This window comes from Staphylococcus sp. HMSC062H10, from assembly GCF_001836945.1.
Classification (GTDB): Bacteria; Bacillota; Bacilli; order Staphylococcales; family Staphylococcaceae; genus Staphylococcus; species Staphylococcus aureus.
The window spans coordinates 1-56401 of sequence record NZ_KV830966.1 but is presented as its reverse complement, the minus strand read 5'-3'; the positions used below and the strand labels follow the sequence as shown (position 1 = coordinate 56401).

Genomic DNA, 56401 nt, shown 5'->3' with positions numbered 1-56401 from the left:
TTTTTCTAGTAATTGCTCAAAATGTTTAATAAATCCTGCAGCCTCTTGATTATCAATCTCCGGTCCCTGCTCTAAAATTTCTGTTTGTTGTCCTTCATGTAAAATTGCAATGCAGTTTCGTGTTTCACCCTTAATGTTATAAAATGCATGCTTGATGTCGGCATGATCTAATTTTTTAGCAATAAATTGACCTAATTCACCGCCAATAAAACCACTCGCAAGGACTGGCTCACCTACTTGCGCAAGTACTCTTGTTACATTTAAACCTTTACCACCAGCTGTTTTACTCACTTCTTGAACACGATTAACATCATCTAATTTCAATGCTGTTAATGGGTATGAAATATCAACGGATGGATTTAATGTTAAAGTTAAAATCATATGTGTCGTCCCTTAATCGTGGTATTCGCCTCTGTCCCATTTTTCTAAGAATTCATCAAAGAAATGTGGATCAGCTTGATCTGCATTGCTTGTTTCTAAATGTTTAATTTTAGCGATTAATTTTTTGTTCTCTTCAGTTGGTTTATATTCAGCATTAATAAATGCATCGATAATATCGCACATTAATAACTCACCAATAATACGTCCACCAAAGCCAATGACGTTCGCATTTAATTCTTCTTTAGCATATAACGCTGATGTCATATCACGTACTAGTGCTGAACGAACGCCAGGTACTTTATTTACAGCATTGTTAATACCAACACCTGTTCCACAAATACAAACACCTAAGTCTGCATTACCGCTAACAACTTGTTCTCCAACTTTTTTACCAAAAATTGGATAATGTGTTCTTGTGAAATCGTATGTTCCTACGTCAATGACTTCATGTCCTTTTGATTTTAAAAATTCAGATACACGCATTTTTGTATCTGTAACAATATGGTCGCATCCTAATGCAATCTTCATAGTAATTTTTCCTCCTTAGCACATTTTATTAAGCATATCTACGCGGATTTGGTGTCTACCACCATCGTATTTACCTTCAACAAAACCTTTAACGACATTTTTCGCTAATGTGTCTCCAACAATTTCAGAACCCATAGTGATCATTCTTGAATTGTTATGGCCTCTAGTCATATATCCAGAGCGTTCATCTGATACTTCAGCAGCAATCATGCCTTTGATTTTTGTAGCAACCATAAAGCTACCTGCACCAAATGCATCGATAACAATACCTAAGTTACCTTCTTGACTTTGAACATCTTTTGCTACAGCCAAAGTTGCATCAACAAAGTCAACTTCCTGTCCTTCTGTTACGTCAACAACATCATATTTATTGTCTAATAAGTATGATTTGATGACTTCTTTTAATCGTTTGCCAGCTTCATCTGAACCAATAATAATCGCCATAATAAGACTCCTTTTTACTTTAATTTTGAAATACCTTTCTTAAAATATGACATGTTTATTTGTAGGTTATGAAAATCTTGAGAAAAGGCTTTCAATTTGATTACGTTTAAATTATAAACATAAACAAACAATAAATCAACATAATATGTTTATGATTTGTTTGTTTATGACATATTTTCAAACAATAAGTGAACATTCATATTGTGGTATTGTTTTAATTAGGTATTCGTCTGAAATTGTAGTAAAACTTTGTCGAGGTTCCCGTTTACATAAATTTGCATAAAAAATAGCCCATAAAATGAATGCAAATTCACATTCACTTATGAGCATATAGATACATATTTTAACAATGCAGTTATATTTTTAATTTAGTCGACTACTTCAATATATGTTTTAATCGTTTCTACTTTTTCTTCATCTTCATAATCCATAACCACTGCAGTCAATTCGTTTAACTGACAAAATGATGTAAAATCTTCTTTGCCAACTTTCGTATGATCGATTAACAAGTATTTTTCAATTGAATTACTGAGTGCCAGTTGTTGCGTATAGGCTTCATCTAATGTAGATGTCATCACAGCACCTTTATTTACTGCGTTACTACTAAAGAACATCTTGCTAAATCTTAGTTTTTCCAACATAGCATTCGCCATTTCACCTACAAATGCTTCTGTAATATGGCGCATTTCACCACCAATTAAATACACACGAAAATGTGCTGTTTGTTTTTCCAACAAAATTTTATACACCGGCAAACAATTCGTAATAATTGTGAGCGTATGATGATTGACTTCTTCTGCTAATAGTTCTACTGTTGTTCCCGGTCCGAAAAACAAAGTATCCCCATCTTCAATTAATGATGCAGCTTTTCTAGCTATAAATCGTTTTTCTGCAATTTGACGGGTATGTTTTTCTTTATGCGAGATTTCTTTATATTGAAAGGTTGAATTACTGCGTGCACCACCATGAATCTTCGTTAAAATCCCTTTGTTTTCCAACTCAATTAAATCTCTTCGAACTGTCATATCAGACACATTTAAACCTTCGACGATTTCATTCGTTCTTATCGTGCCCTTTTTATTCACTAGTTTAGCAATTTCGTCCAAACGTTCATGTTTATTCAATGTAAAATTGCCTCCTTTATTTAGGCGATGGGTCATTATCCTTTATGTTTAGACATCCATTTTAATATACATGCTTATTCTATAATAAAAATTGCGTAAAAACTAATATATTTTAACTGTTCGATTATATGTATAATTCATTTTTAAAAAGAACTGTTTAAACTGCGCCTTTGATAATCGTAAAATGTATATACTATAATAAAATCAAAAGACAATATAAATCATTCATTATTTTGATGGGGTGTTTAATTTGGAAAATGATTTAGAGACACTAAAACATTTTATAGATAGTTCGAATCGTATCACATTTTTTACAGGTGCTGGTGTATCTGTTGCAAGCGGTGTTCCAGATTTCCGTTCAATGGGCGGCTTATTTGATGAAATTTCAAAAGATGGGCTTTCGCCAGAATACTTGTTAAGCCGTAATTATTTAGAAGATGATCCTGAAGGTTTTATCAATTTCTGCCATAAGCGTTTACTATTTGTCGATACGAAGCCTAATATCGTTCATGATTGGATTGCAAAATTAGAACATAATCAAAAATCATTAGGTGTCATCACGCAAAATATCGATGGTTTGCACTCAGATGCTGGAAGTCAACATGTTGATGAATTACATGGCACATTAAATCGATTTTATTGTAACGAATGTCATAAATCTTATACGAAGTCAGATGTCATTGATAGAACTTTGAAACATTGTGATAATTGTGGTGGTGCCATTCGACCGGACATCGTATTATATGGTGAAATGTTAGATCAACCTACCATTATACGGGCATTAAATAAAATTGAACATGCTGACACCCTTGTTGTACTTGGTTCGTCACTCATTGTACAACCTGCCGCAGGATTAATATCAAATTTTAAAGGCGACAATTTAATTATTATCAATAAAGACCGAACACCTTATGATAACGACGCTACTTTGGTCATACATGACGACATGGTTTCCGTTGTAAAAACATTAATGACAGAGTAATCAGTAGATTTTTTATTACTAAAATAGACTGTAAAAATAATCGTCATAAATAATGGCATTTTCCGACATTCAAATGGTACAAAGTACATTGTCATATGCATAATGATACCTGTAATTAATGTAATAATAGAAAAGTGTATATATCTCATATCGCCACCTGCTATACAACTTATTAGATAATTAATTCCAAGACATATTAATTATCTAATTATAACCTTAGTTACGTTATTACATAATATAAAAATATATAAAACTTATTTGCTTGCTCCTTTAACTTTTTAAGAGTAAAAAATAACCTGAAACATAGACTTTAACATCCAAGTTTCAGGTTAGTGTAATGTAAATTATTTACTTTGTTATATTATGATTAAACATCTAATTCTCTACTTGTAAGTACTTTAATCATCTCTGGATCAGCATGTGAGAAAAATTGGCTATTACTTTCTTCTAATGTCGCAATTTGTTGTTTATCTTCTTCTGTCAGTTCAAAATCAAATATATCTAAGTTTTGAGCCATGCGTTCTGGATTCACTGATTTTGCGAGTACAACAATGTCACGTTCTACTAACCACCGTAAAATAACTTGTGCAATTGATTTGTTATATTTATCTGCAATGGCCTGCAACAATTGATTTTGGAATAATTGATTTTTACCTTCTGCAAATGGTGCCCAAGCTTCTACCACAACATTTTCTTGTTGAAGTGCTGCAACTTGTTCTTCTTGTTGATGGAATGGATTAATTTCTATTTGGTTCACTTGTGGTTGAATTTGATTGTGAATACCTAAATCTACAATTCGATCAACGCCGAAGTTAGATACACCGATTGCTTTAATTTTACCAGTTTCTTTTAACTCTTCTAATGCACGCCATGAGCCATATACATCATTGTAAGGCTGGTGAATAAGCACTAGATCAATATAGTCCAAATTTAATCGTTGTAATGATCGTTCGATTGATTTGATAGTATCTTCATAGTTAACATTTTCAATCCATACTTTAGTCGTAATGAATAGTTCACTTCTATCAATACCTGAAGCTTCAATACCTTGACCTACTTCAGTTTCATTTAAATAACTTTGTGCTGTATCAATATGTCTATAACCCGCTTTAATTGCTTCTTTAACCGCTTCTGCTGTTTGTTCTTGAGGAATTTGAAATACTCCGAAACCTAATACTGGTATCTTTACATCTTTACTTATTTCAATATGATTCATAAAATGAACCTCCTTTTTCTTGTAAGCTCACTATAAACCATGGAGTTAACTCGATAGCAAGCCATAGGTTTACTTTCTCTCCCAAATACGTTCAACATTGGCATCATGATTATCGCTAGCATTGATTTTAGCAATATGATTATCATAATTATCAATTTTATATTGTAGTAAATCTCTCGCATCATGAATTGTCTTTAAGTTTTCATTTAATTCTTCGAGTTGCTTATTTAAAATTTGCTTTTGCTGTGCTTGAATATTTTCATTTTTAGGAAGCTGCGCTAACCTACAAAATTCGATAAGCGATTCAATACTGACGCCTGCATTTCGCAAATTTTTCACTAAATAAATCCAATTTAAATCACTATCATTATATATTCTATATCCATTTTCATCTCGATTAACAGGTGGAATCACACCAACCTTTTCATAATATCTTAAAGTGTCTTGAGATATATTCATGAGCGCTACGACTTCTTTAGTTTTCATTGTGACTATCCTTTCAGTTATGTTTGGTCGTCTAAAGTAATGTTGCTTTATATATTGCCATCTTCGTTTGAATACTTCTTATTTTATTACTCAAATTTAAATTTGTCTCTTTTTTAACATTTTACATTTCATCGTTTTTAATTACTTTAAAAATTGTATAACTTAAATATTTAAAATGATATAATCACTAAGATTGATAATATTTAATTTTTAAAAAATTATTTTCGTTGCAATTTTTGGGTGATTCGGAAAATTTGGGTGATCGATTGTTTATATACATCAACATGCTTTGCGGATTGTTTGAGAGTAAACAGTTATTTGTATGCATTAACGAATTTTGAAAAATTGAATCATTATTTAATCAGATTATTAATTGCGCACGCGCAACACAAAAAGGAGACATGTCAATGACATATAGAATGAAGAAATGGCAAAAATTATCCACCATTACGTTATTAATGGCCGGTGTGATTACTTTGAGTGATGGTGAATTCAGAAGTGTTGATAAACATCAGATTGCTGTGGCTGATACGAATACTCAAACACCAAATTATGAGAAATTGAAGAATACATGGCTGGACGTTAACTATGGTTATGATAAGTATGATGAGAGCAATCCAGATATGAAGAAGAAGTTTGAGGCTACGGAGAATGAGGCAAAGAAATTACTTAGTGAGATGAAAACTGAAAGTGGAAGGACTTATTTGTGGGAAAGCTCAAAAGATATAGATACGAAATCTGCAGATATGACTCGTACCTATCGTAATATTGAGAAAATCGCAGAAGCGATGAATCATCCTAAAACCACTTTAAAAAATGACGAAAATAAGAAGAAACTGAAAGATGCCCTTGAGTGGTTGCATAAAAATGCCTATGGAAAAGACCCAGATAAAAAAGTTGCTGATCTGAAAACTAATTTCTCAAAATCAGCACCTCAAAAGAATACAAACTTAAATTGGTGGGATTATGAAATTGGAACACCTAAATCATTAACAAATACCCTAATATTACTGAATGGTGATATTTCAAGTGATGAAAAGAAAAAATACACTGCCCCTATCAAAACTTTCGCCCCAAAAAGTGATGAAATATTATCTTCTGTAGGAAAAGCTGAACCTGCTAAAGGCGGAAATTTAGTAGACATTGCTAAAGTAAAACTTTTAGAAAGTATTATCGAAGAAGATAAAGATATGACGAAAAATTCAATAGATTCATTTAATAAAGTGTTCACTTATGTTCAAAGTAATTCAACTGGTAAAGAACGTAATGGATTCTATAAAGATGGCTCATATATCGATCATCAAGACGTCCCCTATACCGGTGCTTATGGCGTTGTACTCTTAGAGGGAATTTCTCAAATGATGCCAATGATAAAAGAAACACCTTTTAAAGAAACTAGCCAAAATGATACTATTTTAAAATCATGGATTGACGACGGATTTATGCCACTCATTTATAAAGGTGAAATGATGGATTTATCACGTGGTAGAGCCATTAGCCGAGAAAATGAAACGAGTCACTCAGCATCTGTAACAGTAATGAAATCATTGTTGAGATTAAGTGATGCCATGGATGAGTCAACAAAAGCTAAATATAAAAAAATTGTCAAAACTTCAGTTAAATCTGATTCAAGTTATAAACAAAACGATTATTTAAGCTCTTATTCGGATATAAGCAAAATGAAGGCTTTAATGGAAGACAGCACTCTTTCTACTAACGATTTAACACAACAACTTAAAATATATAATGACATGGATCGTGTCACCTATCATAACAAAGACTTAGACTTTGCATTTGGCTTAAGTATGACGTCGAAAAACGTTGCACGTTACGAAAGTATCAATAATGAAAACCTAAAAGGTTGGCATACTGGTGCTGGAATGTCTTATTTATACAATAGCGATGTGAAACACTATCGTGATAACTTCTGGGCGACTGCCGATATGAAACGTTTAGCAGGTACTACAACTTTAGATAATGAAGAACCTAAAGAAAATAAGAACTCCGATAAAACTTTTGTAGGCGGAACAAAATTCGATGACCAACATGCTAGTATTGGAATGGAATTTGAAAATCAGGACAAAACTTTAACTGCCAAAAAATCATATTTCATATTAAACGATAAAATTGTCTTCTTAGGAACTGGCATTAAAAATACTGATTCATCAATGAATCCAGTTACAACGATTGAAAATCGCAAAGCGAATGGATATACGTTATATACAGACGATAAACAAACAACCAATTCTGATAATCAGGAAACCAATTCAGTCTTTTTAGAGTCCACAGATACCAAAAAGAACATCGGTTATCATTTTTTAAACAAATCGAAAATAAATGTAAAAAAAGAAAGTCATACTGGTAAGTGGAGTGAAATTAATAAAAGTCAAAAAACAGAAGACAAAAAAGATGAGTATTATGAAGTAACTCAAAAGCATTCTAATTCTGACAATAAATATGGATATGTGTTGTATCCAAGCTTATCTAAAGATGTCTTTAAATCCAAAGCAAGCCAAGTAACTGTCGTTAAACAAGATGATGACTTCCACGTTGTGAAAGATAATGAATCGGTTTGGGCTGGTGTCAATTATAGTGATAGCGCTAAAACTTTTGAAATTAATGGTACTAAAGTCGAAGTTAAAGCCAAAGGAATGTTTATTCTTAAAAAGAAAGATGATAAAACTTATGAATGTAGCTTCTATAATCCCGAATCTACAAATACCGCTTCAGATATTGAATCTAAAATTTCAATGACTGGATACTCTATTACAAATAAAAATGCATCGACTACTAATGAATCCGGCGTACGCTTTGAATTAACTAAATAAGCAAGAAAATCTCGAGCTTGGGACATAAATCAATGTCCTAGGGTCTATAATATTATATTGGCAGTAGTTGACTGAATGAAAATGCGCTTGCAACAAGCTTTTTTCAACTCTAGTCAACCTTGCCGGGGTGGGACAACGAAATAAATTTTGTGAAAATATCATTTCTGTCCCACTCCCAAGATTTTATAAGCATAACTATCATTCACCTTGTAATCCGCAGACCACATCACCTTTGATAAGTTCTCGATTATTTAAAAATCGAATTTTTAAAGATGTACATGCTTCAATATTCTTATCATTCATTACTTGAAAATGTATATGAGGTTCAGTAGAATTGCCAGAATTCCCAACCTTCCCAATGATGTCACCATATTTAACATTTTGTCCCTCATTCACAATGATTGAATATTGTTGTAAATGAGCTATTAAGCTATACTCATTTTCTGCGTGCTTGATTACAATATAATTTCCTAAAAACTGTGATTCATTCGTACTTCCAATACTGTTGTCTTGAACCCCATTCACTACTTTTTCAACTGTACCATTTGCTGGCGCAATGATATCTTTTCCAAAACAAAAATAATCAGTATTTACTTTTCCTTGCTTCTTATATGTTTTATGATTTTCTTTAATAACTAAATCAATAGCATACCTTTGATGTGGGTATAAATAGTGATAATTATATAATTCATTATCTCCCCCCCAAAAAACCTCATAGCAATCTGTTGTCGGCACTGCGTATTTTAAAGTCGTTTCATTCTTAATCGCATCATAATTGATTAACGGACGCATAACAAATCCGATAATACTATTATCTTTCCAAGTCACTGACACTCCAAATTGCTTTGCTTTATCTATCCATATTTGCTCCATAGTATCATCATTTTGAGTACACACTTTTAACTCATGTACATCAGACTGCCTTGTATAAGATTTGAAAAGTTTCCTAAACTGCCAATAACTAAACTCTCGCTTCAAATTTTGATCAAAAATCTTATATATTTTCCTGCTCTTACTTTTATTTAAATAATCCCCAAAGTTTGTTTTATTCATATATTCTTATCCTCTTATATTTATTTTGATATCAATTATTTCTCCAGTTCCTGGGTCATTTTTGCGCTACCTTATATTTTTTGCTTCCCCTGGAAATTTTGTGAATTTGCTTTTTTACATTTCTCGTCGAATATGTTGGAATGAATAATCACGTTTTTTTACATCATCCTATTCGCTTTTAGAGACACAAAATAGCTCTCACATCTTCGTTGCGTGAACCTTGTGGAAGTTTTTGTCTATAAAATCGAAATTGCTTTTTATTCTTTATTAAAGATGTGCATAACCTTTTTTTATTATATTTTCTTCTTCTAAAGCTTTAAGTCTTTTTGTTAGATTCACATCATTTTCCAATTATCTGCAAAAGCATTTCCCCTATTTTTATAACATTTAGTTAATCACTTTGCTATTTTTTGAATAGGAATTTAAAGACACCTTAAGACATCAGTAACATTTATACTTGATACAACGAGTTGTATTACTTCCATCTTAAAGTATATTCATATTTTCTCTTAGTCATAACGGTCAGTCCTACAATTTGAAATTTTTATTGCAACTTATTCATTGACAATTTGCTGTATTCGATAATCAGTTTACCATCAATAAGTATTTCAAACTGAAAATTTTTAAATAGAAAGAATCTAGTTCCCCATAATAACCTTTTAATGCTTTATTACAGTATTTATCTTTAGTAGCTTTTAAAGTATATCAGTTGAAAAGTTCCAACAACATTGACAATCAACCTAATAAATAAGAGAATATAATTGCGCATAATCTAAAATGTTATAAATAATAAAATAGTATTATCTATTTACTCAGATAAATAGATGGGCGTCAAATAAAATTTTAATGATGGAGAAAACAGGGTTTTATCAACATGACATTTAATGAGTATAATTACAACAATGAATTAATATTAAAGTTAAACAAGATTGAAGTACAAAAAAATAACGAAAAAATTTCTGAGGTTTTTAAGGATTATGAAATATTAAAGCCCAAAATTGTTTTTAATGGCTCTAATCCTTATTTAGCATTAAATCATATTATAGTTGCTGAAATAGAAAATTACAGTTCTTTAGAAACGTTCTCCAAAATATATGTAGATGAAGATTACTACTATAATTACGGAGAATTAATTATCAAGTGCAAGAAATAGGAGGAAATTATGACTACTTATATGTTAATGTATTCAATACCAGAAAAAGCAGGTGGTATAACATCAGTTATGTTAAATAGATCTAAACTTTTAGCTGAAAAAGGCTATTCATGTGCCTTATTAACTTTGGATGACAAAAACTATGATCCATTAAGAGCTAAGCTAACAAATTCAGGACGGTTACATAAAGAAGTAAAAATTGTTAACTTATACGAAGAATTGAAGATGCTGTATGATGTTGAAAATACAGAAATCGAAAATAAAAATATGCAAACATTTGAAAAATTAAATCTTTTAAATCAAGAAGGCTTTTATATTCAAAAAGACGAATATGAAGAAAAAAAGTATGCCAGGTACTTTAAAGATAACAATTACATAATGTATAAAAAATGGATAAATGGTCAATTATCACACATTGATTATTTTCAAAATCGAAAACGCATTAAAAGGCATGTTTTCAAAATAAAATACTTCGAAAAGAAATAACTTTCAACGATAAAAATAAAATGAGTGAAGTTAAATATTTATCAAATGACGGCTTTTGTTATTTATCATATTGGTATGGGGATAACGAAAATATAGTCAATATATTTTATTTTGATAAAAATAGTAAAGAAGTATTAAACTTTAAAAACAATAAAATGTTCCACTCATATTGGTTGGATAAAAACTTAACTTCAAACGATGTATTAATACTAGACGGTATAGGCACTTATCCTAAAGTAGAGAACATGCAGAATAATGATGTCAAAAAAATATTTACTATACATACGAATCATTTCTTGTCCCCTTACTCTTATGGCGCTGAGATTAAACCAGAGTTCAGAAACATGTTACTAAACCTTAAAGAGTTAGATACTTTAGTTGTATTAACTAAAGAACAAAAAGATGATATTATAAAACAATTTGGTGATTACAATAATATAAAGGTTATTCCTAATGCTGTATCTTTTGAAGAGAATTTAACACAAAATATTCGAGAAAAAAATTCTATTATTGTATTACAAAGATTTGTAGCTATGAAAAATATCACACATATCATTTCCGCTATAAATATTGTAAGAAAAAAAGTAAAGGATGTTAAGTTGCACATATACGGTACCGGTACGCAAAAAGAAAATTACACAAAACTTATTAAAAAACTTAAATTGCAAGATAATGTGTTCATCCATGATTACGCATTTGACATACGTGGTCTTTATACAAAAGCCTCTCTAAGTGTACTGACATCAGATTATGAAGGTCTCCCTATGAGTTTACTAGAGGCCATGAGTTACGGTGTTCCAGTAATTTCATATCCTATTAATTATGGCCCTAAATCTATAATCCAAAATAATATAAATGGAATAATAACAAAAAAGAAGGATAATATTAATGAATTGGCAAAAAAAATAATTCATGTATTAAAAAAAGAAACATTGATATCTCAGTTTTCTGAAAATGCCAGAACAACAATAAAAACAAACTTTTCTTACGAAGCGGTATCCAAAAAATGGATTGAATTAATCGATGAAAAAAGCAAATAGAGAACAAAGTCCTCTATATCTTCAAAAGTATCAATATTAAATGTTTATTTAATTTACAAAGTGTTCAAATATATTGATTAAACTATGAATCGTCTACACTTAGTTGGACAAATCAACATATAAATAATTTTTTAAAACTAAAGTGTAGTCGATTCACCATATTTTCTAATCATCCCTCAAATTTTAATATTTTTATTTAAAAAATGTACTCGATACTCAACCAATCAATAATCATACTTACCTTCAACAAATTCTTTAACATGCAGTGTTATCCCTTGATAATATGGATATTTTGTTAATCTAAATTTCTGCTTTAATGCTTCATCTCTACTATTCGACATCAAATATGCATGTTCAAGATAGCTTAAATATGCTTCGTCATTGCCACTATCTCCAAAACCTAATATTGATTTTACTGGTATATTATATTTCTTCATCAGAAATTGAGTAGCATATAGTTTTCCAGCATTTGACGGTGTGAAGTCAATATCATACGCATTTTCAGGATCACCAGCTAATGGATTGCTTCGACTAAATCTCGCTGTATAGTTTTGATCATTTGCGTATCTGACAAGTGATTCTAGGATACGCCTATCTTTGTTGTGATTACCTATTGAATGAAAATAAAAATTATAATGTGTTTCATTACCTTCAAATGCTCTTTGTGGAATAAATTCGACATTATATTGCGCAGAAATATGACGTAATATATCCTCAATATCTTCAAATAAAAATGGTTCGCTCAAGACTTTCTTTTTATATGTTTCTGATTCAACATATTCGCCATTATTCCAAGTGAACATTTTAGAACTCAAATCAGAAAAGATATGTAATGGTTTAAACGTCATATTAACTTGATCCATTTTATCCATGACACTTTGAAATGTACTTCCTGTCAACACAGCAGTCATCACTTCATTATTATTAGTTAGTTTTTCCAACAATTTTTCCATTTCTCTTAAATGACTTAAATCTTCTTCATTTGTATTATGTTTAAAATATGTTTCATCAAAATCAAACAATAATAGACGCTTTGACATACTCATTCCCCCATAATATTTTAATGAATTTATCTATAACTTAAATACACTATAAGTCTCAATTAAAAGTATAAGATCGACTATATGCTTTTCATGATTATTATATACAACTAATGAATCCCTATAAACTAAAAACATTGCTTACCACTTTTCAAAATACATGGGTCATATCCCTCGTTAAAAACTATTACTAAAAATCAAAAATATAAAAAAATCAAAAAGTATGTTTTAAACTTTATAAAACGTGTTATATAAATAGTGTAATATACCACAACTTTAAAAGGAGATTGAGATATGAAACTAAAATCATTTGTTACTGCCACTTTAGCATTGGGATTATTATCAACGGTCGGAGCTGCATTACCTAGTCACGAAGCATCTGCAGATAGTAATAACGGCTATAAAGAAATGACAATGGATGGTTATCACACTGTTCCTTACACGATTTCAGTAGATGGTATTACTGCATTACATCGAACTTACTTTGTTTTTCCAGAAAATAAAAAGGTACTTTATCAAGAAATTGACAGTAAAGTAAAAAATGAATTAGCTTCTCAACGTGGTGTTACAACAGAAAAAATTAATAATGCGCAAACAGCAACGTATACACTTACTTTGAATGATGGTAATAAAAAAGTAGTGAATATAAAGAAAAATGACGACGCTAAAAATTTAATTGATCCAAGTACAATCAAACAAATACAAATTGTAGTTAAATAATAATTTGAAAATGAAAATAGTTATACCAGGCAAACGCTGAAAAATTGCGTTTGTCTTTTTAGTTATTGAACTTGTAAATTATTGTTGTTTGCTTCTCCTGATAATAGATTGGCCTATACAATTGTAAATTCGATATGAATGTCTACCATAATTTATTATCTAAACATAACAGCAAATCTCAAATATCTAGAACACAAATAAATCCCCTCACTACCGCTAATAGTGAAGGGATTATTTTATTACTTAGACGTATGCTCTATGACAGACATGTTTAACCGTATTAATCAACCATTTATCATTGCTAAATTTCCAAATCGAACATTATGAAGTCAATGCTTCAATTTTTATAATCCATCATTACATTTCTGCATTCATTATTCAGCTTCTCTAATTTCATCTGAAATATCTTTATAGTCAATATTTGCATTAGTGAAATCTTCATCATGAATTGGAAAATGCTGTTCAAATGTTTCTATATTTTGGATTTCTACCTTAACATCTTCTACTTCAAAATCTAAGACATGTCCGCCAAAGTTACGATCATCATTTGCAAAGTGTACATGGAATCCTGCTGATCCGATACCATGGAATAGTTCTGGTGTAAAGAACCCAACGACTGAACCTTTGACGTATGTTTCAGTTTGTTCAGGTTGTCTTCTAGCTGAATCAATTAAACGTGTATAAGGTGGCTCTTGTGCCGGCATCATACGTATATGCATTTTTTTAAATAAGCCTGAAATTTTTACTGCAGAAAATAAATTTTCACTCAACATCTTTTCCTTAATTTCTGCAAAAACTGCTTCAGAAGATTTATCTTTCGTTTCATAGCTTGTATCTGCTACGAATTTAGTTACAGTTGCATACGGTGTTAACTCGTCACCTTTTAATTCCACAAATTCTTTATGTTCATTTGCATGATAGGCTTTTCCATCTAAAAAGATGACCTCACCATTTGAACCTGTTAGTGTAGCGATACCTAAATCACCATGTTGCAATAATTCATTTATTGATGCAGTTCCTTTTAATAATCCTGCCATTAATGTGCCTAATGTACCATGTTGGTATAAAACATTAGTCATAAAATCTCCCACTCCTCTTTAACATTTATCTTTATTTTAGTTAAATACGTCAGGTAACATATTTGTTGAAAGTTTGATATTATCTTTGTAATTTACAGGTATATCAATTAATACTGGACCATCTGTTTCATAGCCCTCTTTAATTGCCGCTTCTAATTCTTCTTGATTAGTAACTCGTAAACCTTTTGCGCCAAATGATTCTGCATATTTTACAAAATCTACAGGACCGAAGTCTACACCTGATGAACGTTTATATTTCATTTCTTCTTGGAATTCAACCATATTATATTTTCCATCATTCCAAATAAGTTGGATAATGTTTAGATTTTTACGTACGGCCGTTTCTAAATCTTGTGATGAAAATAAAAAGCCTCCATCGCCAGCAACGGATACAACTTGCGTATTAGGGCGTACAAGAGCAGCTGAAATTGCCCATGGTAATGCTACACCAAGTGTTTGCATACCGTTACTAAATAATAAATGTCTTGGATTATAACTTCTGAAATTACGTGCCATCCAAATATAGTGACTACCAACATCAACTGTTACTGTAGTATCATCTGTTAATACCTTTTGCATAGATTCAATAATTTCGACTGGATGTAGAATACCTTCTTCATGTGTCGCTTTAATACCAGTTTCTTCATCAATATGTGTTCTTAGTTGTTCTAATTCATCTAAATGTTGTTGATTTATAAATGGTTCATCCACTTTTTCAGAAATCATTTCAATCGTTTTAGCAATATTACCAATCAATTCTTTTTTCGGTTGCATATAATTAGTAATTTCAGCTTGAACTTCGTCAATATTGATAATTTGTGTTTCTAATTCTTTATTCCAGTTACTAGCTTCGTATTCAATTGGATCATAACCGATTGTAACAACTAAATCACTTTTACGTAATAATTCATCACCAACTTGATTGCGGAATAAGCCCACACGTCCGAAGAAATGATTTTCTAATTCACGACTAATTACACCCGCACCTTGGAATGTTTCTACAACTGGTAAATTCGTGCGCTCAACTAATTTGCGAATGGCATTTGTTTCGTCTGCACTTGAACTTCTCATACCAGCTAATAAAACAGGAAATGATGCATTTTTAATCGCTTCAATGACATCATTAATATCTTGTTCACTCGGTACTCCTAAATTTGGTTTTTGGCAAAGTGATATCGCTTTAGATTCAACTGGTGAAGAAATCACGTCTTGCGGAATACTAATAAAACTTGCGCCATTTTTTCCTGAAGTAGCAATTCGAATTGCATTTGTCATAACTTCTGATAATGATTCAGGATCTTGTACTTCTTCACTGTATTTTGATGAATATTTTAATAGCGCAGCATTATCAATACTTTGATGCGTTAATCGTAATAAATCATTACGTTTCACTTGGCCACCTAACGCTAATACAGGATCCCCTTCAGATGTAGCTGTTAATAGTCCAGTCGTTAAATTACTTACACCAGGGCCACTTGTAACAAGTACTATACCCGGTTTGCCTGTTAATCTTCCAATACCTTGCGCCATCATTGCGGCATTTTGTTCATGACGCGTGACAATAAGTTCAGGACCATCATCAATTAAAGCATTAAATAGATAGTCAATCTTTGCACCCGGAATACCAAAAACATATTCTACCCCATTATTTTTCAAAGTATCAATAACGATATCGGCTGCAGTGTACTTTTTATCAGTCATTTATATTCATTTCCTTTCAAAATGTGTTGTGTAGATGTGTATTACATGTAATTGTATTGTGATTTGTAATCTAATGATTGTTACGCAAAATTAATGATATTTATCAAAAATTTCATTATACGATTAGATTTGTAATACATAAAAATTGCCTTCAGTACATTATATAACCTTTGTTAGATGAATAAAAATCGTTATTTGTAATACTAAGTATTCCAAAAATGCATGAGTAGATTTTGTGCAGTGTGATTATGAGGGATGTTGGATTGATTGGTGTGAAGGATTGTTACAATGTCTTTGAGTTTGGTATTTAGTCGATGGCGGTTTGAAATTGTCGTTTTATGGTGGAATGAATTTGTCGTTTTATGGAGATATAAAAATGCTGTTTTATGGCAGTTTCAAAATGGTGTTTCGATTAAAAAGTCACAGCAAGACTTAGAACTAACTGTGACTTATACATTTCATACTTATATTTATCGATTGGTTTTATAGTTATAAATGATAGAAGCAGTTCCTAAACAAATTAAGAAGATAATCATTAAATATATAGAAAAGTTATCTGTTTTAATATAAAACCTAAAAAGTAGAAACACCAGCATCGCAACAATAAAATAAACAGGAATAAAAGCTTTCTTCCAAAATATAGAATCTTTCAATTAAGTCACTCCTTATTTTGATAATACTCTTAAATCATGGATCTTGAGTTATCTTCCGGTTTTCATCCGATAGCCCTTTCCCTTGAACCACTATGATTAGAACATTATTATCCGCCCCTCCCGCAAGCTAAATGACAATTTAATAATGTACACTTTTGATTATGTAAGCATGTACAAATTATACGTGTAAATCAATAATTCATATTTGAATTTATTCTATTCCTGAGACATTAAATAAAGGAAAGTTCATTTATACTCTACACATTTCATATTCCCTACACAAACGCAAAAAAACACCTCGACATAACATCGAGGTGTTTTGTATATATCGTCCGACAATTAACGTTTTGAGAATTGAGGTGAACGACGAACTGCTTTAAAATTTGGTTTTTTACGTTCAAAAAACTTTAGGGTTTCGTACAATTGTATAGACTGTCGTAAGCCTTGATACTAAAGGATTTCTAATTTTTCCGATTGCATAGTATTGCACCAAATATCACTCAGGGGTAACTAAAGGGTAACTAAAGGGTAACTAAATAAACTGCTGTCCGGTTGTATATACTCTTGTATCGTCCGGTTATCGTCCGGTCGTAAATATATTGATTTATCAATGTTTTTATGTATATCAATAGGTTATCGTCCGGTTATCACATGATGTATTTATTAGCCTCTAAATAAATAATATCTAGTACCTGGACCTCTACCTTCGGATCCGATAATTTCTAATTTCTTTAGTTCAGCAATTAACTAAGATGTATAAATTTTTTCGAAGTCATATTGTTTCTTGAATTTCAAGTCTACTTGCTAACTTACCATCTGATAAAAATTCTACAATCTCTGTCAACTTCTGATTAGTAGGTATTTTATTTAACTTGTAATTCTTATTAAATAATACTACTCGAAAATCCGCCTCTTTACTCGAAAGCTCACAAAACCCTTGATATCACTGGTTTCTCATGATTTTTTAATATTTTTCTTTTGAGTTACTCGAAAATTTTTCTCTTTACTCGAAAGCTCACAAAACCCTTGATATCATTGGTTTCCCATGATTTTTAATATTTTTCTTTTAAGTTACTCGAAAATTTTTCTCTTTACTCGAATCCGAGTAAATAATATGTTCTCTTTGGATCATTCTTACTTGATCCATGTGTCGATATAATATTCATTTCCTCTAATTCTTTCAATCTTTTTCTAGCAGTAGGAACAGACCTTTGAATAATATTAGCAATTTTAGATGCTGTTAGTTCGCCTTGATTATATAAATGTCTCACAATTAATTCTTGTTGCTCATTTAAACTTTCAAATAATTCAGGTGTTATTATATTACTCACTCTCCCTGTTTCTCTTTTTTTCCTTGCTATTATGTTATTCTTCAAAGCTAGTTGTACTGAACTATTATTAGGCTCTGAGTATACAGGATCATCTAAAAAATATTCCTTCATTTCGTCAAATATACGTCCCACGCCCTCATTTGATTCTCTCACCCATTTATATTGAGTTAATGCTGCAGCTAATTTTGGATTCCTTGAATATCTTTCTTCTTTAATATTCTCTAACGTAACAGAAGCAGGCAGTGCACCCGGGCTACTAATTTCTAATCTGTCGTCGAACATTTTTATTCTTATATGATCGCCTTGATTATCATATCTGCGATGTACAATAGAATTTATCATTCCCTCAAACCAAGCAAATTCTGGATATTCTGGCAAAGTTACAAATCTTCCCTCTTTACCTAAAAAAGTATATTCACGTAATTGTGTATTGATAAAGGCTCTCGCTTCTCTTATTGCTACTGGCAAAGCTTTATCAAAAGTAATATCTTTTACAATGTTAAGTCTTGTCCCAGATTCTTCTTTTGTACCTTCATACCTCATAAATCGAATTCTAGCGCCTGGTAAATAAACATTGATGTTATTACTAAACAATAACAAACCTGCAACTGTCAATTTACCTTCACGCATAAATCCTCTAGCTTTTAATAATTTTTCATTATCTACGTTTGTATTAAGTAATTGCTTAAATTCATCAACTAGTTCTTCATTCACATCTTCAATACTAGAATACTCTACTAATTCTTCTTCGAATCTTCGTGAACCACGGTCGTATTCTAGATTTGTAATTTGATTGTGTGTCAGTTTTCTACTTTTATCGTTAATCCTTAAATATACTGAATCATCTTTTAAGGTGATTATGGCATCATAACTGGGTTCAATGTCGAAAACAAGAATTTCATCCATAGTTCCATCGCGTTTCTTCACTTCTATTATTTCATATGTATATTTAGGTATTCTATATAAATGTTCGAAAGGTGCTTCAATATAAACCTCTTTCTTTTTTGCTTTTGAATGATTAAATCCCGAAATTTCTCCATTATCTTCAATACCAATTACCAGTTTGCCACCTTCAGCATTTGCAAACGCACTAATGTGTTGAGCAACATCTTTAGGATTTATAGATGCCCTCTTTCGATCTAGAAGCTGTCCTTCAACCTCAGTTTGCAAATATTCAATATACTTACTACTAGTCATATATAAACCTCGCAATCTCGCATCTTATTGACTTTATTATAACATTCAATACGATATCTATCGAATATCATTACAACCTCTATCTGCTTGTCGTACGAATCCCAAAGAAAAACAAGGTCATTTCATATGGTTTCATAAAGTTTCATATCATTGAATTTTAAGCAGAATTGAAACAAATTAGTTACTCTAGGGGTAACTAAATGGTATCTAAATAACTCTATAAAAATACAAAAAACACTCTTTGGAATAATCCAAAGAGTGTTGTAAACGTTTCTTCAGTTGAACACAAATTGCTGCCGCAATTTGCGAACTCCATCTGTAAACGAACAAGTTCGCAACAGCTGCAGCTTAACGTTTTGAGAATTGAGGTGAACGACGAGCTGCTTTAAGACCTGGTTTTTTACGTTCTTTCATACGTGGGTCACGAGTAAGTAATCCAGCGCGTTTTAAAGAACCTCTGTATTCAGGATCTGCTTCTAATAATGCACGAGCGATTCCGTGACGGATAGCTTGAGCTTGTCCAGTGAAACCACCACCATGTACGTTAACTAAAACATCATAGTTACCTTTAGTTTCAGTTACATCAAATGGTTGGTTTAAGTCTAAAATTAATGATTCGAATGGTAAGTATTCGCGTACGTCACGGTTATTAACTGTGATGTTACCTTCACCTGGTACTAAACGTACACGTGCTACTGAGTTTTTACGACGGCCTGTGCCTCTATATTCAACTTGTGCCAAAGTCATTTCCTCCTTCTAATTAACCACGTAATTCGTAGTTTTCTGGTTGTTGTGCAGCGTGTGGATGTTCAGCGCCACCATATACAAATAATTTTTTACCTTGTTTTTCGCCTAAACGAGTGCTTGGTAACATACCTTTAATTGAGTTTTCAATTAAACGTTCTGGGTTAGTTCTTCTTAATTCACCAGCAGTGATTGATTTGATACCACCTGGGTGATTTGAGTGACGGTAGTAAACTTTGTCAGTTTCTTTGTTACCAGTAAATTCGATTTTTGATGCATTAATAACGATTACATAATCACCAGTATCAACGTGTGGTGTGTAAGTTACTTTATTTTTACCGCGTAAGATAGATGCTACTTCTGATGATAAACGACCTAATGTTTGGCCTTCAGCATCGATAACATACCATTTGCGCTCAATGTTTGATTCATTTGCCATAAATGTTTGACGCATAATAATTGTCCTCCTAAAAAATAAATGCTTCTATTCAAGCTATAAACAGTTTCATAACCTAATAGATGATTTCATTTGTTTCATTTTTAAAACGTTTAATTTCATTTATTTTGTTAACTGTTGTTCGTTTCTGCTTATATATCTTGTAACACAATAAGTTTCCGGGGCTTATCGTGGGGTGGATATAAAACAATACCGTTAATAATCTTATAATTTCACAAGCTTTTTGTCAATGGCAATCAGTCATTTTGTAATGATTTTTTACGATGTATTTTTATATCGTTGCCAAAGTCTTTTAATAACTCATTTTCATCTAAATAAATCTTCTCTAAATATAGTCCTTCAGCCGGTGCAGTAAAAGGTACATTCTTACGATTCTTTGATTCAAGAAGCTTCGGCACATCAGAAATTTCATGTCGTCCTTTTCCAACTTCTATTAAAAATGCAACTAAGACTCGCACCATGTTATATAAAAATCCAGATCCAGTGACAATATAATCAAAGCCATCATCTGTTTTTACAATTTCACTTTGGTATAATGTTCTAACTTTGCTTTCTACTTCAGTTTTTTGCGAACAAAATCCCGTAAAATCATGTGTACCTATGAATTGTTGCGCCGCTTTGTTCATTTTGTCTAAATCCAACGTTTCAGGAATAAATGTTTTCAAACCACTTTGAAATGGATCGCGGTGTTGTGCTTGATATACTTTATATCGATAGCGTTTACCGACACAATCGTAACGACAATGAAAATCGTCATCGACTGTAACTACATTGTTGACATAAATATCATCAGGTAACGTTCGGTTCATTGCATATTGCCATTGTGACATAGGTATATTCAGCTCTGTGTCGAAATGAAAGTATTGCTGTATCGCATGTACACCTCTATCAGTCCTACTTGAAGGATGGATTCTCACATGTCTTTTATGCATGCGTTGTAATAGCTTTTCAAATTGTTGCTGTACCGTACGTCCATTTTGTTGAATTTGAAAACCTAGAAAATTATTTCCTTGATACGCAATTTCTACTAATATACGCATGAATTTACACTCCTGAATATTTTAATACGAATAAAATAATTGCAATTGGGATTATCATGATTAAAGATAACGTATCTCTCAATTGCCATTTAAGCTGTCTGTAGCTCGTTCTTTGAACATTGGCATCATAACCCCTAACTTCCATTGCGACCGCTAATTCTTCGGCGCGTTGGAAAGCTGAGATGAATAGTGGCACTAGTAATGGAATAAATGATTTAATACGTGTTGCAATGTTCCCTGAACTGATTTCAGAACCACGCGACTTTTGCGCCAAAATGATTTTATCTAACTCATCCATTAACGTCGGGATGAATCGTAACGCAATAGACATTATCATACTTAATTGATGAACTGGTAATTTAAACATCTTTAGTGGTGCAAGTAATCTTTCAAACGCATCTGTTAAATCAATTGGACTTGTCGACAGCGTCATAATCGTTGCAATCATCACAATACCAATTAATCGTAATGATATATATAGCCCTTCTAAAATACCATTAGTTTCAATCGTGATGCCATGCCATTCAACTAATACATATCCACCTTTAGTTAAAAATATATGCATCATTAATGTGAAGATTAAAAAGAAAAATATTGGCGTTAAACCTTTAATTAAGAACCATAATTGAATTTTTGCTAATCTCATAAAGAATAATATAAGTGCAAACACCCAAAGATATGTTAATGGTGAATGACAGACAAATATTAATATAATAAAAAGAAAAACAAACATTAACTTTGCTCTTGGATCAAAATGATGAACATAGGAGTCATTTGGCAAATATCGCCCTATAATCAATTTATTTTTCATGTTGCCACTCCTTATACAAGCTAACAAATGCTTCTTCAGTTAAGGCAATATCTTTTAACTTTGTTTGATGTTTTTGTTCAAAGTCATATTGTAACTGAACGATGTCTGGCAACCCAATATGCCACCCCGCCAACTTTTCTTTTTCTTTAAAGAGCTCTTTTGGTGATGTTTGCGACACTATACTACCTTCTTTCATAACGATGACTTCATCGGCATAACGCGCGACTTCATTCATATCATGTGAAATTAGGATAATTGTCTTATTTTCATCTGTTTGTAAAGATTTTAATAAGCGCATAACTTGTCGTTTGCTTTGTGGGTCAAGTCCAGCTGTAGGTTCATCGACAACGATAATATCCGGATTCATTGCCAACACTGATACAATTGCGATTTTACGCATCTGTCCACCTGACATTTGAAATGGCGATTGTGACATCACATCTCTTGAAAAACCAAGATCCATCAATAAACGATGTGCATAATTTTTAGCTTCATCTAAATCCATTTTAAAGTTCTTAGGCCCAAATATCATTTCACGTTCTACTGTATCTTCAAACAATTGAGATTCGGGAAATTGAAAGACCATGCCTATTCTTTTTCTTACAGGTCTAATATATTTATCTTTAGTCTTATGTGTTACCGTAACATCATCAATTGTAACTGTCCCACTAGTTGGTTTAATCAATGCATTAATATTTTGAATCAACGTTGATTTACCACTACCTGTTTGTCCAACGATTGCATAGTACTTGCCTTGTTCAAACTCTGTATTAATATCATGAATAGCTTGATGTTCATAAGGTGTTCCTTGTTGATACGTGTAACTCACATCATTGAATCGAATACTCATAGTTGATTCACCAACCCTTCATAAGTTAAGAATGATGTTTGGTGTCCCAGCATTTGATTTATTTTGATTGGGAATGGCAAATCTAGACCTATTGTTGTTAACTCTTCTGCATGGTCAAAAATTTCAATCGCTGTGCCTTCTTTATAGACAGTCCCTTTATTCATAACGATAACATGATCTGCTTCCATCGCCTCAGATAAATCATGCGTAATAGAAATGATTGTAATATTATGTTCTGATTTAACTATTCTCACTAAATCCAATAAATTTTGACGTGCATCAGGATCTAACATAGAAGTCGCCTCATCTAATATAATGACAGAGGGGTTAAGTGCTAATACACTTGCTATAGCCACACGCTGCTTCTGTCCCCCCGATAATGCATTAGGTTCATAATCTGCACGTTCTAGCATATCAACTTGTTTAAGTGCTTCGCTGACTCTTCTGTGCATTTCGTCGTGTGGAACCGCATGATTTTCGAGTCCAAATGCCACATCGTATTTTACAATTGAACCAACAAATTGATTATCCGGATTCTGAAATACAATTCCTATGTCTTTTCTTAACTTTTCAAAATTATCATCTGTTATAGTTTGATTATTATAAAAAATTTCTCCAGATTTAACGTTCTCTATGCCAATCATTAACTTGGCAATTGTAGATTTCCCAGAACCGTTATGACCAACAATAGATGTCCACTGACCTTTAGGTATATTAAAAGAAACATCTTTCAATGTGAAGGATGCATCACTTTGATATTGAAATGAAACATTTTTAAATACAATAACTGAATTCTTATCCTCCACTTGTCTCTCTCCTTTACGATTCGTGTATCTATCATATTTTACAATATTTATAAATCGCTGTATATGACATTGACTGGGTTTGCTATATATTACTAGTATTTTCCGACTCATTTCTAGTCTTTAAAGTGTTGTTTAACAACTAATGATAAGGACATTTATTCCTCTCTAACAATTATGTATAAACGTTAATAAAATAAATGATTTACTAATATAGGGTAGGCCGCGTTTGATTCAACAATAATACTTTCACTTCATTCAGTTCTAGTGAAATTGATCAAACTAGTTTGATCATATTTTTAGATTCGGACTCAAAAAAGTAGATATAAAGAAATCGGACTTGTAAACATTTCTGTTCATAAGTCCGATAGCTTATACAATAAAAAAGCGCGCACCCCATCATAAGTTTGTTGAGTTCACGCTTTAAATCTTTATTTAGTTGATGGGGTACTCTGAGCTAGACAATATTTGTATGTGGCAAACATTATCGTTGCACTCATTTGCTTTATATAAAAGTAGTTAGTGTATTTATATAAATTGTTATACTAATTCGATAATTACTGATTCAGCACCGTCACCGCGACGAGGGCCTTGTTTAAGGATACGAGTGTAACCACCTTGACGTTCTGTATAACGTTCTGCGATTTCACCAAATAATTTTTGAAGTGCAGTTTGTGTAGTTTCATCTTCGTTTAAGATTTCAACATTACGTAAAGTTTTAGCTGCATTACGACGAGAAGCTAAATCTCCTTTTTTACCTAAAGTGATTAATTTCTCAACAACACTGCGAACTTCTTTTGCACGAGCTTCTGTAGTTTCAATACGCTCACTAATAATAAGTGATGTAGCTAAGTCACGTAACATAGCTTTACGTTGATCAGAAGTACGACCTAATTTTCTGTAACCCATGAGTTAACCTCCTTTATCAATCTTCTTTTCTTAATCCTAATCCTAAATCTTCTAATTTGTATTTAACTTCTTCTAAAGATTTACGACCTAAATTACGCACTTTCATCATGTCAGCTTCAGATTTGTCAGCTAACTCTTGAACAGAATTGATTCCTGCGCGTTTTAAGCAGTTATATGAACGTACAGATAAGTCTAATTCTTCAATAGACATTTCTAATACTTTTTCTTTTTGATCTTCTTCTTTTTCAATCATGATTTCAGCGTTTTGCGCTTCATCAGTAAGACCAACGAAGATATTCAAGTGTTCAGTCATTATTTTTGCTGCTAATGAAACTGATTCTTGTGGTGTGATTGAACCATTAGTCCAAACATCCAATGTTAATTTATCAAAATCACTGCTTTGACCTACACGTGTATTTTCAACAGTATAGTTCACACGTTCAACGGGTGAATACAATGAATCAACAGGGATTACACCAATTGGTAAATCACTAGTATTATTTTGTTCTGCTAATGCGTAACCTCTACCCTTGTTAGCAACTAGACGAATTTTTAAGTGACCACCTTTAGATACTGTTGCAATTTTAAGCTCTGGGTTTAAAATTTCAACATCACTATCATGTGTAATGTCGCTTGCTGTTACTTCGCCTTCATCACGTACATCAATTTCTAAAGTTTTATCTTCTTCAGAGTAAATTTTCAATGCTAATTGTTTTATGTTCATAATAATTGTAGAAACATCTTCAACTACATTGTCTACTGCTGAGAATTCATGTAAAACTCCCTCAATTTCAATATACTTAACGGCTGCACCTGGTAATGAAGATAGTAGGATACGACGTAAGGAGTTTCCTAGTGTAGTACCGTAGCCACGTTCTAGTGGTTCAACAACGAACTTACCGAATTTAGCATCTTCACTAATTTCAATTGTCTCAATTCTAGGTTTTTCGATTTCTATCATTTAAATATCCTCCTTATATACGTCGACTTAATTTAAAATGTTTGCTCAGTGACCTGTAACAATACCATCATAAATTATACACGACGACGTTTTGGTGGACGACAACCGTTATGAGGTACTGGAGTAACGTCTCTGATCGCAGTTACTTCTAAACCTGCAGATTGTAATGCACGAATAGCTGATTCGCGACCTGGACCAGGTCCTTTAACTGTTACTTCAACTGTTTTTAAACCATGCTCCATAGCTGATTTAGATGCAGTTTCAGAAGCCATTTGTGCTGCAAATGGTGTTGATTTTTTAGATCCTTTGAATCCTAATGCACCAGCTGATGACCATGATAAAGCATTACCGAACTCATCAGTGATAGTTACAATAGTGTTGTTGAATGTTGAACGGATGTGTGCTACACCATTTTCAATATTCTTTTTCACTCTACGTTTACGAGATACTTGTTTACGTGCCATTTAAAATTTGCCTCCTTTACCTATTATTTTTTCTTGTTAGCTACCGTTTTAACTGGTCCTTTACGAGTACGCGCGTTGTTTTTCGTTTTTTGACCACGAACTGGTAAACCACGACGGTGACGGATACCACGGTATGATGAAATTTCCATTAAACGTTTGATATTTAAGTTAGTTTCACGACGTAAGTCACCTTCGACTTTATAACCGTCTACAACTTCACGGATGCGACCTAATTCGTCATCAGTTAAATCTTTCACACGAGTATCAGCTGATACGTTAGCTTCTTCAAGAATTTTTTGAGCAGTTGACGTACCGATACCGTATATATAAGTTAATGAGATAACTACGCGTTTTTCACGTGGAATATCTACTCCTGCAATACGTGCCATATTAATTTACACCTCTCTTTTATTAACCTTGTCTTTGTTTGTGTTTTGGATTTTCACAAATTACCATTACTTTACCTTTACGTTTAATGACTTTACATTTTTCGCAAATAGGTTTTACTGATGGTCTTACTTTCATTTTTATACCTCCCTATATTATGGAGTGACGATTATTTATAACGATAAGTAATTCTTCCGCGTGTTAAATCGTACGGAGACATCTCAACAGTTACTTTGTCGCCAGGTAGAATACGAATGTAATTCATTCTGATTTTACCACTTACGTGAGCTAAAATCTCATGACCATTTTCTAATTCTACTTTAAACATTGCGTTCGGTAAAGTATCTAATACAGTACCTTCTAATTCAATTACATCTTGTTTAGCCATTGATTAACTTCCCCCTTTTTGCAATAGTAAGGTAATCGTCAATAGACAACTTTATTGTTACGAATCTATCAGTGATTAATTTTATAAGTTAAACAAAAATTACGGGAATTAATTATCGTTAATTGCCACTCTCATCTATCTAATATGATTAAATCATGCCTCACTTAAAATAGACCGCTAAAAGTTGATCTATTACAAATGATCTAAAATATCAATGACATCTTTGGTAACGTCGCTAATATCTTTTGAACCATCAATATTTTTCAATACACCTTTTTGATCATAGAAATCTAAAATAGGCTTAGATTGTTTAATATTAACACTCAAACGATTAGCTACCGTTTCAGGATTATCATCTTCTCGTTGATACAATTTACCACCATCGATATCACAAATACCTTCGACCTTCGGAGGATTAAATACAAGATGATACGTTGTACCACATGACTCACAGATTCGACGACCTGTAAGACGGTTCATTAATTCTTCTTCCGGAACTTCGATATTGATGACAGCATCAATGTTTCTGTCAAGCTCAGACATAATATTATTTAATGCCTCAGCTTGCTCGATTGTTCTTGGGAAGCCATCTAATAAAAAGCCTTTTTTTGCATCGTCTTCAGAAATTCTTTCCTTTACGATACCTACAGTCACTTCATCAGGAACTAATTCGCCACGGTCCATATAAGACTTAGCTTCTTTACCTAATTCAGTTTCTTCTTTTATAGCTTTTCTGAACATGTCACCAGTTGAAATGTGGGGTATTGGGAATTTCTTGACAATTTCACTTGCTTGAGTTCCTTTACCTGCGCCAGGTAAACCCATCAAAATGATATTCATAAGTGCCCTCCTAAAATTATCTACCACCAAAGCCTTTATATTCTTTTTGAGATACTTGAGCTTCTAAAGATTTCATTGTTTCAATCGCTACACCAATAACGATAAGTAAACTTGTACCACCAATCTGAATTGATTGTGGTAATCCCATAAACTTAGTTGCTAATATCGGTAGAATTGAAATAACGGCTAAGAAGATAGAACCTACAAAAGTTAAACGATATAAAACTTTAGTAATATATTTTTTGGTTTGTTCACCAGGTCTAATACCTGGAACATAGCTACCTTGTTTCTTAAGGTTATCAGCCATTTTTTCCGGATTAACTTGTACAAATGCATAGAAGTATGTGAATAGTATGATCAGTACAATATATACAACCATACCAACATTACTTGAAGGATTTGCAGCATTCGCAATGTTTTGTGCCCATTCTTTATCTGGATAGAACAATGTTAATGTTCTAGGCAGTAAGAAGAACGCCATTGCAAAGATTACAGGAATAACACCGGCTGAGTTCACTTTTAAAGGTAGATACGTTGCTTGTGAACCTAATCTTTGAGCAGTTTGTTTCTTAGCATATTGAATTGGAATTTTACGAACGGCCTCAAGAACATAAATAGCACCTACAGTTAATAGTATCAGTGACACTAATAGTCCTAATACTTTCAACCATGCTAATGACGTATCTTCTTGCCCAACGAAAGCACTTTGTCCAAATTGAATTAGACTTGCTGGTAACGTTGATAAAATACCTGCGAATATGATAATAGAAATACCATTACCAACACCGAACTGAGTGATTTGATCACCAAGCCATATTAAGAAAGCAGTTCCTGCTGTCAAAACTAGTGCTATTAATAAATAACTCATAATTGACTGATTAATAATCAGTGCACCTTTGAGATAATTATTAAATTGGAATGCCATACCTATAGATTGGATAAATGCTAAAGAAATTGCTAAATAACGAGTAACATTATTTAACTTTCTTCTTCCTACTTCACCTTGTTTCGCCCATTCTGAGAATTTAGGGACAATATCCATTTGTAATAGTTGCATTACGATAGATGCAGTGATGTAGGGTACAATACCCATTGCAAAAATAGAAAATCGTTTCAAGGCTCCGCCACCAAAAGTATTTAATAACTCAGTGGCACCTTGAGAACCTTGGGGATTATCAAAAGCTGCAGGATTTACTCCTGGAGCTGGTATATAAGTCCCTATTTTAAAAATTACTAACATTGCTAGTGTGAAGAAAATCTTGTTACGAACCTCTTTTGTTCTAAAGAAGTTCACAAGGGTTTGAATCATTAGATCACCTCGTGTGCTCCACCTTTAGCATCAATAGCTTCTGCTGCTGAAGCTGAGAATTTATGAGCTTTCACTGTCAATTTCTTATCAAGTGAACCATTACCTAGTATTTTGATACCAGATTTTTCATTCTTAACAACACCAGATTCTACTAATAAAGCTGGAGTTACTTCAGTACCATCTTCAAATTTATTAAGTTGGTCTAAGTTAACAATAGCATATTCTTTACGATTTATGTTAGTAAAACCACGTTTTGGTAAACGACGGAATAATGGTAATTGACCACCTTCGAATCCTGGTCTTACACCACCGCCTGAACGAGCTTTTTGACCTTTGTGTCCGCGACCACTTGTTTTACCGTTACCTGTCGCAACACCACGTCCAACACGATTGCGTTCTTTACGTGAACCTTCTGCCGGTTTTAACTCATGTAATTTCATTTCGGCACCTCCTTGATTATTTTTCTTCTACTGTTACTAAGTGCTTAACTTTGTTGATTTGCCCACGAATAGCAGGGTTATCTTCAACAACTACTGAACTGTTAGTCTTTTTAAGACCTAAAGCTTCAACAGTTTTACGTTGTGTTTCAGGACGACCAATAACACTACGAGTGAGGGTAATTTGTAATTTAGCCATAACTAGTTTTCCCTCCTTAATTGTATAATTCTTCTACTGTTTTGCCACGTAATTTCGCAACATCTTCAGCATTTTTAAGGTTTTGTAAACCATCGATTGTAGCACGAACCATGTTGATTGGTGTGTTTGATCCTAATGATTTACTTAAGATATCAGTGATACCTGCTAATTCAAGCACGGCACGAACAGGACCACCAGCGATAACTCCTGTACCAGGTGCAGCCGGTTTCATAAATACGCTTCCTGAACCGTAACGGCCAGTAATTGTGTGTGGAGTTGTACCTTCAACACGTGGAACAACTACTAAATCTTTTTTAGCTGCTTCAACAGCTTTTTTGATTGCTTCTGGTACCTCTTGAGCTTTACCAGTACCGAAACCTACACGACCATTTTTGTCTCCAACTACAACTAATGCAGTGAAACGGAAACGACGACCACCTTTTACAACTTTTGCTACACGGTTGATTGTAACAACGCGTTCTTCAAATTCTTTCGTCTCTTCTTCTCTACGAGCCATGTATTTGTCCCTCCTTTAAATTAAAATTCTAATCCGCTTTCTCTTGCTGCTTCAGCTAATGCTTTAACACGTCCGTGATATAAATATCCTCCACGGTCAAATACGATTTCTTTAATGCCTTTGTCAGCAGCTTTTTTAGCAATTGCTTCACCGACTTTAGTTGCTAATTCAACTTTAGTTGCTGTAGTAGCAATGTCGCTGTCTTTTGAAGAAGCTTGAGCTAATGTTACGCCTTTATTATCATCAATAATTTGAGCGTAGATATGCTTGTTTGAACGATATACGTTTAAACGTGGCTTTTCAGCTGTACCTGATAAGTTAGTACGAACACGAGCATGTCTTTTTAAACGCACTTTATTTTTATCAATTTTACTGATCATTTCAATACTCCTTTCTTTAGAGTTTATCTATTATTTACCAGTTTTACCTTCTTTACGGCGAACGTATTCACCTTGGTAACGAATACCTTTACCTTTGTAAGGCTCTGGAGGTCTTACTGAACGGATGTTAGATGCTAATGCTCCAACTTGTTCTTTTGAAATACCTTCAACTTTAACGACTGTGTTTTTCTCAACTGAGAAAGTAATGTTTTCTTCAGCTTTAATTTCTACTGGGTGAGAATAACCAACGTTAAGGATTAAGTCTTTACCTTGCATTTGAGCACGGTAACCTACACCAACAAGTTCAAGTACTTTTACGTATCCTTGAGAAACACCTTGTACCATATTGTTTAATAAAGCACGAGTTGTACCATGGTTTGTTCTATCTTCTTTAGAATCAGATGGTCTTACAACTTCAATTGTGTTTTCTTCTTGTTTGAATGTCATTCTTTCATTTAAAGTTCTTGATAATTCACCTTTAGGACCTTTAACAGTTACATGATTTCCATCAAAAGTTACTGTTACGTCACTAGGGATGTCAATAATTTTCTTACCAACACGACTCATGTTATGGCACCTCCTTATTTTTTATTACCAAACGTATGCGATAATTTCTCCGCCAACATTACGTTTTCTTGCTTCTTTGTCAGTGATTACACCTTCAGAAGTTGATACTAATGCAATACCTAAACCATTTAATACTTTAGGCATTTCGCTAGCTTTTGCATAAACACGTAAACCTGGTTTTGAAATACGTTTTAATCCTGTGATAACACGCTCATCGTTTTGACCATATTTTAAGAATAAACGAAGTACACCTTGTTTATCATCTTCTACGTATTCAACATTTTTAATGAAACCTTCACTCTTTAAGATTTCAGCAATTTCTTTTTTAATATTTGATGCAGGTAATTCTAACTTCTCGTGACGCACCATGTTTGCGTTTCTTACACGAGTAAGCATATCTGCGATTGGATCTGTCATTGTCATTGATTGTTGCCTCCTTTCAGACTCTTTTTTATTACCAGCTAGCTTTACGAACGCCAGGGATTTGGCCTTTGTAAGCTAATTCACGGAAACAAATACGGCATAATTTAAATTTACGATATACAGAATGTGGACGGCCACAACGTTCACAACGAGTGTATTCACGAACTGCATATTTTTGTTTTTTTTGTTGCTTAGCAACCATTGAAGTTTTAGCCACTTAATTAGCCTCCTTTAAATAATTATTTACGGAATGGCATACCGAAGTTAGCTAACAATTCACGAGCTTCTTCATCAGTGTTAGCAGTCGTTACGATAACAATATCCATTCCTCTAACTTTACTTACTTTATCATAGTCGATTTCTGGGAAAATTAATTGTTCTTTAACACCTAAAGTGTAGTTACCGCGTCCGTCAAATGCTTTTTTAGAAACACCTTGGAAGTCACGTACACGTGGTAATGATACTGAAATTAATTTGTCTAAGAATTCATACATTCTTTCTCCGCGAAGTGTTACTTTCGCACCAATTGGCATACCTTCACGTAAACGGAATGTCGCGATTGATTTTTTAGCTTTAGTTACTAATGGTTTTTGACCAGTGATCAATTCTAATTCTTCAACAGCATTGTCTAATACTTTAGAATTTTGTACTGCGTCACCTACACCCATGTTCACAACGATTTTATCTATTTTTGGTACTTCCATTACTGAACTATAATTGAATTTTTTCATTAAGTTTTCAGTAACTTCAGTGTTAAACTTTTCTTTTAAACGGTTCAAAGTGGGATCCTCCTTTCAACTTGTTATTAATTATTAGATTTAATTTCTTCGCCAGATTTTTTAGCGATACGAACTTTTTTACCATCAACAAATTTGTAACCTACACGAGTTGGTTCGTTTGTTTTAGGGTCCAATAATTGTACATTAGAAACATGGATTGCTGCCTCTGTTTCTAAGATTCCACCTTCAGGATTTAATTGAGTTGGTTTTTGGTGTTTTTTCATAATGTTAACACCTTCCACAACGACACGGTCTTTTTTAGGTAGAGTAGCGATTACTTTACCTTCTTTACCTTTGTCTTTACCTGCGATAACTTTAACGTTGTCACCTTTTTTGATATGCATGTGGGCACCTCCTTATTTGTATTGGTTGTTATTAATTAAAGTACTTCTGGTGCTAATGATACGATTTTCATGAAGTTACCTTCACGTAATTCACGAGCAACAGGTCCGAAGATACGAGTACCACGTGGGCCTTTGTCATCACGGATGATAACACATGCATTTTCATCAAATTTGATATATGAACCGTCATTACGACGAACACCTGACTTAGTACGTACGATTACAGCTTTGACAACGTCACCTTTTTTAACAACGCCACCTGGTGTTGCATTTTTAACAGTACATACGATAACATCGCCGATGTTTGCTGTTTTACGACCAGATCCACCTAATACTTTGATTGTAAGAACTTCACGAGCACCAGAGTTGTCTGCTACTTTCAAGCGTGTTTCTTGTTGGATCATTAGTTAAACCTCCCTTATCTCTAAACTTGTATTAAATAATTACTGACTCTTCAACAATCTCTACTAAACGAAAACGTTTTGTTGCTGATAAAGGACGAGTTTCTTGAATTTTAACAATGTCTCCTAATTTAGCTGAATTGTTTTCATCATGAGTTTTGTATTTTTTAGAGTATTTTACTCGTTTACCGTATAATTTGTGTGTTTTGTAAGTTTCAACAAGTACTGTAATAGTCTTGTCCATTTTGTCTGAAACAACTTTACCTACATAAACTTTACGATCGTTTCTTTCGCTCACTTTTGTAACCTCCTCTTACTTAATTATTGATTAGCCTTACTTTGTTCAATTTCTCTTTCACGAGCAACAGTTTTTAGACGTGCAATCGTTTTTCTTACTGTACGAATACGTGCAGTTTCTTCTAATTGACCTGTAGCTAACTGAAAGCGTAGGTTAAAAAGCTCTTCTTTTGAAGATTTGATTTGTTCTTCGATTTCTGAAGTGGTTAAGTCTCTAATTTCCTTAGCTTTCATTTGTTTCACCACCCAATTCCTCACGTTTTACAAACTTAGTTTTTACTGGAAGTTTGTGACTTGCTAAACGTAGTGCTTCACGCGCAACTTCTTCAGAAACGCCAGCAACTTCAAATAAAATTCTACCTGGTTTAACGACTGCGATCCAGCCTTCAACCGCACCTTTACCAGCACCCATACGTACTTCTAAAGGTTTTTTAGTATATGGTGTATGTGGGAAGATTTTAATCCAAACTTTCCCGCCACGTTTCATGTAACGTGTCATTGCTATACGAGCAGATTCGATTTGACGAGATGTGATCCAAGACGTTGTTGTAGCTTGTAAACCAAACTCACCAAATGTTACGTAGTTACCGCCTTTAGAACGACCAGTTGTTTTAGGACGATGTTGACGACGATATTTTACACGTTTTGGTAGTAACATTATTATTTTCCTCCTCCACTAGTGTTCTTAGTAGGAAGAACTTCTCCACGATAGATCCATACTTTAACGCCTAATTTACCGTAAGTAGTGTCAGCTTCAGCGTGTGCATAATCGATGTCAGCACGTAACGTATGAAGTGGAACAGTTCCTTCTGAATATTGTTCAGCACGAGCGATGTCAGCTCCGCCTAAACGACCAGATACTTGAGTTTTGATACCTTTAGCACCAAGTTTCATAGCTCTAGTAATTGCTTGTTTTTGTACACGACGGAATGAAGCACGGTTTTCTAATTGACGTGCGATGTTTTCAGCTACTAAACGAGCATCAAGATCAACTTTTTTGATTTCAATTACGTTGATGTGTACTTTTTTATCAGTTAACGCATTTAATTTGTTGCGTAATTTTTCGATTTCTGAACCGCCTTTACCAATTACCATACCAGGTTTACCAGTATGAATTGCAATGTTGATACGGTTTGCAGCACGTTCAATCTCTACGTGAGAAACTGATGCTTCTTTTAATTCATTATCAATAAATTTACGGATTTTTAAATCTTCGTGTAAAAGTGAAGCGAAGTCTTTTTCAGCATACCATTTAGCTTCCCAATCACGGATAATACCAACACGAAGTCCGATTGGATTAATTTTTTGACCCACAGTATTCCCTCCTTAAAAGTTAATTAAGCTTCTTTAGCTTCTTCTTTACCGTCACTTACGACGATTGTAATGTGGCTTGTACGTTTGTTAATCGCACTTGCACGACCTTGCGCACGTGGACGGAAACGTTTTAATGTTGGTCCTTCGTTAGCATATGCTTCTTTAACTACTAATTCATCTGTGTTCATGTCATAGTTATGTTCAGCATTAGCTAAAGCGGACATTAATACTTTTTCAATTACTGGTGATGAAGCTTTGTTTGTTAATTTTAAAATTGCAATAGCTTCAGCAGCATTTTTACCTCTGATTAAGTCAAGAACTAGTCTTACTTTACGAGGTGCGATTCTTATTGTTCTAGCAACCGCTTTTGCTTCCATTAGGATGTCCTCCTCTACTTAATAGATATTATCTTCTTGTTTTCTTGTCGTCTGCAACGTGTCCTTTGAATGTACGAGTAGGAGCAAACTCACCTAATTTATGACCTACCATATCTTCAGTTACATATACAGGTACGTGTTTACGTCCGTCGTATACTGCAAAAGTATGTCCGATGAAATTAGGGAAAATTGTAGAACGACGTGACCATGTTTTGATTACTTGTTTCTTTTCGCTTCCTTCTTGAGCTTCAACTTTTTTCATTAAATGCTCATCGACGAAAGGTCCTTTTTTAATACTACGAGCCATTTGGGCGCCTCCCTTCTTATTATGTGCGTGCAGCTTTAAGCCGCACACCCAAATAAGTTGATTATATTATTTTTTCTTACGTCCACGAACGATAAGTTTGTCTGATGATTTTTTACCACGACGAGTTTTCTTACCAAGCGTAGGTTTACCCCATGGTGACATTGGAGATGGTCTACCGATAGGAGCACGACCTTCACCACCACCGTGTGGGTGATCGTTAGGGTTCATTACAGAACCACGAACTGTTGGACGGATACCTTTCCATCTTGAACGTCCCGCTTTACCAACGTTAACTAATTCGTGTTGTAGGTTACCAACTTGACCGATTGTAGCACGGCAAGTAGATAAGATCATACGAACTTCACCAGATCTTAATCTGATTAATACGTATTTACCTTCTTTACCAAGTACTTGTGCACTTGCACCAGCTGAACGAGCGATTTGTCCACCTTTACCAGGTTTAAGCTCGATGTTGTGTACTACTGTACCAACTGGAATGTTTTGTAATGGTAATGCATTACCAACTTTGATGTCAGCTTCAGCACCACTTTCAACGATTTGACCTACTTCTAATCCTTTAGGAGCAATGATATATCGTTTTTCACCGTCTGCATATACAACTAAAGCGATGTTTGCTGAGCGGTTTGGATCATATTGAATAGAATCAACTTTTGCATTGATACCATCTTTGTTACGTTTGAAATCGATAACACGGTATTGACGTTTGTGTCCACCACCATGGTGTCTTACAGTCAATTTACCTTGGTTGTTACGTCCCGCTTTTTTCGGTAGCGGTTTTAATAATGACTTTTCAGGTGTAGTTTTCGTGATTTCTGCGAAATCTAACGAAGTCATATTACGACGACCATTTGTTATTGGCTTATACTTTTTAATAGCCATTGTCGCTTACCTCCTTAATGGTAATTGGTTTATTAGTTAAATAAGTCGATTGATCCTTCTTTAAGAGTTACAATCGCTTTTCTTCTTTTGTTTGTATAGCCTTGGTAACGGCCCATACGTTTTTTCTTAGGTTTGTAATTCATGATATTAACACTTGCAACTTTTACGTTGAAGATTTCTTCAACTGCCATTTTTACTTGTGTTTTGTTAACACGAGTATCAACGTCGAAAGTGTATTTGTCTTCAGCCATTGCTTCAGAAGATTTCTCAGTGATTACGGGGCGCTTAAGAATATCTCTTGCTTCCATTATCCGAGCACCTCCTCAACTTTTTTAGCAGCAGCTTCAGTAATTACTAAGCTGTCAGCATTAGTGATATCTAAAACATTTAAACCTTGAGCAGTTGTTACTTGAACGCCAGGGATGTTACGTGCTGATAATTCAACATTTACATCTTCGTTTTCAGTAACTACTAAAACTTTTTTAGGTTGTTCTAATGTAGATAATACATTTTTGAATTCTTTAGTTTTTGGAGCTTCGAAGTTGAATGCGTCAACTACTGTTAAGCCATTCTCTTGAGCTTTGAAAGATAATGCTGAGCGTAAAGCTAAACGACGCATTTTCTTAGGCATTTTGTATGCATAACTTCTTGGAGTTGGTCCGAATACGATACCACCGCCACGCCATTGTGGAGCACGGATTGTACCTTGACGAGCACGACCTGTTCCTTTTTGCTTCCATGGTTTACGTCCGCCACCGCTTACTGCTGAACGATTTTTAACAGCATGTGTACCTTGACGTAATGAAGCACGTTGTAAATTAATAGCTTCGAAAAGAACGCTATTATTTGGTTCAATACCGAATACTGCATCGCTTAATTCGATTGAACCTGATTTAGTTCCGTCTAATTTTAAAACATCATAATTAGCCATTATGCATTTCCTCCTTTCACTTCTTATTATTTATTACCTTTTTTAATTGAAGTTCTGATTTCTACTAAACCTTTTTTAGGTCCAGGTACGTTACCTTTTACTAAGATAACTTTGTTTTCTGTGTCAACTTGAACTACTTCTAAGTTTTGTACAGTTACTGTATTTCCACCCATGCGTCCTGGCATTTTTTGGCCTTTGAATACTCTTGAAGCATCTGAAGCCATACCTACAGAACCTGGTGCTCTGTGGAAATGAGAACCGTGTGACATAGGTCCACGAGATTGTCCGTGGCGTTTAATTGCACCTTGGAAACCTTTACCTTTTGATACGCCTGTTACGTCAATAACGTCGCCAGCTACAAAAGTATCTACTGAGACTTCTTGACCTACTTCGTAAGCATCCACGTCTACATTGCGGAATTCACGAATGAAGCGCTTAGGTGCTGCGTCAGCTTTTTTAGCGTGACCTTCAGCTGGTTTATTAGCATATTTATTAGATTTTGCATCTTTTTTGTATGCTTTTTTGTCTTCAAATCCAACTTGGATTGCGTTGTATCCATCAACTTCTACAGTTTTCTTTTGTAATACAACATTTTCTTTAGCTTCTACTACTGTTACAGGGATTAATTCACCGTTTTCTCCGAATACTTGTGTCATCCCAATTTTTCTTCCTAAGATTCCTTTGGTCATCGAAAGTCCACCTCCTAAAATTGTCTATTATAATTTGATTTCGATGTCTACACCAGATGGTAAGTTTAAGCCCATTAAAGCGTCAACTGTTTTTGGTGTTGGGTTTACAATATCGATTAAACGTTTGTGTGTACGTTGTTCGAATTGTTCACGTGAATCTTTATACTTATGCACGGCACGGATGATTGTGTAAACTGATTTCTCAGTTGGTAACGGAATTGGTCCAGAAACATCTGCACCAGAACGTTTCGCTGTTTCTACAATCTTCTCTGCTGATTGATCAATCACGCGGTGATCATAAGCTTTTAATCTGATTCTGATTTTTTGTTTTGCCATAATTTTCCCTCCTTATTCGTCTACATTTAGTGATAGACTTCTCCACGAAAACTATCTTACACAGCGCCATGGCAAAGCGGCCGGGTGTGTCAGTAACCTTTCGCTTCATCGCTTTTCTTAAAGTCCAACGTTAGTTATATTACACGAAAAACATCGATAAATCAAGGCTTTTCACATAATTTTTCTATCTGTCTAACACATACTTTTATATTTTACTTTATATACTTAGTCAGTTCAACTATTTTCGAGATATTTTTTATTTCCTCCTTTATTGTAAATTCGTACCTTGAATCATTTTATTATTATCATTGAAAATTATTCTTTATAATTAGTCATAAGAATGGTGGTGAATGAATATGAAAAATGGACCAAAATTATCTTTAGCACTTATAGGTATCTTTTTAATACTTTGTGAGTTTTTCTATGGCATTCCTTTTTTAGGTGCAACTTTTATTTTAAGCTTTGGATGGCAGCCTTTACTCTTTAATGCATTACTTTATCTAATTCTTACTATTATATTACTAGTGAATAGACAAAATGCGATTAGACCTATAGCGATTATTCCAATATTTGGTATAGTAGGTAGTTTTTTAGCTATTATCCCCTTCTTAGGAATTTTGATTCATTGGATTTTATTTTTCCTAATGATTCTATTTGTCTTAGTTGTATTATCGGCACCAACCTATATACCTAATAAAAATGCTCGTGTCATTTATACACAATACAAAGATGGACATAGAGAATAATTCTTAAAACCTTTTTAATCAGGTATATATAATATAGAAGAAACACGTTCAACAATTTTAAAAGAAGTATATTTGTATTGGATATTTAAAGACATTCATAATATTACTTTATGCTATTTCGCTTCTTATTTTATCCTTACTTCAAAGAAAAAAACGACTACCAATCATTGGCAGTCGTTTTGTTGTGTCTGGATTTAACCATGAACAAATATGAAGTACAAAATGAATAGTACCATTAATACATACATTATCGGATGTACTTCTTTATGTTTTTTAGAGATAAGCATTGTAATTGGATAGAAAATAAATCCACACGCAATACCAGTTGCAATTGAATATGATAAAGGCATCATAATGATTGTAATGAATGCTGGCACAGCAACTTCAAAACTTTTCCAGTTTATCTCAGCAAAGTTTGCAGCCATTAATACACCTACCACCACTAAAGCTGGTGTCGTAACTGCACTTGTTACAACAGCGATTAACGGACTAAAGAATAACGCTAATAGGAAACAACAACCTGTTACGATACTAGCAAATCCTGTTCTAGCACCTACAGCAACACCTGAAGTTGATTCGATATAAGAAGTTGTTGTAGTTGTTCCAAAAATTGACCCTACAATCGTAGCTAAAGAATCTGAGAATAATGCTCTACCAGCTCTTGGTAATTTATTATCTTTCATAATACCAGCTTGAGTAGCAACGGCTACTAATGTACCAGCTGTATCAAAGAAATCAATAAATAAGAACGTTAAAATAACAATCAAGAACTGTATCGTTAATAATTGACTTGGGTCTTTAAACGCTTCAAATGCAGCACCGAACGTTGGTTCAATACTTGGAATTTTACCTACAATACCAGATGGCATTTGAATCAATCCAGTGAACATACCAACGATTGCTGTGATGATCATACCGATAAAGATAGAACCCGGCAATTTAATTGCATATAAAATAACTGTAATAACGATACCGAATATCGCTAAAAGTACTGGTGGATCAGTTAAATGTCCCAATGTTACTAATGTAGATTCATTTTTAACTATAATACCCGAACTTTGTAAACCTACAAATGTAATGAATAACCCTATACCTGCTGAAACAGCCATCTTCATTTGATAAGGAATTGCATTAATAATAACTTCCCTAAACCCTGTGACGGTTAATATCGCAAAGAATATACCTGAGAATAAAACACCTGTTAAACCAACTTGCCAAGGAATACCCATGGTTAATACAACAGTAAATGCAAAGAATGCATTTAATCCCATACCTGGTGCTAACGCAATTGGATATTTAGCTATTAGTCCCATGAATAGCGAGCCTACAAATGCTGCTAATGCAGTCGCTACAAAAATGGCACCTTGGTCCATTTTCATATCTTCTGATACGCCTTTAACACCGGCTAAACTTAAAACTTGCGGGTTAACTGCTAAAATATAGGCCATAGATAAGAAAGTTGTGATACCGCCTAAGATTTCTCTTTTAAAGTTTGTTCCATATTTATCGAACTGGAAATAGTTTTTCACGAATGGATGCTCCTTTTTTTAAAATACCTTAATAGTTTAATATCATTCTTAATAAAAAACAATACCAAAAGCGAACTTTTCGATTTTCTGATTCAACTTTGTTCGATTTTATCTATAAATTCAAGTTCTTTAATGCATCTTTAAACGGATTATTGTCTAAACCTTCATTTTTATTCATATACTTTTTCATTTCTTTACGAGATACTTTACCAGAGGATTTAGACTTCATACGCTGATCCATATGTGCTTGCGTTTCAGAATGTCCACAAACACAACGATATACCGCTTCTTTCCCTTTACCAAACAACGTTAATTTCTTTTTACAGTTTGGACATCTTGCATTTGTTTTGCGCTGTACATTCTTTTTCGTCTTACAAGATGGATCTTGGCACACAAGCATCTGACCATTTTTAGTTTTAACTTTAATCATGAATTTACCACATGTTGGGCATTCAGTGGTTGTTAAATTATCGTGTTTATATTTACGATCACTATTTTTAATCCCATTTACAACATCTTTCGTAAAATCTTTCATTTCATTAATGAATGTTTTCGCCTGATATTTACCACGTTCAATTAAAAGTAATTTTTCTTCCCATTGTGCAGTTAAAAGTGGCGACGTTAATTCTTCTGGTGCTAATTCTAATATTTGTTTACCTTTTGACGTTACTTTAATTTTACCGTCTCTTGATTCAATGGCATTCATATTAAATAATTTATCGATAATGTCGGCCCTTGTTGCAACTGTGCCGATACCACCCGTTTGTTTTAAAGTTTGCGCATATTTTTTATCCTTCAATTGAATAAAGTTCTGAGGGTTCTCCATCGCTTTTAATAACGAACCTTCATTAAAATATTCTGGAGGTGTTGTTTCATGTTCTCTAATGTTTGTTTTTGAAATTTTCACTTCATCGCCTTCTGAAAAAGGCTGTTGCATCTCTGTAATAGATTCACCTTGTCTAATAGATTTAAAGCCTAATACAGTTGTTACATTCTCTTTCAAAACAAATGTGTGCCCTGCAACCTCTAAAGTTACAGTTATCGCGTCATACTCGTGCGGAGGCATTAAAGCTTCTAAAAAACGCTCGACAATCATATCGTATAACTTTAATTCTCTATTACTTAAGTCTGACATGACAGGTCTCACTTCTGTAGGAATAATTGCATGGTGATCAGATACTTTTTGATTATTAAATATCGACATTTTTGATGAAAATGTTTTAGACATTAATGGGCGTGCTTGGTCTTTATATGTTGTTGCCATTGTCGCCTGAATACGTTCTTTCATAGTATCTACCATATCAGTTGTTAAATAGTTTGAATCTGTTCTTGGATAGGTTACGACTTTATGTCTCTCATATAAACTTTGAAGTGTATTCAATGTTTCTTTAGGTCCAATTTTATAACGTCTATACATATCTTGTTGTAAATCTGTTAAATTGTACAGTGATTGCGGATACGACTTCTTATGTTTAGTAGCAACAGATTTAACCTTACCATCGACATTTTTTAAATTATTAACTATCTGTTCTAAAGTTTCTTTATTGGTATATCGCTGATTTGATTCTAGCTGAAAATCAAACCCTTTTACCGTTAATGATAATGTATAGTATTGTTGTGGTTTGAACTGATTAATCTCTTGTTGTCGTGTATTTACTAACTGAATCGTTGGTGTCTGAACACGTCCCAGGGATAGCTGTGCATCATACTTTGTTGTTAGTGCACGCGTTGCATTAATCCCAACAATCCAATCCGCCTCACTTCTCGCTAACGCTGCATAATACAAATCGTTATATTGGCGACCGTCTTTTAAATTTTTAAAACCTTGTTGAATAGCTTTTTTAGTAACTGAGCTAATCCATAATCGACGGAGTGGCTTTTTGTTACCAACTTTATCCAAAATCAATCTTGCAACTAGTTCACCTTCTCGTCCAGCATCTGTTGCAATAATAATATCTTTCACTTTATTATCTAAAATTAACGCTTTTACTGTTTTAAATTGTTTGCTTGTTTTACCAATAACAACAGTTTTCATATATTTAGGTATAATTGGAAGGTCTTCTAATCGCCATTCCTTTAAATTTTTATCGTATTGTTCAGGTGTCGCATTTGTTACTAGATGCCCTAACGCCCACGTGACAATATATTGGTTATTTTCAAAGTAACCATTACGCTTTTGATTTATTTGTAAAGCATCAGCAATATCTCTTGCGACTGATGGTTTTTCAGCTAATATTAAAGATTTCATAAATTATCCTTTCTCATACGTTCTTTTATTTCGAACGTGCTTCATCTATTCCACTAATCTTTGATTTAAATTCAATGATTGCAAATGATGTGTTAAATGTATTGTAACATGTTAATATCACTATTAACTTTCATTTCAGTTGAAATATTATATAATAAAAGTAACAAAAAGTACGGAGGTAATGACATGAGCATAGTTCAGTTATATGATATTACACAAATAAAATCGTTCATTGAACATTCGAATTATGAATCATCATCATACTTATATAAACTTCCTCAACAGTACAATGAAATAGATGTATTAATAACCGATGCGATTGAATCACCTGGTGTATTTTCGATTAAAGAAAACGATTCAATCAAAGCAATCATATTGTCTTTTGCATACGATAAAAATAAATTCAAGGTCATAGGCCCTTTCGTGGCTGACAAATACGTATTATCTGTCGATACTTTTGAAACGCTGTTTAAAGCAATGACTTCGAACCAACCTGACGATGCCGTCTTTAACTTTTCTTTTGAAGAAGGCATTCAACAATACAAACCATTAATGAAAGTTATACAAGCAAGTTATAACTTCACTGACTATTACATAGAAGCCCGTACAAGATTAGAAGAAGATATGCACCAACCAAATATCATTCCTTATCACAAAGGGTTTTATCGTGCTTTCAGCAAATTACACACGACTACATTTAAATATCAGGCACAGTCACCGCAAGATATCATTGATAGTTTAGACGACCATCATCATTTGTTTTTATTTGTTAGCGAAGGTTTACTTAAAGGTTATTTATACCTTGAAATTGATTCACAACAGTCAATCGCCGAGATTAAATACTTCAGTTCTCATGTAGATTACCGTTTGAAAGGTATCGCTTTCGAGTTGCTTGCGTATGCATTGCAATATGCTTTTGATAACTTTGATATTAGAAAAGTTTATTTTAAAATTCGTAACAAAAATAATAAACTCATCGAACGATTTAATGGTCTAGGTTTCCATATCAACTATGAGTACATTAAATTCAAATTCGAATCACGTAACGTAAAAGATCAAACAATCCCTGAATAAAATACCAAACAAATACCCCACAGTACATCATTAGCATGTATTGTGGGTTTTTCTACTTTTTGTAAATATTGAAAATTATAAGTAGTTGTTTTTTACTATTAGGGCAGAATGCTTTACAATAACATGCAAGTGTCAATTAAGGGGAGCACTTGCATAAATAGTATAGGAGAGTGAGTAGTCTTGCAATTTCTTGATTTCTTAATCGCACTTTTACCTGCTTTATTCTGGGGAAGTGTCGTTCTTATTAATGTGTTCGTCGGCGGTGGACCTTACAACCAAATTCGTGGTACGACGCTAGGCGCACTCATTGTTGGATTAGGTTTACTTATTACTGGTTTCGCAAAATTCAATAATCCTACTGTAATTATTGTCGGTCTTATTTCTGGTGCATTATGGGCGTTTGGACAAGCGAATCAGCTTAAATCTATTAGTTTAATCGGTGTATCAAATACTATGCCAGTTTCTACAGGTATGCAATTAGTTGGTACAACATTATTCAGCGTTATCTTTTTAGGTGAATGGTCTTCAATGACTCAAATTATCTTTGGTTTAATCGCTATGATATTATTAGTTACTGGTGTAGCACTTACTTCACTTAAAGCTAAAAATGAACGTCAATCAGATAATCCTGAATTTAAAAAAGCAATGGGTATTTTAATTGTATCTACAGTTGGATATGTAGGTTTCGTTGTACTTGGTGATATCTTTGGTGTTGGTGGAACTGATGCATTGTTCTTCCAATCTGTCGGTATGGCAATTGGTGGCTTCATCCTATCCATGAATCATAAAACATCACTTAAATCAACAGCACTTAATCTATTGCCAGGTGTGATTTGGGGAATTGGTAACTTGTTCATGTTCTATTCTCAACCAAAAGTTGGTGTAGCTACAAGTTTCTCATTATCACAGTTACTTGTTATCGTTTCAACCTTAGGCGGTATTTTCATTTTAGGAGAAAGAAAAGATCGTCGTCAGATGACTGGTATTTGGGCAGGTATTATTATTATCGTGATAGCTGCTATAATTCTAGGTAATTTGAAATAGAAAGTTAAATACTCATGTAACGTAAAAATGTTATTACTTCTGAAAATAAACATTCACTTTTAGAATGATTAAAATTAATTTTCGAGAATTTTACGTTGAATGTTCTTCTATATGTCCCAGGAAATACATGGCTCTAAAAACAAAACGCAATAACACATCATGACATTAATCATGCGGTTTAAGACTTTAAAATTAGCGATACTTTTAAAGTCTTGATGATATTCGTTTATCAAGTATGCGCCATACATATGAAGTGGATAGCTGCATAGGGAGTGGGACAGAAATGATATTTTCGCAAAATATATTTCGTCGTCCCACCCCAACTTGCATTGCCTGTAGAATTTCTTTTCGAAATTCTCTTTGTTGGGGCCCATCCCCAACTTGCACATTATTGTAAGCTGACTTTTCGTCAGCTTCTTTGTTGGGGCCCCTGACTAGAATTGAAAAAAGCTTGTTACAAGCGCATTTTCGTTCAGTCAACTACTGCCAATATAACTTCGTAGAGCATAGAATATTGATTTATGTACCGGCCTGTTGAACAACTATGTCATAAATAAAAGCCCCCTTTTAACAATATGCACTTACATGTTGTGGTAAAGGGGGCTCTCATTTTCTTCGACTATTAAAATGGATTTTATTTTCAAATGTGTAAACTAGACAAACACTGCCTGATACACGTACAAAATAATGATACTAATGATTATTGTCAAATTGGTCGTCATACCTATAAATGGCAGTGTTCGATATTTAAACTGAATACCATAAGAAATAATTGCGACACCAACCGGGAACATCCAAGTGACCAACAATGTCGTCTTAATCATATCATCTGATACCGGTAACAACACATGTACTAACAATCCCGCAACTAATGCTAATCCATAATGCAAACATAAATATTTAATAGTAGCAGGTATATACTTTCTTTCCAGAGTAAAATTCAACATGACACCTAGCAAAATCATTGATAACGGCATATTTGCATGGGAAAGTATGCTAAAGAAATCGATTGCCACATGTGGTAAATGGATGTGACTAATATTCAATATAAACATTACAATGTATGTAACGAGTGGCACTGATTGTAATAATTTCTTACCTAAATATTTAAAATCGAATTGATCACTACCTTCACTAAAGTAGCTACCTACAAAGTAAGTAATTCCAAACATCACAAAGGCACCACCTATATCAGCCATACCAAAATAAATAAGCCCCGTTTTAGGCCATATCACTTCAATTAGTGGATATGCAAACAATCCAATATTCATAGCACCAGTCATCATACCTACTGATCCACGCATGTGATTATCATATTTTCTAAAAAACCAGACAGCAATCATTTTCGCCACAATACCATATATAATCATTAAAATTGGTAAAATGGAGAATGACAATTTTAATTCTGCACTGTTTAAATTCACAATAACTAAAGATGGGAGTGTGACATTAAGAACTAATGTAGCAATGACTTGACTATCTGTTGCCTTTATATAATTAATGCGCTTCAAAAAGTAACCAAGCGCAATTAATAAAATAATCATAGTAAATTGTTCTGTCACTGTTATCCCTTCTTTCAATAATCTTCATAATTTATAACTTTAACATACTCCACAGATATTTTAGAAGTCTACTGTTTCATGCTATAATCTACATTAAATGCACTTAATTATATTTCAAAGGAGTGTTATAGTATGTCTTTAGAAAACCAACTAGCCGAACTTAAATATGATTATGTTCGTCTTCAAGGTGACTTAGAAAAACGGGAATCTTTGAATTTAGATACTTCCGCACTTGTTCGTCAACTTAAAGATATTGAAAATGAAATTAGAAACGTTCGTGCTCAAATGCAAGATTAATAATCTATCATTCAGACAATAAATGCTTTTCGTTACATAAATTTGACTAGCATTGCTCTGAATACGTTATATTGATGAATTGCTTCATTTTTCGCTCAATCACATCTAGAATCACAAGATGTTGTCGTGTTATGATTTAGTGTCTCATTAACAACATACGCGCATATCTATCCCAACACTGCTATTTATGTTTTCTACGCTGCTGTACTACACGAACCCTTTGAAACGGAGAGGAAGTTATCATATGCAATTTTATCTGATTTTACTAGCACTACTTTATTTAGTTGTTAGTTTTATTAGTATTTTTAAAATGGAAGTGATATTCACTCGTATTTTGAGAATTATTATGGGTGTGTTGTTATTATTCGTCGTAGCATTAACGACGATGAGCTTCCCGAAAGAAAACTGGTGGGTCTTTATCGTCTTATTACTCTTAGTTGGTAATGTCGAAGTGACAGGATTCAAAATGCTTAAAAAAGATCTAAAAGGTGTAAACATCCTAAATTTAATGTCATTATTTATCTTTGTCATATACTTCATCTTGACCATCGCATTATTCTAAGTAATAAACAAAACATGCAATAACATAATTGCAACCTTATATTATCGGATTACATGTTGAATACCAGTATTGTTTTATTAACACATCGATTAAATCGCACGTGAAATAAGGTCTAAAATTTCAAATTTTAAAAAGCCATAAAAGTAGTCAATATCATGACCGCTTTTATGGCTTTTATATTATCTATCGTTTAGTGAATCGTTTTTTTAAAGTAAAGAGAATTTCATATATTACTGGTACAACTACAAGTGTTAATAAAGTTGATGAAATTAAACCACCAATAACTGTAGCGGCTAATCCTTTCGAAATAAGAATCGAGCTATCTTGACCAAATAACAAAGGAACTAATGCACCGATTGTTGCAATCGCCGTCATTAATATCGGTCTAATTCTAGTACCGCCTGCTTCGATTAATGCTTCTTTCATTTCCATGCCCTGCTGCTCATTATTAATGACACGGTCTATTAACACAATGGCATTTGTTACTACGATTCCAATTAACATTAGCATACCAATTAAACTTGGTACTGATATTGTTTCTCCTGTGATTAATAGTGCAATAATTACACCGATAACTGTAAATGGTAAAGAGAATAAAATTGTAAATGGCGCTAAGCCACCTTTAAATGTAATAACTAGGATTAAATATACGATAATGATTGCAGCTAACATTGCAAAGGCTAATTGTGTCATTGCATTGTTAATATCATCTGATGCACCACCGATATTAACCTTTACATTATTCGGTTTGTCCAAATTATTTATTTTAGACATCACTTGTCGTGTTGTGCCACCCACATCTTTATTTGTTACTTTAGCAGATACCGTCGTTGCATAATCACCTTGTTCTTGCGTCAATTTACTTGGTGTCGTTGTTTTAACTAATGTAGCGATATCTCCCAATTTAATCGTACCACCAGTCGGCTTTTTCAAAGTTATATTATTCAACTTATCTTCTGACCAGTCTGTTTGCTTATTTTGTTTGACTTTAACATCAACAGTTTTACCATTTTCTTTAACAGTCGTAACTGTTTTTTCTGGTAAATTTTCATTCAAGTGCATTGCAAGTTGACTTGCAGAAATACCATTTTCTGCCGCTTTATTTTGATCAACTTTAATTTCATACTGATCATATGTTTGCGATAAATCAGATTTGACATTGGCTAGTCCTTTAACCTGTTTCATTTTCTGTTCAATATCTTTTACAGTTGATTTTATGGCATCCATTGATGGACCTTTCACAGTAACCTCTACAGATTTATTACCTGCACCTGTTCCTAAATCTTGATTTTTCCACTCTCCAGGATGTTTAAAGCCATCTGCATGTTTAATAACCTTATCCGCTTCTACATCAAAATTAGGCGTGTCATTATCATATTCAACCATGATTGCCATACTATTTGTACTACCCGTTGGATCTACTGGACTACTACCGCCAACTGAGTATTGAATTGTTTTTACATGCTTTTTCTGTTTTAAATATTTTTCAACATCTTTCGCATGATTCAACACTGCTTGCTCCGTTTCACCAGGCTTCGGTGTATAAGTAATAGCTAAAAATTTATCGTCACCTGCTGAAATAAAGCTAGTGCCTAGTCTCGGTCCTCCAAATACAATAGTTGCAACCAAAATTAATGTACTTAATATAATTACAATCCACTTATGATTTAGTGACCAATGCAATACTTTTTTATAAGTTGTACTAACAACACCTAATCCTTCTTGATGTTGTTTATTACGACGTTTAACGCCTTTTTTAAATAGTGTTGCTGCCAACGCAGGAACGAGTGTAATTGACACTAATAACGATGCTAATAAACTAAATGCAATAGCCAATGCAAAAGGTCTAAACATTTCGCCTACTGAACCTGATACAAACACAAGTGGTAAGAAGACGATAATAGTAACTAGTGTCGATGACATTATTGGTTTAAATACTTCAGTTGTCGCACTGATAATTAAATTTTCACCTTTTAGTTGTTCTTCTGAATCTGTTAAGCGTCGATAAATATTTTCAACAACTACAATCGAATCGTCTATCACACGTCCAATCGCTACTGTTAATGCACCTAACGTTAGTATATTCAATGAAACATCACTCAATTTCAGAGCAATAAGCGCCATAAGAAGTGATAACGGAATGGATATAATAGAAATTGCCGTCGTACGAATGTTTCTTAAAAACAGTAAAATAACTATAATTGCCACGATTGTACCTAATGATGCTTTTTCAACCATCGTATAAAGTGATTTCTCAACAGGCTTTGCAGTATCCATTGTTTTTGTGACATTAAAATCTTTATTTTCATCAACGAATGTATCAATTTTACGTTGTACATCTTTGGCTACTTGAACTGTATTGGCATCTTGAGCTTTAGTTATTTGTAAATTAACCGCATCCTTGCCATTCGTTTTAGAAATAGAAGTACGCACATCACCAACTGTAATATCAGCTAAATCTCCTAGTTTCGCTGTCGGCATACCACTTATATTATTTGATGCTGACGCTTTTGAATTTTGTTGCGGTGATGCCTGGTTAACATCTGACATGGCTGAATTTTGTTTATTGTCACTTTGGGATTGAGATTGCCCTTGTCCTCCTGCCAACGTTAATGGAATATTTATGTTTTTAAAAGCATCAACAGATTGATATTGACCATCAACAACAATTGATTTATCTTTATCACCAAATTGGAACAATCCAAGTGGCGTTGTTCTTGTTGCCGTTTTTAGATAGTTTTCTACATCATCAGCAGTCAATCCATATTTTTCAAGTTCATTTTGCTTAAATTTAAGGGTGATTTCACGGTTCGTCTGCCCATTTAATTGCGCATTTTGCACACCATCTACCGTTTGTAATTTTGGTATTAATTGTTCATTCAGTACTTTCGTTACTTTTTTCAAGTCATTCTCTTTATTTGAAAATGAATATGCTAAAATCGGAAAAGCGTCCATCGAATTACGTCTTAATTCTGGCTGACCAACTTCATCTTTAAATTTAATTTTATCGATTTCTTTTTTAAGCTGTTCTTCTGCTTTATCCATATCTGTATTATTTTCATATTCAACTGTTACAATTGAAGCATTTTGTATGGATTGCGTTTTAACATTTTTCACATATGCCAACGATCTTACTTGATTGTCAATTTTACTACTTATTTCATCTTGGGTACTTTGTGGCGTTGCACCCGGCATTGTTGTTGTAACTGAAATAACTGGATTTTGTACATTTGGTAGTAATTCTAATTTCAATTTAGCACTCGCATATACACCGCCCAAGACAACTAAAACAACCATTAAAAAGATAGCAAACTTATTCCCTAAAGAAAATTGTAATAGCTTTTTTATCACAGTACTTCCCCCTCTTTCACTATATTCAAAAATATTTTACTCAACCATTCTATATTGTGTAAAAAAATCTGAACGCAAATGACAGTCTTATGAGCGTTCAGATTTCAGTCGTTAATCTATTTTCGTTTTAATTTACGAGATATTTTAATTTTAGCTTTTGTTAAACGCGGTTTAACTTGCTCAATTAATTGGTACAATGGCTGATTCAATACATAATCAAATTCACCAATCTTTTCACTTAAGTATGTTCCCCACACTTTTTTAAATGCCCATAAGCCATAATGTTCTGAGTCTTTATCTGGATCATTATCTGTACCACCGAAATCGTAAGTTGTTGCACCATGTTCACGTGCATACTTCATCATCGTATACTGCATATGGTGATTTGGTAAAAAATCTCTAAATTCATTAGAAGATGCACCATATAAGTAATATGATTTTGAGCCAGCAAACATTAATAGTGCACCAGAAAGATAAATACCTTCAGGATGTTCCTTTTCTAAAGCTTCTAGGTCTCGTTTTAAATCTTCATTTTTAGCAATTTTATTTTGCGCATCATTAATCATATTTTGCGCTTTTTTAGCTTGCTTTTCAGATGTTTCCATCTTCTGCTGCCATTTAGCAATTTCGGCATGAAGTTCATTCAATTCTTGATTTACTTTAGCAATATTTTCTTTTGGATCCAACTTCACTAAAAATAATTCAGCATCGCCATCTTCATGCAACGCATCATAAATATTTTCAAAGTAACTAATATCACGCGTTAAGAAGCCATCGCGTTCCCCAGTGATTTTCATTAACTCAGCAAACGTTTTTAAACCTTCTCTATCAGAACGTTCCACAGTCGTACCTCGTTTTAATGCCAAGCGCACTTTTGAGCGATTTCGGCGTTCAAAACTATTTAATAATTCATCATCCGTTTTATCAATTGGTGTAATCATAGTCATACGTGGTTGGATGTAGTCTTTTGATAAACCTTCTTTAAATCCTTTATGTTTAAAACCAAGCGCTTTCAAATTTTGCAAAGCATCTGTACCTTTATCAACTTCAACATCAGGATCGATTTTAATTGCATACGCTTTCTCAGCTTTAGCAATTTCTTTTGTACTGTCTAACAATGCATTTAACGCTTCTTTATTACTATAATCAACAACAAAACCACGCGAAATATAACATAGCGTATAAGGTAATTTAGGTACTTTTTTAAAAAGTAACTGCGCAACACCCTGAACTTCACCGTCACGACCTACAGCGATTCTTCGCGCGTACCATCCTGTTAATTTCTTTGTTTCTGCCCATTTCGTTAATTGTAATAAATCTCCATTTGGGTGAGATTTAACAAATGCGTCATGTTCCTGATTAGTGATATGCATCTTTTCCATGATTTATGATATCTCCTTCTATTTAACAATACCTTTAATTATACAGTTTGTATCTTATAGTGTCGATTCAGAGCTTGTGTAAGATTTGAACTCTTATTTTTGAAATGTCCATGCTCCAATCAATAGTTTGGCAAGTTCAAATTTACTCATTTTAATTGTGAATCATTTTATATCTATGCTTCCTGTTAAATTTAATGTTATCGTACAATTAATACTTTTCAACTAGTTACCTATACTTCAATATACTTTCATCATCTAACACGATATTCATTTCTAACATGAACCAATTTGACTTCAATGAATAAATTTCTCCTCAAGCAACCACATTAATGTTCATATACAATTACCCCTGTTATAATGTCAATAATCTAACAATGAGGTGTTTGATATGAGAACAATTATTTTAAGTCTATTTATAATTATGAACATCGTTGCAATCGTTATGACATTGAGTCAACCTCTCACCGTGAATTACTTTAGTTTACGGGTTATACTTATCTTTTTCACATTTATATTATCAATCTTTTTCATTTTAATTAAGTCATCACGATTAAATAATATATTAACGATTCTTTCCATTGCGCTTGCCGTTATTCATATGGGCATTCTCGCTCATAGCACTTACGTATATTTATACTAATGGTTCAAAGCGATAAATAGCACCTCTGATAAAAATTGAATATGGTGAAGTTGCTTGTGCGTCTTTTATTATAACCGAATGATATTTTGAAACTTTACCATCTTCAATTCTAAAATAAATATCATCATTTTTTAAAATCAAATCTGTGTAATGGTCGTTCTCTTCTACAATGTCCATATCAAACCATTTCAACCAATTCGATACTGTTTGTGATCGGTTTTTACTTTTCACAATAACAGTTTCAATTGAAAATTGTTTTTGAAAATATTTTTGCAATTTTTTAGTACGCATGGAATCACTTTCTTCCCATTGAATAAAAAATGGTGGCTTAATTTCATCATCATCCTGATTCATTATATAAAGCAATTGCCACTTTACCTTACCATCTTTATGTGTATCTCTTTCCATTTGAATCGGCCCTACTACTTCAACCTGCTCACTTTGTAGTTTATTTTTAACAGCCTCTATATCATTTGTACGCAAACAAATATTTTTAAAGCCTTGCTCATACTTCTCTTGAACAATTTGAGTAGCAAAAGCGACTCCACCTTCTATCGTTTTTGCCATCTTTTTCAACTTTTCATTATTTTCTACATCTAGTAGCTCAATATAATTTTCATTGATATAACCTAATTTATTGAATGTTCCATATTTATGATGATACCCACCTGAATGTAATTTTATAACATCTCCTGGAAAACTAAACCGATCTAACCGATCTATATAATGAATGATGTGATCAAATTTCAATATCATTAGTATCCCCCTATTTACATGTAATTACGCTTATTTTAACAAAGTATAAATATTTTTGCTCTTAATAATTATATATTGATTTCTAATTGCCCCCGTTTTATAATTACTATTGTTGCAAAAAAGGTTAGCTAAGCTAACTATTTTATCTTAGGAGATGTCACTATGCTATCACAAGAATTTTTCAATAGTTTTATAACAATATATCGCCCCTATTTAAAATTAGCAGAGCCGATTTTGGAAAAACACAATATATATTATGGTCAATGGTTAATCTTACGCGATATCGCTAAACATCAACCCACTACTCTCATTGAAATTTCACATAGACGTGCAATTGAAAAGCCTACTGCAAGAAAAACTTTAAAAGCTCTAATAGAAAATGACCTTATAACAGTAGAAAACAGTTTAGAGGATAAACGACAAAAGTTTTTAACTTTAACACCTAAAGGGCATGCATTATATGAGATTGTTTGTCTTGATGTCCAAAAGCTCCAACAAGCAGTAGTTGCCAAAACAAACATTTCACAAGATCAAATGCAAGAAACCATAAATGTGATGAATCAAATTCATGAGATATTATTAAAGGAGGCACACAATGACTAATCAAGGCTCATTAAATAAATCACCTATTTTCACCAAAAGTTTTACAATTAACTTTTTTGTCAATTTTATCGTATACCTATGCATGTATTTGTTACTTGTAGTTATTGCTGGCTATAGTAAGCAAGCTTTCGACGCTTCCGATTCATTAGCCGGATTAGTTGTAGGACTATTTATTGTCGGTTCTTTAATTGGTCGATTTGCTACAGGTAAATTTGTAAATCAAATCGGACCTAAACGATTATTATTTATTGGTTTAATTGCTTTAATTATCACGCAATTACTTTATTTTATTGATGGATCTTTAGCTTTTTTAATCTTTGTACGTCTCATAAACGGTATCGCAACTGCAGTTGTGACAACTGCAACAGGTACTATTGCGGCATACGTTACCCCTGTTAATAGAAAAAGTGAAGGCATCAGTTTATTTTCTTTAAGTTTAGTATTAGGTACAGCGATTGGCCCATTTCTAGGCATGTTACTTATTACAAAATACGCAATTGATTTACTGTTTATTATTTGTGTTATATTAGGCATACTCGGACTCATTATCTCATTATTTATAAAAGTTGATTTCGAAGTAACAAATAGCAAAACTGAAACTAATGTCATTGATAAACCAAGATTTAGTATTCATCAATTTATTGCAAAAGAGGCCATTCCTGTTGCTGTTATTATGCTTTTAATTGGCGTTACCTATGCGTCCATCCTTACTTATTTACAAGCATTTGCTTTAGAGCGACACCTAGTAACTGCAGCAAGCTATTTCTTTATTTGCTATGCTATAGCATCGTTAATTACTAGACCTATTGCTGGTAGATTGATGGATGATAAAAATGAAAATATTATTGTCTACCCAGCATTTATCATGCTTTTACTTTCATTTGTGTGCTTAATTTCAAGCTATCAAAGCTGGTTAATATTACTTGCTGGTGCTTGCCTAGGTTTAGGGTATGGAAATTTATCATCTGCAATGCAATCTATTGCGATAAAAGTCTCACCTCCGATTAAATATGGTATCGCGACATCTACTTTTTACGTTGGTCTAGATGCAGGTATCGGCTTCGGTCCATCATTCCTTGGGTTATTTACTCATATGTTTTCATATAGTGAAATCTTCGGCTTTATGGCCGCTTTAGCAATCATTACTATGCTTGTTTACTTCTTAATTCATGGACGTCATGTAACTAGAAATGCCATGAACTAAATATTTATATTCAAAAATAAAAAGCATGCCAATCTCTATTCATCATTTGTCTGTCCCCAAGACGCAATTATGATGTACTGATTGGCATGCTTTTTAAGTTTTTAGTTTGTAACGCTTAACACTTCTATTTCTTTAGTAATTTTATCTAACAATTTCTTTTGAGAAGTACTATAGAAATAGAATACTTGTCTTTCATCCGTTTCAGAACGCAATTTAGAAATAAGCTCTTTTTTATAGATTTTACGGATAATCACATCGATTTTACTTGTATCCCATAGCATTTCAAAATGTAATGTATCTCTCAATTCTTTACCGCTAATCTTTTCAGCTTCATACACTTTAAAAAGTACTACAAATTCTTCAATTGAAATCTTATGTGTTGTTTTTAGCCAGTGCTTTAACTGACTTAACTCCCTTTCTGCTTCTATAAAACGTTGAACTTTATTACTCATAATATGATGCCTCCTATGTTTCTTCTTAGATGTTTGTAATTCATATTATTATACAATTACTTAAATTTATTATATATCAAACTTAGCATTTTATCTATTACAAATATTAAATTGCTGGCTATATCTTGTTTAGATTTATATCTTTTGGACAACTTGTTGTTTATTCGACAACATTTATACCTAAAAAAGATATATTACAACTCAATGACATGGAGTGTGACACTAATGTTAAAAAACCACTAAAGATTTATTATGTAGTTATTCTTAAGAGTGGGATAGAAATGATATTTTCATAAAATTTATTTCGTTGTTCCCCAACTTGCATTGTCTGTAGAATTTCTTTTTGAA

At 33.2% G+C, this 56401-nt stretch carries 73 protein-coding genes and 1 pseudogene (1 of these 74 cut by a window edge); 17 read left to right on the top strand and 57 right to left on the bottom strand.

Going from position 1 to position 56401, the window contains the following annotated elements; genetic code table 11:
* The 4 genes from lacC to HMPREF2658_RS02175 form a co-directional block, all read right to left on the bottom strand.
* On the bottom strand, positions 1-381 hold the beginning of the coding sequence (gene lacC / locus HMPREF2658_RS02190; RefSeq protein ID WP_000604137.1) for a tagatose-6-phosphate kinase. The gene continues 552 nt to the left of window position 1, outside the view; only the first 381 of its 933 coding nucleotides appear in the window; its start codon is at positions 379-381; the stop codon falls past the left edge of the window.
* Positions 382-393: 12 nt separating this feature from the next.
* On the bottom strand, positions 394-909 hold the full coding sequence (lacB, locus tag HMPREF2658_RS02185; RefSeq protein WP_000684746.1) for a galactose-6-phosphate isomerase subunit LacB: 516 nt from the start codon (positions 907-909) through the stop codon (positions 394-396).
* A gap of 15 nt (positions 910-924) precedes the next feature.
* On the bottom strand, positions 925-1353 hold the full coding sequence (gene lacA / locus HMPREF2658_RS02180) for a galactose-6-phosphate isomerase subunit LacA (RefSeq protein WP_000974608.1): 429 nt from the start codon (positions 1351-1353) through the stop codon (positions 925-927).
* A 368-nt stretch (positions 1354-1721) separates the two neighbouring features.
* Positions 1722-2477: a DeoR/GlpR family DNA-binding transcription regulator gene (locus tag HMPREF2658_RS02175; protein WP_001032743.1), complete on the bottom strand. Its 756-nt coding sequence runs from the start codon at positions 2475-2477 to the stop codon at positions 1722-1724.
* A gap of 241 nt (positions 2478-2718) precedes the next feature.
* Here HMPREF2658_RS02175 and HMPREF2658_RS02170 point away from each other — a divergent pair, with 241 nt between their 5' ends.
* The gene (locus tag HMPREF2658_RS02170) at positions 2719-3459 is read left to right on the top strand and encodes an NAD-dependent protein deacylase (protein WP_001622010.1); all 741 of its coding nucleotides are present in this window, start codon (positions 2719-2721) and stop codon (positions 3457-3459) included.
* Positions 3460-3485: 26 nt separating this feature from the next.
* Here HMPREF2658_RS02170 and HMPREF2658_RS14820 read toward each other — a convergent pair.
* The 3 genes and pseudogenes from HMPREF2658_RS14820 to HMPREF2658_RS02155 all read right to left on the bottom strand — a co-directional run.
* Positions 3486-3608: pseudogene (locus tag HMPREF2658_RS14820) on the bottom strand (hypothetical protein); the annotation flags it as partial.
* A gap of 218 nt (positions 3609-3826) precedes the next feature.
* Positions 3827-4675, bottom strand: coding sequence for an aldo/keto reductase (locus HMPREF2658_RS02160; RefSeq protein WP_001015496.1), 849 nt, complete (start codon positions 4673-4675; stop codon positions 3827-3829).
* A 69-nt stretch (positions 4676-4744) separates the two neighbouring features.
* Positions 4745-5161, bottom strand: a complete 417-nt coding sequence (locus HMPREF2658_RS02155; protein WP_000850006.1) for a MerR family transcriptional regulator — start codon at positions 5159-5161, stop codon at positions 4745-4747.
* A 243-nt stretch (positions 5162-5404) separates the two neighbouring features.
* Here HMPREF2658_RS02155 and HMPREF2658_RS02150 point away from each other — a divergent pair, with 243 nt between their 5' ends.
* Positions 5405-5572: a hypothetical protein gene (locus HMPREF2658_RS02150; protein WP_072468851.1), complete on the top strand. Its 168-nt coding sequence runs from the start codon at positions 5405-5407 to the stop codon at positions 5570-5572.
* Positions 5569-7989 carry a polysaccharide lyase 8 family protein gene (locus HMPREF2658_RS02145; RefSeq protein ID WP_000222277.1) on the top strand — a complete coding sequence of 807 codons (2421 nt, stop codon included), beginning with the start codon at positions 5569-5571 and terminating at the stop codon, positions 7987-7989. The genes HMPREF2658_RS02150 and HMPREF2658_RS02145 overlap by 4 nt, the downstream gene beginning before the upstream one ends.
* Before the next feature lie 198 nt (positions 7990-8187).
* Here the strand turns inward: HMPREF2658_RS02145 and HMPREF2658_RS02140 are convergent, their stop codons facing one another.
* The gene (locus HMPREF2658_RS02140) at positions 8188-9042 is read right to left on the bottom strand and encodes a M23 family metallopeptidase (RefSeq protein ID WP_001044440.1); all 855 of its coding nucleotides are present in this window, start codon (positions 9040-9042) and stop codon (positions 8188-8190) included.
* 874 nt (positions 9043-9916) lie between these two features.
* On the opposite strand from HMPREF2658_RS02140, the gene HMPREF2658_RS02135 reads away from it, so the two are divergent.
* From HMPREF2658_RS02135 to HMPREF2658_RS02130, 3 genes are read left to right on the top strand one after another with little or no spacing between them, the layout of a single operon-like run.
* A complete protein-coding gene (locus tag HMPREF2658_RS02135) occupies positions 9917-10195 on the top strand; it encodes a hypothetical protein (protein WP_000143638.1) in 279 nt (92 codons plus the stop codon).
* 9 nt (positions 10196-10204) lie between these two features.
* Entirely contained in the window at positions 10205-10681 is a 477-nt protein-coding gene (locus HMPREF2658_RS14815; RefSeq protein WP_256337724.1) for a hypothetical protein, read from the top strand.
* A gap of 20 nt (positions 10682-10701) precedes the next feature.
* Complete coding sequence (locus tag HMPREF2658_RS02130; RefSeq protein WP_256337723.1) at positions 10702-11721, top strand: glycosyltransferase; 1020 nt, start codon at positions 10702-10704, stop codon at positions 11719-11721.
* Between the two features lie 224 nt (positions 11722-11945).
* On the opposite strand, the gene HMPREF2658_RS02125 is transcribed toward HMPREF2658_RS02130, so the two are convergent.
* Positions 11946-12761, bottom strand: coding sequence for an HAD-IIB family hydrolase (locus HMPREF2658_RS02125; protein ID WP_000044372.1), 816 nt, complete (start codon positions 12759-12761; stop codon positions 11946-11948).
* Positions 12762-13055: 294 nt separating this feature from the next.
* Here HMPREF2658_RS02125 and HMPREF2658_RS02120 point away from each other — a divergent pair, with 294 nt between their 5' ends.
* Positions 13056-13481, top strand: coding sequence for an MAP domain-containing protein (locus tag HMPREF2658_RS02120; protein WP_054194503.1), 426 nt, complete (start codon positions 13056-13058; stop codon positions 13479-13481).
* A 374-nt stretch (positions 13482-13855) separates the two neighbouring features.
* Here the strand turns inward: HMPREF2658_RS02120 and budA are convergent, their stop codons facing one another.
* Together budA and alsS are read right to left on the bottom strand one after the other, a co-directional pair.
* Positions 13856-14560, bottom strand: coding sequence for an acetolactate decarboxylase (budA, locus tag HMPREF2658_RS02115; protein WP_000186132.1), 705 nt, complete (start codon positions 14558-14560; stop codon positions 13856-13858).
* A gap of 36 nt (positions 14561-14596) precedes the next feature.
* A complete protein-coding gene (alsS, locus tag HMPREF2658_RS02110) occupies positions 14597-16261 on the bottom strand; it encodes an acetolactate synthase AlsS (protein WP_000130128.1) in 1665 nt (554 codons plus the stop codon).
* A 288-nt stretch (positions 16262-16549) separates the two neighbouring features.
* Here alsS and HMPREF2658_RS02105 point away from each other — a divergent pair, with 288 nt between their 5' ends.
* Positions 16550-16750, top strand: coding sequence for a hypothetical protein (locus HMPREF2658_RS02105; RefSeq protein WP_001622005.1), 201 nt, complete (start codon positions 16550-16552; stop codon positions 16748-16750).
* Here the strand turns inward: HMPREF2658_RS02105 and HMPREF2658_RS02100 are convergent.
* The 37 genes from HMPREF2658_RS02100 to rpsJ all read right to left on the bottom strand — a co-directional run bounded on the left by HMPREF2658_RS02100 (position 16732) and on the right by rpsJ (position 38603).
* A complete protein-coding gene (locus tag HMPREF2658_RS02100) occupies positions 16732-16914 on the bottom strand; it encodes a hypothetical protein (RefSeq protein WP_000655242.1) in 183 nt (60 codons plus the stop codon). The genes HMPREF2658_RS02105 and HMPREF2658_RS02100 overlap by 19 nt on opposite strands.
* A gap of 1091 nt (positions 16915-18005) precedes the next feature.
* Positions 18006-19442: an ATP-binding protein gene (locus HMPREF2658_RS02095; RefSeq protein ID WP_000204279.1), complete on the bottom strand. Its 1437-nt coding sequence runs from the start codon at positions 19440-19442 to the stop codon at positions 18006-18008.
* Positions 19443-19790: 348 nt separating this feature from the next.
* Positions 19791-20183: a 30S ribosomal protein S9 gene (gene rpsI, locus HMPREF2658_RS02090; protein ID WP_001790547.1), complete on the bottom strand. Its 393-nt coding sequence runs from the start codon at positions 20181-20183 to the stop codon at positions 19791-19793.
* 19 nt (positions 20184-20202) lie between these two features.
* Complete coding sequence (rplM, locus tag HMPREF2658_RS02085; protein ID WP_001250038.1) at positions 20203-20640, bottom strand: 50S ribosomal protein L13; 438 nt, start codon at positions 20638-20640, stop codon at positions 20203-20205.
* A gap of 239 nt (positions 20641-20879) precedes the next feature.
* Complete coding sequence (truA, locus tag HMPREF2658_RS02080) at positions 20880-21683, bottom strand: tRNA pseudouridine(38-40) synthase TruA (RefSeq protein ID WP_001221849.1); 804 nt, start codon at positions 21681-21683, stop codon at positions 20880-20882.
* 4 nt (positions 21684-21687) lie between these two features.
* On the bottom strand, positions 21688-22494 hold the full coding sequence (locus HMPREF2658_RS02075) for an energy-coupling factor transporter transmembrane component T family protein (RefSeq protein ID WP_070854180.1): 807 nt from the start codon (positions 22492-22494) through the stop codon (positions 21688-21690).
* A complete protein-coding gene (locus HMPREF2658_RS02070) occupies positions 22484-23344 on the bottom strand; it encodes an energy-coupling factor transporter ATPase (RefSeq protein WP_000027572.1) in 861 nt (286 codons plus the stop codon). The genes HMPREF2658_RS02075 and HMPREF2658_RS02070 overlap by 11 nt, the downstream gene beginning before the upstream one ends.
* Positions 23341-24150 (bottom strand): energy-coupling factor transporter ATPase, encoded by an 810-nt coding sequence (locus tag HMPREF2658_RS02065; protein ID WP_000389669.1) that lies wholly within the window; start codon positions 24148-24150, stop codon positions 23341-23343. The genes HMPREF2658_RS02070 and HMPREF2658_RS02065 overlap by 4 nt, the downstream gene beginning before the upstream one ends.
* A gap of 537 nt (positions 24151-24687) precedes the next feature.
* Positions 24688-25056 carry a 50S ribosomal protein L17 gene (gene rplQ / locus HMPREF2658_RS02060; RefSeq protein ID WP_000542274.1) on the bottom strand — a complete coding sequence of 123 codons (369 nt, stop codon included), beginning with the start codon at positions 25054-25056 and terminating at the stop codon, positions 24688-24690.
* Between the two features lie 16 nt (positions 25057-25072).
* Positions 25073-26017, bottom strand: coding sequence for a DNA-directed RNA polymerase subunit alpha (locus HMPREF2658_RS02055; protein ID WP_000569649.1), 945 nt, complete (start codon positions 26015-26017; stop codon positions 25073-25075).
* Positions 26018-26091: 74 nt separating this feature from the next.
* Positions 26092-26481, bottom strand: coding sequence for a 30S ribosomal protein S11 (gene rpsK, locus HMPREF2658_RS02050; RefSeq protein WP_000101625.1), 390 nt, complete (start codon positions 26479-26481; stop codon positions 26092-26094).
* Between the two features lie 23 nt (positions 26482-26504).
* Positions 26505-26870, bottom strand: coding sequence for a 30S ribosomal protein S13 (gene rpsM, locus HMPREF2658_RS02045; protein ID WP_000090796.1), 366 nt, complete (start codon positions 26868-26870; stop codon positions 26505-26507).
* A gap of 22 nt (positions 26871-26892) precedes the next feature.
* Positions 26893-27006 carry a 50S ribosomal protein L36 gene (rpmJ, locus tag HMPREF2658_RS02040; protein ID WP_000868342.1) on the bottom strand — a complete coding sequence of 38 codons (114 nt, stop codon included), beginning with the start codon at positions 27004-27006 and terminating at the stop codon, positions 26893-26895.
* 31 nt (positions 27007-27037) lie between these two features.
* Positions 27038-27256 carry a translation initiation factor IF-1 gene (gene infA, locus HMPREF2658_RS02035; protein ID WP_001118443.1) on the bottom strand — a complete coding sequence of 73 codons (219 nt, stop codon included), beginning with the start codon at positions 27254-27256 and terminating at the stop codon, positions 27038-27040.
* Positions 27257-27448: 192 nt separating this feature from the next.
* A complete protein-coding gene (locus HMPREF2658_RS02030; protein ID WP_001021468.1) occupies positions 27449-28096 on the bottom strand; it encodes an adenylate kinase in 648 nt (215 codons plus the stop codon).
* 16 nt (positions 28097-28112) lie between these two features.
* A complete protein-coding gene (gene secY, locus HMPREF2658_RS02025; protein ID WP_000616780.1) occupies positions 28113-29405 on the bottom strand; it encodes a preprotein translocase subunit SecY in 1293 nt (430 codons plus the stop codon).
* Positions 29405-29845 (bottom strand): 50S ribosomal protein L15, encoded by a 441-nt coding sequence (gene rplO / locus HMPREF2658_RS02020; RefSeq protein ID WP_000766074.1) that lies wholly within the window; start codon positions 29843-29845, stop codon positions 29405-29407. Before rplO ends, secY begins: the two co-directional genes overlap by 1 nt.
* Before the next feature lie 16 nt (positions 29846-29861).
* Positions 29862-30041, bottom strand: a complete 180-nt coding sequence (rpmD, locus tag HMPREF2658_RS02015; RefSeq protein ID WP_001096577.1) for a 50S ribosomal protein L30 — start codon at positions 30039-30041, stop codon at positions 29862-29864.
* 16 nt (positions 30042-30057) lie between these two features.
* Positions 30058-30558 (bottom strand): 30S ribosomal protein S5, encoded by a 501-nt coding sequence (gene rpsE / locus HMPREF2658_RS02010; protein WP_000113851.1) that lies wholly within the window; start codon positions 30556-30558, stop codon positions 30058-30060.
* Positions 30559-30578: 20 nt separating this feature from the next.
* Positions 30579-30938: a 50S ribosomal protein L18 gene (rplR, locus tag HMPREF2658_RS02005; protein WP_000623881.1), complete on the bottom strand. Its 360-nt coding sequence runs from the start codon at positions 30936-30938 to the stop codon at positions 30579-30581.
* Positions 30939-30968: 30 nt separating this feature from the next.
* A complete protein-coding gene (gene rplF, locus HMPREF2658_RS02000; protein WP_000091975.1) occupies positions 30969-31505 on the bottom strand; it encodes a 50S ribosomal protein L6 in 537 nt (178 codons plus the stop codon).
* Between the two features lie 24 nt (positions 31506-31529).
* The gene (gene rpsH / locus HMPREF2658_RS01995; protein WP_000178881.1) at positions 31530-31928 is read right to left on the bottom strand and encodes a 30S ribosomal protein S8; all 399 of its coding nucleotides are present in this window, start codon (positions 31926-31928) and stop codon (positions 31530-31532) included.
* Between the two features lie 31 nt (positions 31929-31959).
* Complete coding sequence (locus HMPREF2658_RS01990) at positions 31960-32145, bottom strand: type Z 30S ribosomal protein S14 (RefSeq protein ID WP_001140799.1); 186 nt, start codon at positions 32143-32145, stop codon at positions 31960-31962.
* A gap of 22 nt (positions 32146-32167) precedes the next feature.
* A complete protein-coding gene (rplE, locus tag HMPREF2658_RS01985) occupies positions 32168-32707 on the bottom strand; it encodes a 50S ribosomal protein L5 (RefSeq protein WP_001080824.1) in 540 nt (179 codons plus the stop codon).
* Between the two features lie 26 nt (positions 32708-32733).
* Entirely contained in the window at positions 32734-33051 is a 318-nt protein-coding gene (gene rplX, locus HMPREF2658_RS01980) for a 50S ribosomal protein L24 (RefSeq protein WP_000547687.1), read from the bottom strand.
* A gap of 35 nt (positions 33052-33086) precedes the next feature.
* Positions 33087-33455, bottom strand: a complete 369-nt coding sequence (gene rplN, locus HMPREF2658_RS01975) for a 50S ribosomal protein L14 (protein ID WP_000615921.1) — start codon at positions 33453-33455, stop codon at positions 33087-33089.
* 31 nt (positions 33456-33486) lie between these two features.
* Entirely contained in the window at positions 33487-33750 is a 264-nt protein-coding gene (rpsQ, locus tag HMPREF2658_RS01970) for a 30S ribosomal protein S17 (protein WP_000004086.1), read from the bottom strand.
* Positions 33751-33773: 23 nt separating this feature from the next.
* The gene (gene rpmC / locus HMPREF2658_RS01965) at positions 33774-33983 is read right to left on the bottom strand and encodes a 50S ribosomal protein L29 (RefSeq protein ID WP_000644737.1); all 210 of its coding nucleotides are present in this window, start codon (positions 33981-33983) and stop codon (positions 33774-33776) included.
* Positions 33973-34407, bottom strand: a complete 435-nt coding sequence (rplP, locus tag HMPREF2658_RS01960) for a 50S ribosomal protein L16 (protein ID WP_000926310.1) — start codon at positions 34405-34407, stop codon at positions 33973-33975. Before rplP ends, rpmC begins: the two co-directional genes overlap by 11 nt.
* 2 nt (positions 34408-34409) lie before the next feature.
* A complete protein-coding gene (gene rpsC, locus HMPREF2658_RS01955; RefSeq protein WP_000529877.1) occupies positions 34410-35063 on the bottom strand; it encodes a 30S ribosomal protein S3 in 654 nt (217 codons plus the stop codon).
* A gap of 23 nt (positions 35064-35086) precedes the next feature.
* Positions 35087-35440 (bottom strand): 50S ribosomal protein L22, encoded by a 354-nt coding sequence (gene rplV, locus HMPREF2658_RS01950; protein WP_000387527.1) that lies wholly within the window; start codon positions 35438-35440, stop codon positions 35087-35089.
* Positions 35441-35468: 28 nt separating this feature from the next.
* The gene (gene rpsS, locus HMPREF2658_RS01945) at positions 35469-35747 is read right to left on the bottom strand and encodes a 30S ribosomal protein S19 (protein WP_000124353.1); all 279 of its coding nucleotides are present in this window, start codon (positions 35745-35747) and stop codon (positions 35469-35471) included.
* Positions 35748-35813: 66 nt separating this feature from the next.
* Positions 35814-36647: a 50S ribosomal protein L2 gene (gene rplB, locus HMPREF2658_RS01940; protein WP_000985472.1), complete on the bottom strand. Its 834-nt coding sequence runs from the start codon at positions 36645-36647 to the stop codon at positions 35814-35816.
* Positions 36648-36679: 32 nt separating this feature from the next.
* Positions 36680-36955 (bottom strand): 50S ribosomal protein L23, encoded by a 276-nt coding sequence (gene rplW, locus HMPREF2658_RS01935; RefSeq protein WP_000388082.1) that lies wholly within the window; start codon positions 36953-36955, stop codon positions 36680-36682.
* The gene (gene rplD / locus HMPREF2658_RS01930; RefSeq protein WP_000024827.1) at positions 36955-37578 is read right to left on the bottom strand and encodes a 50S ribosomal protein L4; all 624 of its coding nucleotides are present in this window, start codon (positions 37576-37578) and stop codon (positions 36955-36957) included. The genes rplW and rplD overlap by 1 nt, the downstream gene beginning before the upstream one ends.
* Positions 37579-37604: 26 nt before the next feature.
* Entirely contained in the window at positions 37605-38267 is a 663-nt protein-coding gene (gene rplC, locus HMPREF2658_RS01925; protein ID WP_000160212.1) for a 50S ribosomal protein L3, read from the bottom strand.
* 27 nt (positions 38268-38294) lie between these two features.
* On the bottom strand, positions 38295-38603 hold the full coding sequence (gene rpsJ, locus HMPREF2658_RS01920) for a 30S ribosomal protein S10 (protein ID WP_001118667.1): 309 nt from the start codon (positions 38601-38603) through the stop codon (positions 38295-38297).
* A 356-nt stretch (positions 38604-38959) separates the two neighbouring features.
* Between rpsJ and HMPREF2658_RS01915 the strand changes: the two genes are divergently transcribed.
* Entirely contained in the window at positions 38960-39349 is a 390-nt protein-coding gene (locus HMPREF2658_RS01915) for a hypothetical protein (protein ID WP_000788443.1), read from the top strand.
* Positions 39350-39543: 194 nt separating this feature from the next.
* On the opposite strand, the gene HMPREF2658_RS01910 is transcribed toward HMPREF2658_RS01915, so the two are convergent.
* The 3 genes from HMPREF2658_RS01910 to HMPREF2658_RS01900 form a co-directional block, all read right to left on the bottom strand.
* Complete coding sequence (locus HMPREF2658_RS01910; RefSeq protein ID WP_000800697.1) at positions 39544-40878, bottom strand: 6-thioguanine permease StgP; 1335 nt, start codon at positions 40876-40878, stop codon at positions 39544-39546.
* 112 nt (positions 40879-40990) lie between these two features.
* Complete coding sequence (locus tag HMPREF2658_RS01905; RefSeq protein WP_000838505.1) at positions 40991-43126, bottom strand: DNA topoisomerase III; 2136 nt, start codon at positions 43124-43126, stop codon at positions 40991-40993.
* Between the two features lie 25 nt (positions 43127-43151).
* Positions 43152-43247, bottom strand: a complete 96-nt coding sequence (locus tag HMPREF2658_RS01900; RefSeq protein ID WP_001790553.1) for a hypothetical protein — start codon at positions 43245-43247, stop codon at positions 43152-43154.
* Positions 43248-43312: 65 nt separating this feature from the next.
* On the opposite strand from HMPREF2658_RS01900, the gene HMPREF2658_RS01895 reads away from it, so the two are divergent.
* Positions 43313-44200 (top strand): GNAT family N-acetyltransferase, encoded by an 888-nt coding sequence (locus HMPREF2658_RS01895; protein ID WP_054194505.1) that lies wholly within the window; start codon positions 43313-43315, stop codon positions 44198-44200.
* Between the two features lie 180 nt (positions 44201-44380).
* A complete protein-coding gene (locus tag HMPREF2658_RS01890; RefSeq protein WP_001159898.1) occupies positions 44381-45244 on the top strand; it encodes a GRP family sugar transporter in 864 nt (287 codons plus the stop codon).
* 107 nt (positions 45245-45351) lie between these two features.
* Here the strand turns inward: HMPREF2658_RS01890 and HMPREF2658_RS14545 are convergent, their stop codons facing one another.
* Positions 45352-45492: a hypothetical protein gene (locus HMPREF2658_RS14545; RefSeq protein ID WP_001791500.1), complete on the bottom strand. Its 141-nt coding sequence runs from the start codon at positions 45490-45492 to the stop codon at positions 45352-45354.
* 405 nt (positions 45493-45897) lie between these two features.
* A complete protein-coding gene (locus tag HMPREF2658_RS01880; protein ID WP_000139197.1) occupies positions 45898-46806 on the bottom strand; it encodes an AEC family transporter in 909 nt (302 codons plus the stop codon).
* Positions 46807-46938: 132 nt separating this feature from the next.
* Here HMPREF2658_RS01880 and HMPREF2658_RS01875 point away from each other — a divergent pair, with 132 nt between their 5' ends.
* Both HMPREF2658_RS01875 and mspA read left to right on the top strand, forming a co-directional pair.
* A complete protein-coding gene (locus tag HMPREF2658_RS01875) occupies positions 46939-47103 on the top strand; it encodes an SE1832 family protein (RefSeq protein ID WP_000051210.1) in 165 nt (54 codons plus the stop codon).
* Between the two features lie 244 nt (positions 47104-47347).
* Positions 47348-47665 (top strand): membrane stabilizing protein MspA, encoded by a 318-nt coding sequence (gene mspA, locus HMPREF2658_RS01870; RefSeq protein ID WP_001161089.1) that lies wholly within the window; start codon positions 47348-47350, stop codon positions 47663-47665.
* Positions 47666-47848: 183 nt separating this feature from the next.
* On the opposite strand, the gene HMPREF2658_RS01865 is transcribed toward mspA, so the two are convergent.
* Positions 47849-51016, bottom strand: coding sequence for an efflux RND transporter permease subunit (locus HMPREF2658_RS01865; RefSeq protein WP_000592293.1), 3168 nt, complete (start codon positions 51014-51016; stop codon positions 47849-47851).
* Positions 51017-51132: 116 nt separating this feature from the next.
* A complete protein-coding gene (gene femX / locus HMPREF2658_RS01860; RefSeq protein WP_000413869.1) occupies positions 51133-52398 on the bottom strand; it encodes a lipid II:glycine glycyltransferase in 1266 nt (421 codons plus the stop codon).
* A gap of 388 nt (positions 52399-52786) precedes the next feature.
* Here femX and HMPREF2658_RS01855 point away from each other — a divergent pair, with 388 nt between their 5' ends.
* Positions 52787-53038 (top strand): hypothetical protein, encoded by a 252-nt coding sequence (locus HMPREF2658_RS01855; RefSeq protein ID WP_001621998.1) that lies wholly within the window; start codon positions 52787-52789, stop codon positions 53036-53038.
* Here the strand turns inward: HMPREF2658_RS01855 and HMPREF2658_RS01850 are convergent.
* The gene (locus HMPREF2658_RS01850; RefSeq protein WP_000600978.1) at positions 53030-53794 is read right to left on the bottom strand and encodes a VOC family protein; all 765 of its coding nucleotides are present in this window, start codon (positions 53792-53794) and stop codon (positions 53030-53032) included. The genes HMPREF2658_RS01855 and HMPREF2658_RS01850 overlap by 9 nt on opposite strands.
* Positions 53795-53956: 162 nt before the next feature.
* On the opposite strand from HMPREF2658_RS01850, the gene HMPREF2658_RS01845 reads away from it, so the two are divergent.
* Together HMPREF2658_RS01845 and HMPREF2658_RS01840 are read left to right on the top strand one after the other, a co-directional pair.
* Positions 53957-54397, top strand: coding sequence for a MarR family winged helix-turn-helix transcriptional regulator (locus HMPREF2658_RS01845; RefSeq protein WP_000951057.1), 441 nt, complete (start codon positions 53957-53959; stop codon positions 54395-54397).
* The gene (locus HMPREF2658_RS01840) at positions 54390-55601 is read left to right on the top strand and encodes an MFS transporter (RefSeq protein ID WP_000184408.1); all 1212 of its coding nucleotides are present in this window, start codon (positions 54390-54392) and stop codon (positions 55599-55601) included. Before HMPREF2658_RS01845 ends, HMPREF2658_RS01840 begins: the two co-directional genes overlap by 8 nt.
* 101 nt (positions 55602-55702) lie before the next feature.
* Here the strand turns inward: HMPREF2658_RS01840 and sarV are convergent, their stop codons facing one another.
* Positions 55703-56053 (bottom strand): HTH-type transcriptional regulator SarV, encoded by a 351-nt coding sequence (sarV, locus tag HMPREF2658_RS01835; RefSeq protein ID WP_000066900.1) that lies wholly within the window; start codon positions 56051-56053, stop codon positions 55703-55705.
* Between the two features lie 125 nt (positions 56054-56178).
* Here sarV and HMPREF2658_RS01830 point away from each other — a divergent pair, with 125 nt between their 5' ends.
* Positions 56179-56349 (top strand): hypothetical protein, encoded by a 171-nt coding sequence (locus tag HMPREF2658_RS01830; RefSeq protein ID WP_031785427.1) that lies wholly within the window; start codon positions 56179-56181, stop codon positions 56347-56349.
* Positions 56350-56401: the final 52 nt, after the last annotated feature.

Coding starts and splice junctions, on each gene's coding strand:
- HMPREF2658_RS01895 (WP_054194505.1), top strand. CDS start 43,313: ATGAGCATAGTTCAGTTATATGATATTACACAAATAAAATCGTTCATT.
- HMPREF2658_RS01915 (WP_000788443.1), top strand. CDS start 38,960: ATGAAAAATGGACCAAAATTATCTTTAGCACTTATAGGTATCTTTTTA.
- infA (WP_001118443.1), bottom strand. CDS start 27,256: ATGGCTAAACAAGATGTAATTGAATTAGAAGGTACTGTATTAGATACT.
- rplF (WP_000091975.1), bottom strand. CDS start 31,505: ATGAGTCGTGTTGGTAAGAAAATTATTGACATCCCTAGTGACGTAACA.
- rplC (WP_000160212.1), bottom strand. CDS start 38,267: ATGACCAAAGGAATCTTAGGAAGAAAAATTGGGATGACACAAGTATTC.
- rplV (WP_000387527.1), bottom strand. CDS start 35,440: ATGGAAGCAAAAGCGGTTGCTAGAACAATAAGAATCGCACCTCGTAAA.
- HMPREF2658_RS02155 (WP_000850006.1), bottom strand. CDS start 5,161: ATGAAAACTAAAGAAGTCGTAGCGCTCATGAATATATCTCAAGACACT.
- HMPREF2658_RS02070 (WP_000027572.1), bottom strand. CDS start 23,344: ATGAGTATTCGATTCAATGATGTGAGTTACACGTATCAACAAGGAACA.
- rpsS (WP_000124353.1), bottom strand. CDS start 35,747: ATGGCTCGTAGTATTAAAAAAGGACCTTTCGTCGATGAGCATTTAATG.
- rplO (WP_000766074.1), bottom strand. CDS start 29,845: ATGAAATTACATGAGTTAAAACCGGCAGAAGGTTCACGTAAAGAACGC.
- rpsK (WP_000101625.1), bottom strand. CDS start 26,481: ATGGCACGTAAACAAGTATCTCGTAAACGTAGAGTGAAAAAGAATATT.
- rplB (WP_000985472.1), bottom strand. CDS start 36,647: ATGGCTATTAAAAAGTATAAGCCAATAACAAATGGTCGTCGTAATATG.
- sarV (WP_000066900.1), bottom strand. CDS start 56,053: ATGAGTAATAAAGTTCAACGTTTTATAGAAGCAGAAAGGGAGTTAAGT.
- mspA (WP_001161089.1), top strand. CDS start 47,348: ATGCAATTTTATCTGATTTTACTAGCACTACTTTATTTAGTTGTTAGT.
- rpsE (WP_000113851.1), bottom strand. CDS start 30,558: ATGGCTCGTAGAGAAGAAGAGACGAAAGAATTTGAAGAACGCGTTGTT.
- rplW (WP_000388082.1), bottom strand. CDS start 36,955: ATGGAAGCAAGAGATATTCTTAAGCGCCCCGTAATCACTGAGAAATCT.
- rplM (WP_001250038.1), bottom strand. CDS start 20,640: ATGCGTCAAACATTTATGGCAAATGAATCAAACATTGAGCGCAAATGG.
- HMPREF2658_RS02120 (WP_054194503.1), top strand. CDS start 13,056: ATGAAACTAAAATCATTTGTTACTGCCACTTTAGCATTGGGATTATTA.
- HMPREF2658_RS01855 (WP_001621998.1), top strand. CDS start 52,787: ATGAGAACAATTATTTTAAGTCTATTTATAATTATGAACATCGTTGCA.
- rpsM (WP_000090796.1), bottom strand. CDS start 26,870: ATGGCACGTATTGCAGGAGTAGATATTCCACGTGAAAAACGCGTAGTT.
- HMPREF2658_RS02130 (WP_256337723.1), top strand. CDS start 10,702: ATGAGTGAAGTTAAATATTTATCAAATGACGGCTTTTGTTATTTATCA.
- HMPREF2658_RS01840 (WP_000184408.1), top strand. CDS start 54,390: ATGACTAATCAAGGCTCATTAAATAAATCACCTATTTTCACCAAAAGT.
- femX (WP_000413869.1), bottom strand. CDS start 52,398: ATGGAAAAGATGCATATCACTAATCAGGAACATGACGCATTTGTTAAA.
- lacB (WP_000684746.1), bottom strand. CDS start 909: ATGAAGATTGCATTAGGATGCGACCATATTGTTACAGATACAAAAATG.
- lacA (WP_000974608.1), bottom strand. CDS start 1,353: ATGGCGATTATTATTGGTTCAGATGAAGCTGGCAAACGATTAAAAGAA.
- rplD (WP_000024827.1), bottom strand. CDS start 37,578: ATGGCTAATTATGATGTTTTAAAATTAGACGGAACTAAATCAGGTTCA.
- HMPREF2658_RS02160 (WP_001015496.1), bottom strand. CDS start 4,675: ATGAATCATATTGAAATAAGTAAAGATGTAAAGATACCAGTATTAGGT.
- rpmD (WP_001096577.1), bottom strand. CDS start 30,041: ATGGCTAAATTACAAATTACCCTCACTCGTAGTGTTATTGGTCGTCCT.
- truA (WP_001221849.1), bottom strand. CDS start 21,683: ATGCGTATATTAGTAGAAATTGCGTATCAAGGAAATAATTTTCTAGGT.
- HMPREF2658_RS01845 (WP_000951057.1), top strand. CDS start 53,957: ATGCTATCACAAGAATTTTTCAATAGTTTTATAACAATATATCGCCCC.
- rpmJ (WP_000868342.1), bottom strand. CDS start 27,006: ATGAAAGTAAGACCATCAGTAAAACCTATTTGCGAAAAATGTAAAGTC.
- HMPREF2658_RS14815 (WP_256337724.1), top strand. CDS start 10,205: ATGACTACTTATATGTTAATGTATTCAATACCAGAAAAAGCAGGTGGT.
- budA (WP_000186132.1), bottom strand. CDS start 14,560: ATGACTAATGTTTTATACCAACATGGTACATTAGGCACATTAATGGCA.
- rplR (WP_000623881.1), bottom strand. CDS start 30,938: ATGATCAGTAAAATTGATAAAAATAAAGTGCGTTTAAAAAGACATGCT.
- rplN (WP_000615921.1), bottom strand. CDS start 33,455: ATGATCCAACAAGAAACACGCTTGAAAGTAGCAGACAACTCTGGTGCT.
- HMPREF2658_RS02105 (WP_001622005.1), top strand. CDS start 16,550: ATGTCTTTGAGTTTGGTATTTAGTCGATGGCGGTTTGAAATTGTCGTT.
- alsS (WP_000130128.1), bottom strand. CDS start 16,261: ATGACTGATAAAAAGTACACTGCAGCCGATATCGTTATTGATACTTTG.
- secY (WP_000616780.1), bottom strand. CDS start 29,405: ATGATTCAAACCCTTGTGAACTTCTTTAGAACAAAAGAGGTTCGTAAC.
- HMPREF2658_RS02145 (WP_000222277.1), top strand. CDS start 5,569: ATGACATATAGAATGAAGAAATGGCAAAAATTATCCACCATTACGTTA.
- rpsJ (WP_001118667.1), bottom strand. CDS start 38,603: ATGGCAAAACAAAAAATCAGAATCAGATTAAAAGCTTATGATCACCGC.
- HMPREF2658_RS02125 (WP_000044372.1), bottom strand. CDS start 12,761: ATGTCAAAGCGTCTATTATTGTTTGATTTTGATGAAACATATTTTAAA.
- HMPREF2658_RS01905 (WP_000838505.1), bottom strand. CDS start 43,126: ATGAAATCTTTAATATTAGCTGAAAAACCATCAGTCGCAAGAGATATT.
- HMPREF2658_RS02075 (WP_070854180.1), bottom strand. CDS start 22,494: ATGAAAAATAAATTGATTATAGGGCGATATTTGCCAAATGACTCCTAT.
- HMPREF2658_RS02030 (WP_001021468.1), bottom strand. CDS start 28,096: ATGAATATCATTTTGATGGGTTTACCTGGCGCAGGTAAAGGAACTCAA.
- HMPREF2658_RS02135 (WP_000143638.1), top strand. CDS start 9,917: ATGACATTTAATGAGTATAATTACAACAATGAATTAATATTAAAGTTA.
- HMPREF2658_RS01875 (WP_000051210.1), top strand. CDS start 46,939: ATGTCTTTAGAAAACCAACTAGCCGAACTTAAATATGATTATGTTCGT.
- HMPREF2658_RS02140 (WP_001044440.1), bottom strand. CDS start 9,042: ATGAATAAAACAAACTTTGGGGATTATTTAAATAAAAGTAAGAGCAGG.
- HMPREF2658_RS02055 (WP_000569649.1), bottom strand. CDS start 26,017: ATGATAGAAATCGAAAAACCTAGAATTGAGACAATTGAAATTAGTGAA.
- rplP (WP_000926310.1), bottom strand. CDS start 34,407: ATGTTACTACCAAAACGTGTAAAATATCGTCGTCAACATCGTCCTAAA.
- rpsH (WP_000178881.1), bottom strand. CDS start 31,928: ATGACAATGACAGATCCAATCGCAGATATGCTTACTCGTGTAAGAAAC.
- rplX (WP_000547687.1), bottom strand. CDS start 33,051: ATGCATATCAAAAAAGGTGACAACGTTAAAGTTATCGCAGGTAAAGAC.
- HMPREF2658_RS01850 (WP_000600978.1), bottom strand. CDS start 53,794: ATGATATTGAAATTTGATCACATCATTCATTATATAGATCGGTTAGAT.
- HMPREF2658_RS14545 (WP_001791500.1), bottom strand. CDS start 45,492: ATGTATGGCGCATACTTGATAAACGAATATCATCAAGACTTTAAAAGT.
- HMPREF2658_RS02095 (WP_000204279.1), bottom strand. CDS start 19,442: ATGACTAGTAGTAAGTATATTGAATATTTGCAAACTGAGGTTGAAGGA.
- rpmC (WP_000644737.1), bottom strand. CDS start 33,983: ATGAAAGCTAAGGAAATTAGAGACTTAACCACTTCAGAAATCGAAGAA.
- rplQ (WP_000542274.1), bottom strand. CDS start 25,056: ATGGGTTACAGAAAATTAGGTCGTACTTCTGATCAACGTAAAGCTATG.